General features: G+C 62.4%; 59 protein-coding genes and 2 tRNA genes (1 of these 61 cut by a window edge). 42 read left to right on the top strand and 19 right to left on the bottom strand.

The window, feature by feature from the left end; all coding sequences use genetic code 11:
* Both QWI75_RS17095 and QWI75_RS17090 read right to left on the bottom strand, forming a co-directional pair.
* Positions 1 to 663, bottom strand: the 5' portion of a protein-coding gene (locus QWI75_RS17095; RefSeq protein WP_289270023.1) for an IS5 family transposase. It extends 438 nt beyond the left edge of the window; the window shows 663 of its 1101 coding nt (coding positions 1-663); it begins with the start codon at positions 661 to 663; its stop codon lies beyond the left edge, outside the window.
* Between the two features lie 394 nt (positions 664 to 1057).
* Positions 1058 to 1960, bottom strand: coding sequence for a transglycosylase SLT domain-containing protein (locus tag QWI75_RS17090; protein WP_289270022.1), 903 nt, complete (start codon positions 1958 to 1960; stop codon positions 1058 to 1060).
* A 340-nt stretch (positions 1961 to 2300) separates the two neighbouring features.
* Here QWI75_RS17090 and QWI75_RS17085 point away from each other — a divergent pair, with 340 nt between their 5' ends.
* Positions 2301 to 2594, top strand: coding sequence for a BrnA antitoxin family protein (locus QWI75_RS17085; RefSeq protein WP_289270020.1), 294 nt, complete (start codon positions 2301 to 2303; stop codon positions 2592 to 2594).
* Positions 2595 to 2837: 243 nt separating this feature from the next.
* Here the strand turns inward: QWI75_RS17085 and QWI75_RS17080 are convergent, their stop codons facing one another.
* The 3 genes from QWI75_RS17080 to QWI75_RS17070 form a co-directional block, all read right to left on the bottom strand.
* Positions 2838 to 3197, bottom strand: coding sequence for a hypothetical protein (locus tag QWI75_RS17080; protein ID WP_289270018.1), 360 nt, complete (start codon positions 3195 to 3197; stop codon positions 2838 to 2840).
* Positions 3198 to 3476: 279 nt separating this feature from the next.
* Positions 3477 to 3755: a type II toxin-antitoxin system RelE family toxin gene (locus QWI75_RS17075; RefSeq protein WP_289270017.1), complete on the bottom strand. Its 279-nt coding sequence runs from the start codon at positions 3753 to 3755 to the stop codon at positions 3477 to 3479.
* A gap of 6 nt (positions 3756 to 3761) precedes the next feature.
* A complete protein-coding gene (locus tag QWI75_RS17070; protein ID WP_289270015.1) occupies positions 3762 to 3959 on the bottom strand; it encodes a hypothetical protein in 198 nt (65 codons plus the stop codon).
* A 267-nt stretch (positions 3960 to 4226) separates the two neighbouring features.
* On the opposite strand from QWI75_RS17070, the gene QWI75_RS17065 reads away from it, so the two are divergent.
* Positions 4227 to 4412, top strand: coding sequence for a type II toxin-antitoxin system VapB family antitoxin (locus QWI75_RS17065; protein WP_289270013.1), 186 nt, complete (start codon positions 4227 to 4229; stop codon positions 4410 to 4412).
* Between the two features lie 44 nt (positions 4413 to 4456).
* On the opposite strand, the gene QWI75_RS17060 is transcribed toward QWI75_RS17065, so the two are convergent.
* Positions 4457 to 4708: a hypothetical protein gene (locus QWI75_RS17060; protein ID WP_289270011.1), complete on the bottom strand. Its 252-nt coding sequence runs from the start codon at positions 4706 to 4708 to the stop codon at positions 4457 to 4459.
* Between the two features lie 217 nt (positions 4709 to 4925).
* On the opposite strand from QWI75_RS17060, the gene QWI75_RS17055 reads away from it, so the two are divergent.
* The 8 genes from QWI75_RS17055 (at position 4926) to QWI75_RS17020 (ending at position 12579) form a co-directional block, all read left to right on the top strand.
* Entirely contained in the window at positions 4926 to 5813 is an 888-nt protein-coding gene (locus tag QWI75_RS17055; RefSeq protein ID WP_289270009.1) for a HEAT repeat domain-containing protein, read from the top strand.
* A 41-nt stretch (positions 5814 to 5854) separates the two neighbouring features.
* On the top strand, positions 5855 to 6316 hold the full coding sequence (locus tag QWI75_RS17050; protein ID WP_289270007.1) for an NUDIX hydrolase: 462 nt from the start codon (positions 5855 to 5857) through the stop codon (positions 6314 to 6316).
* A gap of 102 nt (positions 6317 to 6418) precedes the next feature.
* Positions 6419 to 7015: a hypothetical protein gene (locus tag QWI75_RS17045; protein ID WP_289270004.1), complete on the top strand. Its 597-nt coding sequence runs from the start codon at positions 6419 to 6421 to the stop codon at positions 7013 to 7015.
* A gap of 96 nt (positions 7016 to 7111) precedes the next feature.
* On the top strand, positions 7112 to 8752 hold the full coding sequence (locus QWI75_RS17040) for an acetolactate synthase large subunit (protein WP_289270002.1): 1641 nt from the start codon (positions 7112 to 7114) through the stop codon (positions 8750 to 8752).
* Between the two features lie 46 nt (positions 8753 to 8798).
* Positions 8799 to 9899, top strand: a complete 1101-nt coding sequence (locus tag QWI75_RS17035) for a DUF8744 domain-containing protein (RefSeq protein WP_289269999.1) — start codon at positions 8799 to 8801, stop codon at positions 9897 to 9899.
* Between the two features lie 50 nt (positions 9900 to 9949).
* Positions 9950 to 10273, top strand: coding sequence for a metal-sulfur cluster assembly factor (locus QWI75_RS17030; protein ID WP_289269996.1), 324 nt, complete (start codon positions 9950 to 9952; stop codon positions 10271 to 10273).
* Between the two features lie 29 nt (positions 10274 to 10302).
* On the top strand, positions 10303 to 10668 hold the full coding sequence (locus tag QWI75_RS17025) for a DUF488 domain-containing protein (RefSeq protein ID WP_289269993.1): 366 nt from the start codon (positions 10303 to 10305) through the stop codon (positions 10666 to 10668).
* A gap of 288 nt (positions 10669 to 10956) precedes the next feature.
* Positions 10957 to 12579, top strand: a complete 1623-nt coding sequence (locus QWI75_RS17020; RefSeq protein WP_289269992.1) for a peptide chain release factor 3 — start codon at positions 10957 to 10959, stop codon at positions 12577 to 12579.
* A 24-nt stretch (positions 12580 to 12603) separates the two neighbouring features.
* Here the strand turns inward: QWI75_RS17020 and QWI75_RS17015 are convergent, their stop codons facing one another.
* Positions 12604 to 13179: a prepilin-type N-terminal cleavage/methylation domain-containing protein gene (locus tag QWI75_RS17015; protein ID WP_289269991.1), complete on the bottom strand. Its 576-nt coding sequence runs from the start codon at positions 13177 to 13179 to the stop codon at positions 12604 to 12606.
* 307 nt (positions 13180 to 13486) lie between these two features.
* A complete protein-coding gene (locus QWI75_RS17010) occupies positions 13487 to 13711 on the bottom strand; it encodes a hypothetical protein (RefSeq protein ID WP_289269989.1) in 225 nt (74 codons plus the stop codon).
* Between the two features lie 328 nt (positions 13712 to 14039).
* Between QWI75_RS17010 and QWI75_RS17005 the strand changes: the two genes are divergently transcribed.
* Positions 14040 to 14300, top strand: a complete 261-nt coding sequence (locus QWI75_RS17005) for a DUF202 domain-containing protein (protein WP_289269987.1) — start codon at positions 14040 to 14042, stop codon at positions 14298 to 14300.
* 353 nt (positions 14301 to 14653) lie between these two features.
* On the opposite strand, the gene QWI75_RS17000 is transcribed toward QWI75_RS17005, so the two are convergent.
* The gene (locus QWI75_RS17000; protein WP_289269985.1) at positions 14654 to 14959 is read right to left on the bottom strand and encodes a hypothetical protein; all 306 of its coding nucleotides are present in this window, start codon (positions 14957 to 14959) and stop codon (positions 14654 to 14656) included.
* Between the two features lie 123 nt (positions 14960 to 15082).
* Between QWI75_RS17000 and QWI75_RS16995 the strand changes: the two genes are divergently transcribed.
* Positions 15083 to 15922, top strand: a complete 840-nt coding sequence (locus tag QWI75_RS16995; protein WP_289269983.1) for an aldo/keto reductase family protein — start codon at positions 15083 to 15085, stop codon at positions 15920 to 15922.
* A 61-nt stretch (positions 15923 to 15983) separates the two neighbouring features.
* Here QWI75_RS16995 and QWI75_RS16990 read toward each other — a convergent pair whose 3' ends face one another.
* Complete coding sequence (locus QWI75_RS16990; RefSeq protein ID WP_289269981.1) at positions 15984 to 17423, bottom strand: TolB family protein; 1440 nt, start codon at positions 17421 to 17423, stop codon at positions 15984 to 15986.
* A 261-nt stretch (positions 17424 to 17684) separates the two neighbouring features.
* On the opposite strand from QWI75_RS16990, the gene QWI75_RS16985 reads away from it, so the two are divergent.
* The 3 genes from QWI75_RS16985 to QWI75_RS16975 are packed head-to-tail and all read left to right on the top strand — an operon-like array spanning position 17685 to position 19328.
* Positions 17685 to 17990, top strand: coding sequence for a PG0541 family transporter-associated protein (locus QWI75_RS16985; RefSeq protein WP_289269980.1), 306 nt, complete (start codon positions 17685 to 17687; stop codon positions 17988 to 17990).
* A 52-nt stretch (positions 17991 to 18042) separates the two neighbouring features.
* Positions 18043 to 18549 carry a gluconokinase gene (locus QWI75_RS16980; protein WP_289269978.1) on the top strand — a complete coding sequence of 169 codons (507 nt, stop codon included), beginning with the start codon at positions 18043 to 18045 and terminating at the stop codon, positions 18547 to 18549.
* The gene (locus QWI75_RS16975; protein ID WP_289269976.1) at positions 18549 to 19328 is read left to right on the top strand and encodes a DUF72 domain-containing protein; all 780 of its coding nucleotides are present in this window, start codon (positions 18549 to 18551) and stop codon (positions 19326 to 19328) included. The genes QWI75_RS16980 and QWI75_RS16975 overlap by 1 nt, the downstream gene beginning before the upstream one ends.
* Before the next feature lie 39 nt (positions 19329 to 19367).
* Here QWI75_RS16975 and QWI75_RS16970 read toward each other — a convergent pair whose 3' ends face one another.
* Positions 19368 to 21086: a putative Ig domain-containing protein gene (locus QWI75_RS16970; protein ID WP_289269974.1), complete on the bottom strand. Its 1719-nt coding sequence runs from the start codon at positions 21084 to 21086 to the stop codon at positions 19368 to 19370.
* A gap of 642 nt (positions 21087 to 21728) precedes the next feature.
* Complete coding sequence (locus QWI75_RS16965) at positions 21729 to 22073, bottom strand: PilZ domain-containing protein (protein ID WP_289269972.1); 345 nt, start codon at positions 22071 to 22073, stop codon at positions 21729 to 21731.
* 171 nt (positions 22074 to 22244) lie between these two features.
* On the opposite strand from QWI75_RS16965, the gene QWI75_RS16960 reads away from it, so the two are divergent.
* From QWI75_RS16960 to QWI75_RS16950, 3 genes are read left to right on the top strand one after another with little or no spacing between them, the layout of a single operon-like run.
* The gene (locus QWI75_RS16960) at positions 22245 to 22718 is read left to right on the top strand and encodes a DUF5069 domain-containing protein (protein ID WP_289269970.1); all 474 of its coding nucleotides are present in this window, start codon (positions 22245 to 22247) and stop codon (positions 22716 to 22718) included.
* A 14-nt stretch (positions 22719 to 22732) separates the two neighbouring features.
* Positions 22733 to 23530 (top strand): hypothetical protein, encoded by a 798-nt coding sequence (locus tag QWI75_RS16955; RefSeq protein WP_289269968.1) that lies wholly within the window; start codon positions 22733 to 22735, stop codon positions 23528 to 23530.
* A 9-nt stretch (positions 23531 to 23539) separates the two neighbouring features.
* Positions 23540 to 24679 carry a hypothetical protein gene (locus QWI75_RS16950; RefSeq protein WP_289269967.1) on the top strand — a complete coding sequence of 380 codons (1140 nt, stop codon included), beginning with the start codon at positions 23540 to 23542 and terminating at the stop codon, positions 24677 to 24679.
* Here the strand turns inward: QWI75_RS16950 and QWI75_RS16945 are convergent.
* Positions 24631 to 25524, bottom strand: a complete 894-nt coding sequence (locus QWI75_RS16945; protein WP_289269965.1) for a formylglycine-generating enzyme family protein — start codon at positions 25522 to 25524, stop codon at positions 24631 to 24633. The genes QWI75_RS16950 and QWI75_RS16945 overlap by 49 nt on opposite strands.
* The gene (locus QWI75_RS16940; RefSeq protein ID WP_289269963.1) at positions 25521 to 26327 is read right to left on the bottom strand and encodes a hypothetical protein; all 807 of its coding nucleotides are present in this window, start codon (positions 26325 to 26327) and stop codon (positions 25521 to 25523) included. The genes QWI75_RS16945 and QWI75_RS16940 overlap by 4 nt, the downstream gene beginning before the upstream one ends.
* A 19-nt stretch (positions 26328 to 26346) precedes the next feature.
* Between QWI75_RS16940 and QWI75_RS16935 the strand changes: the two genes are divergently transcribed.
* The 3 genes from QWI75_RS16935 to QWI75_RS16925 all read left to right on the top strand — a co-directional run bounded on the left by QWI75_RS16935 (position 26347) and on the right by QWI75_RS16925 (position 28440).
* Positions 26347 to 26997, top strand: a complete 651-nt coding sequence (locus QWI75_RS16935; protein ID WP_289269961.1) for a hypothetical protein — start codon at positions 26347 to 26349, stop codon at positions 26995 to 26997.
* A complete protein-coding gene (locus QWI75_RS16930; protein ID WP_289269959.1) occupies positions 26997 to 27638 on the top strand; it encodes an MBL fold metallo-hydrolase in 642 nt (213 codons plus the stop codon). The genes QWI75_RS16935 and QWI75_RS16930 overlap by 1 nt, the downstream gene beginning before the upstream one ends.
* A 274-nt stretch (positions 27639 to 27912) precedes the next feature.
* Positions 27913 to 28440: a bifunctional nuclease family protein gene (locus QWI75_RS16925; protein WP_289269957.1), complete on the top strand. Its 528-nt coding sequence runs from the start codon at positions 27913 to 27915 to the stop codon at positions 28438 to 28440.
* A gap of 3 nt (positions 28441 to 28443) precedes the next feature.
* Here QWI75_RS16925 and QWI75_RS16920 read toward each other — a convergent pair whose 3' ends face one another.
* Positions 28444 to 28752 (bottom strand): hypothetical protein, encoded by a 309-nt coding sequence (locus QWI75_RS16920; RefSeq protein ID WP_289269955.1) that lies wholly within the window; start codon positions 28750 to 28752, stop codon positions 28444 to 28446.
* Between the two features lie 161 nt (positions 28753 to 28913).
* Here QWI75_RS16920 and QWI75_RS16915 point away from each other — a divergent pair, with 161 nt between their 5' ends.
* The 4 genes from QWI75_RS16915 to QWI75_RS16900 all read left to right on the top strand — a co-directional run bounded on the left by QWI75_RS16915 (position 28914) and on the right by QWI75_RS16900 (position 33419).
* The gene (locus QWI75_RS16915) at positions 28914 to 31274 is read left to right on the top strand and encodes a PAS domain-containing sensor histidine kinase (RefSeq protein WP_289269953.1); all 2361 of its coding nucleotides are present in this window, start codon (positions 28914 to 28916) and stop codon (positions 31272 to 31274) included.
* A gap of 11 nt (positions 31275 to 31285) precedes the next feature.
* Positions 31286 to 31918 (top strand): response regulator, encoded by a 633-nt coding sequence (locus QWI75_RS16910; protein ID WP_289269951.1) that lies wholly within the window; start codon positions 31286 to 31288, stop codon positions 31916 to 31918.
* Positions 31919 to 32150: 232 nt separating this feature from the next.
* Positions 32151 to 32387: a hypothetical protein gene (locus tag QWI75_RS16905; protein WP_289269949.1), complete on the top strand. Its 237-nt coding sequence runs from the start codon at positions 32151 to 32153 to the stop codon at positions 32385 to 32387.
* Positions 32388 to 32561: 174 nt separating this feature from the next.
* Positions 32562 to 33419: a sugar phosphate nucleotidyltransferase gene (locus tag QWI75_RS16900; protein WP_289269947.1), complete on the top strand. Its 858-nt coding sequence runs from the start codon at positions 32562 to 32564 to the stop codon at positions 33417 to 33419.
* A 254-nt stretch (positions 33420 to 33673) separates the two neighbouring features.
* On the opposite strand, the gene QWI75_RS16895 is transcribed toward QWI75_RS16900, so the two are convergent.
* Genes QWI75_RS16895 through QWI75_RS16880 form a run of 4 tightly spaced genes read right to left on the bottom strand, consistent with a single transcriptional unit; the run spans position 33674 to position 37861 of the window.
* Complete coding sequence (locus tag QWI75_RS16895; protein ID WP_289269945.1) at positions 33674 to 34093, bottom strand: PEGA domain-containing protein; 420 nt, start codon at positions 34091 to 34093, stop codon at positions 33674 to 33676.
* Positions 34094 to 34148: 55 nt separating this feature from the next.
* The gene (trpS, locus tag QWI75_RS16890; protein WP_289269943.1) at positions 34149 to 35141 is read right to left on the bottom strand and encodes a tryptophan--tRNA ligase; all 993 of its coding nucleotides are present in this window, start codon (positions 35139 to 35141) and stop codon (positions 34149 to 34151) included.
* Complete coding sequence (locus tag QWI75_RS16885; protein ID WP_289269941.1) at positions 35138 to 35878, bottom strand: site-2 protease family protein; 741 nt, start codon at positions 35876 to 35878, stop codon at positions 35138 to 35140. Before QWI75_RS16885 ends, trpS begins: the two co-directional genes overlap by 4 nt.
* Before the next feature lie 3 nt (positions 35879 to 35881).
* Entirely contained in the window at positions 35882 to 37861 is a 1980-nt protein-coding gene (locus tag QWI75_RS16880; protein WP_289269939.1) for a penicillin-binding protein activator, read from the bottom strand.
* A 167-nt stretch (positions 37862 to 38028) separates the two neighbouring features.
* Here QWI75_RS16880 and xerD point away from each other — a divergent pair, with 167 nt between their 5' ends.
* The 17 genes from xerD to QWI75_RS16795 all read left to right on the top strand — a co-directional run bounded on the left by xerD (position 38029) and on the right by QWI75_RS16795 (position 54395).
* Positions 38029 to 39051 (top strand): site-specific tyrosine recombinase XerD, encoded by a 1023-nt coding sequence (gene xerD / locus QWI75_RS16875; RefSeq protein ID WP_289269937.1) that lies wholly within the window; start codon positions 38029 to 38031, stop codon positions 39049 to 39051.
* A gap of 138 nt (positions 39052 to 39189) precedes the next feature.
* A tRNA-Val gene (locus QWI75_RS16870) sits at positions 39190 to 39265 on the top strand.
* 122 nt (positions 39266 to 39387) lie between these two features.
* A tRNA-Asp gene (locus QWI75_RS16865) sits at positions 39388 to 39466 on the top strand.
* Between the two features lie 83 nt (positions 39467 to 39549).
* Complete coding sequence (locus QWI75_RS16860; protein ID WP_289269935.1) at positions 39550 to 40263, top strand: MotA/TolQ/ExbB proton channel family protein; 714 nt, start codon at positions 39550 to 39552, stop codon at positions 40261 to 40263.
* Positions 40263 to 40709, top strand: coding sequence for an ExbD/TolR family protein (locus tag QWI75_RS16855; RefSeq protein WP_289271659.1), 447 nt, complete (start codon positions 40263 to 40265; stop codon positions 40707 to 40709). Before QWI75_RS16860 ends, QWI75_RS16855 begins: the two co-directional genes overlap by 1 nt.
* Before the next feature lie 47 nt (positions 40710 to 40756).
* Positions 40757 to 42070, top strand: a complete 1314-nt coding sequence (locus QWI75_RS16850; RefSeq protein ID WP_289269933.1) for a TonB family protein — start codon at positions 40757 to 40759, stop codon at positions 42068 to 42070.
* A 5-nt stretch (positions 42071 to 42075) separates the two neighbouring features.
* Positions 42076 to 43392 (top strand): Tol-Pal system beta propeller repeat protein TolB, encoded by a 1317-nt coding sequence (gene tolB / locus QWI75_RS16845; protein WP_289269931.1) that lies wholly within the window; start codon positions 42076 to 42078, stop codon positions 43390 to 43392.
* 70 nt (positions 43393 to 43462) lie between these two features.
* The gene (gene pal / locus QWI75_RS16840) at positions 43463 to 44329 is read left to right on the top strand and encodes a peptidoglycan-associated lipoprotein Pal (protein WP_289269929.1); all 867 of its coding nucleotides are present in this window, start codon (positions 43463 to 43465) and stop codon (positions 44327 to 44329) included.
* An 84-nt stretch (positions 44330 to 44413) separates the two neighbouring features.
* Positions 44414 to 46228 (top strand): tol-pal system protein YbgF, encoded by a 1815-nt coding sequence (gene ybgF, locus QWI75_RS16835; RefSeq protein WP_289269927.1) that lies wholly within the window; start codon positions 44414 to 44416, stop codon positions 46226 to 46228.
* Positions 46229 to 46235: 7 nt separating this feature from the next.
* Positions 46236 to 47036, top strand: a complete 801-nt coding sequence (gene ybgF / locus QWI75_RS16830; RefSeq protein WP_289269925.1) for a tol-pal system protein YbgF — start codon at positions 46236 to 46238, stop codon at positions 47034 to 47036.
* Positions 47037 to 47111: 75 nt separating this feature from the next.
* Complete coding sequence (gene mutL, locus QWI75_RS16825) at positions 47112 to 48917, top strand: DNA mismatch repair endonuclease MutL (RefSeq protein WP_289269923.1); 1806 nt, start codon at positions 47112 to 47114, stop codon at positions 48915 to 48917.
* Between the two features lie 43 nt (positions 48918 to 48960).
* Positions 48961 to 49986 (top strand): tRNA (adenosine(37)-N6)-dimethylallyltransferase MiaA, encoded by a 1026-nt coding sequence (miaA, locus tag QWI75_RS16820; protein ID WP_370693649.1) that lies wholly within the window; start codon positions 48961 to 48963, stop codon positions 49984 to 49986.
* Positions 49983 to 50888 carry an S-methyl-5'-thioadenosine phosphorylase gene (gene mtnP / locus QWI75_RS16815; RefSeq protein WP_289269920.1) on the top strand — a complete coding sequence of 302 codons (906 nt, stop codon included), beginning with the start codon at positions 49983 to 49985 and terminating at the stop codon, positions 50886 to 50888. Before miaA ends, mtnP begins: the two co-directional genes overlap by 4 nt.
* A gap of 3 nt (positions 50889 to 50891) precedes the next feature.
* Positions 50892 to 51809: a PfkB family carbohydrate kinase gene (locus tag QWI75_RS16810; protein ID WP_289269918.1), complete on the top strand. Its 918-nt coding sequence runs from the start codon at positions 50892 to 50894 to the stop codon at positions 51807 to 51809.
* Positions 51806 to 52495, top strand: coding sequence for a tetratricopeptide repeat protein (locus tag QWI75_RS16805; RefSeq protein WP_289269916.1), 690 nt, complete (start codon positions 51806 to 51808; stop codon positions 52493 to 52495). Before QWI75_RS16810 ends, QWI75_RS16805 begins: the two co-directional genes overlap by 4 nt.
* A 14-nt stretch (positions 52496 to 52509) precedes the next feature.
* Positions 52510 to 53442, top strand: a complete 933-nt coding sequence (locus QWI75_RS16800) for a helix-turn-helix domain-containing protein (RefSeq protein ID WP_289269914.1) — start codon at positions 52510 to 52512, stop codon at positions 53440 to 53442.
* Between the two features lie 509 nt (positions 53443 to 53951).
* On the top strand, positions 53952 to 54395 hold the full coding sequence (locus QWI75_RS16795) for a c-type cytochrome (RefSeq protein WP_289269912.1): 444 nt from the start codon (positions 53952 to 53954) through the stop codon (positions 54393 to 54395).
* The last annotated feature ends 237 nt before the right edge of the window (positions 54396 to 54632 follow it).

The raw sequence follows: 54632 nt of genomic DNA, 5'->3' as shown, positions 1-54632 counted from the left end.
CTCCATCAAGCCATGGCCGGAGAAACAGAGCTTGGCTTCCTTGCCTTGGCCCTTGCGCGCCAGGCGGGCTTCCGGGTCGGTCGTACTCTGATGCGTCGCATTCGAGCGCCGTTCCCCATGGAAGTCTACCGTGGGATTGTCCGGATCGTCTGGGGGCAGCGTCGCGGCGGGGGCCGCTTTGGGGTTCACGCTCTTGAGCGAGGCCCAGGCCTCAATCAGCGTGCCATCCACCGTGAAATGCTCATCCGAGAGCAGCCCCTCGCGGCGTACGGTGGTGACCACCGCATCAAAGAACCGCTGGGCCACCTCGTGCCGGAGCAGTCGCTCACTGTTCTGGCTGAACGTGCTGTGATCGAACCCCGGGGCATCGAGACTCATATCCAGAAACCAACGGTACAGCATGTTGTAGTTGAACTCCTCGCAGAAGAGCCGGTGCCCGCGGATGGAGAACAGCGCGATCAACAACTCGCTCTTCAGCAACCGTTCCGGCGGAATCGATGGCCGCCCGGTCGAGCTATACATCTCGTCAAAGGTCCGCTCCAGGGTTGCCAAGACGTCGTCGGTTTTGGCCTTGATCGCTCGCAACGGATGGGTGGCTGGCACGCGGGCTTCTGGGGACACATAGCTGAATAGGGGCTGCTGGGGATCCACCTCACCGCGCATCGTTCTCCCTCCTGGTCGTGTGAACGGCTGCATGGTGATAATACCTAGTCATGCCAGAGTCAAGGGGTTTTTCAACAGCCTGCTAGTCTTTCCTTTCAGCCTGCATTTCATTAACAAGAGGGGGCGCGTCCATGCCGAAAAAAGCTCCCTTCTCGTCGGCACCCGTGACCAACGAGTCCCGATACACAGCCGGGCTGAGACCCTCTAGCCCAACGATCCCAAGAAACGTGATTCCAACATCGCCGGACTCCGAGCCGGTCCGGACACAAGGATGCGTCACCCTCCCAAACTGACCACGATGATCGACGACGTCCAGCCGAGGCTGCAAGCCACACTCCCTGGAGCGCGGGCATGCGATCCGGCTGGGCACCGGATTTGCTCTGCGCAATGCAAATCATGGCCTTCTCTGAGAGGTCAGCACCGGGGACGGGGAATCGATGACCGCGAGACGGGCAAACTGTCGCTTCATCGCATTCACGCGTGCCAAGTAGGCGCCGACATCGTGGTCGCCGCATTTCTGGCGGGGGAGCAGCCGGAAGCCACGTGCGGCGTAGGCCTGACCCGCCCCGGCTCCGCACAGATGTATCAGCGCAGCCAAGTCCTGTTTCTGTTGGAGAGTCGCTGCGAGGCGCCGCCGTTCGATTGTGTTCGCAACCTGCCGGTCGAGCAGGGCCGAGGTCAGTTCGATGGCATGGCTTGGCAGGACACGAACATACAGGCTGTTGAACCAGCACGAGTGCCAATCATGCCAGGGACCCTCCGTGACCACCACATGGTTGTGAATGCAATAGCGCTTCGCCTCCTCGAACGTTCCGTTCGTGATTTGGTACATGCCGACCGCGCTTGACGCGGGCTGATACAGTTCCAAGGGATTCGATGCCAGGCGCCAGCGCCAGTAGGTGCGTGCGACGGGATTGCCCGCACCTTCGACCTGGGCGAGCGCCGCCAGCAATTCGGGCATGATGACTGCGGTCGAATGTTCGCGAAAGAGGGAGCCGTACTGTCGCCAGGTTTCGCGCGGGCTCTTGGCCAGGGTGCCGTCCAAGGGAAAGAAGACCTCGCTCGGTTTGTGGATCGCGTGATAGACCCAGTTGCCGGTCAGCCACACGATCAGGATGAGTGCGATACCGAGGATTGCCCGGACCGCAGGCGGCGTGGCCATCACGGCCGACAGCATCGCGCGGAACACCAGCCAGCCGGACCGAACGAGCCGCCGGATTGTCGCGAGCGTCAGCCGAGGTCGGCCTCTTCTGTGGGGAGCGGACCTGGCAGCGCGGGTATGGGAACCGGAAGCCATGGGTTCACTATACTCGAAAAGCTGTCTGACAGTTTATCGCAGAACGATTGATTGGTGTTCTCCGCTGGCTGTGTCTCCGGTGTCCGTGAAGAATTCGGAGGTGAGCCCCTATGCAGGCGAAGCATGATCCGGTATGCATCAACGAAGGGGTCGAAGTTGACGGCAACAGCCACGGGGTTGCGGAGCGTCTCCATTCAGTCTATACATATATACATAATAGACATTCGAGTGGGATTCCAAGAATGCGGCGAGCAACGAGGCGAAACACGGCGATTCAGGTTGGCACGGTCAGCGGGCGGAAACACCCTTGTGATTGCCTATACGGTAAGGAGCCATGGTCATGAAAAGAACGTCAGAATCATCAGTGCGCGGATGGCAAATCGGAAGGAAAAGCGGCGCTATCAAACGGCGAAAGATTGATTATTCCGACATCCCCCCGCTGTCCGACAAGCAACTTGCCTCAATGCGCCGGGTCGGGCGGCCTCCTCTGGGAGGTGAGGCGAAACAACTGATTGCCATCCGTCTCGCGCCGCGTCTGTTGGCGCAACTGCGGAAGATGGCCGCGAAGCAGGGCAAACCCTATCAAACGCTGATTCATGAGTTGCTGGAGAAGGCCGCGTCCCGAGCCGCATGACTTAACCCACATTAATCAAGGCCGCTTAGACTGCACCCGCCGATACGCCGCTGCGCCAAGCTTGGCTGCCAGGTTCCCACAGCCAAGCGGGCAGGCTCGACTCTCGGTCGGTCGACATACTGTTTAAGTATGCCTTCCTCCCTCGCGGCTCCGCGTGCCCGTCTCGCGTGGCGTCTTGGTGGTTTCGTCACGAACCGTCATGAATAATGTGGGTTGAGCGGCTTGGTAGAAGACGAGTGGTGGTCACGCTCGGGCCTTCCGAGTCGCCAGTCTGCTCGCCACCGAACCGACGACAAACTGCGGAACTGACAGTACCGTCATGGCAACGATGGAGAGGGGCCAGAGCGACAGGGAATTACCCGCCGACAGCATCGCGATGGCCTGGCCGACGGCCATGCTGAGAGTCCAACGCCAGGCTCGTTCAGGAAAGCGGTAGCCGAGGGCAAAGATCAGCCCGCACATGACCGGGATGCCGACGGAAAAGTAGATTTCGGAATCCCAGGCTTCTTTGCGTCCCGTCACGAGCGAAATGACAAGACAGACCAGCAACCCGGCCGCGGCGGAACTGATGAAGGGAATGTACCGATGGCGGCGATTGTCCATGGCGCGATGCCGGTGATGGGGCAGGCAATTCCAATTGACCGTTGTAGGATCACACGTCTTTCGCGACCGGGCAAGCAGAGAAAAAATTCAGGCAGCTGGTGGAAGGACGCGGCCGTGGGGAAGGGCGAGCATCACCGGAGAGCCAATGGTCTATCGGAAGGAGGTTGGCGCAAACGGATCTCCACCGCTGCTCTGTGTACACATTGTGTGATTGCAAGACCTGACACCGTGCAGATGGTCACCACCTGTCCGTAGAGGTGTTCGGAAGTGACCGCCTGTTTATCGGAACAGATCGTAATCGTAGATCGAATGATGATGCCCGATGTAGCGGAGTTCGACGTGATTGGGTCCGAGGAATGTGAAGATGATGCGATAGGCGCGATCGACTCGAAAGCTCCAGACTTCGTGATGCTTCGGATGGAGTTTCTCGGTGCGGAGCGACGGATGAAACGGGTTCTCTCGGAAGAGATCGGTTTTTGCTGCGGCTTGTCGTTGAATCGGCTTCGGGAGTTTGGTGAACAACCTATCGAAGGTCGCGGTCGTCGAGAGCTCGAGCATGACCGCCTAGTCAATCAGCTCTCGTAGGGATTTCCGTTTGGTGACTCGACCTGCCCGGTGGTCTTTCTCTGAGGCATCCAGGGCGTCGAGGAACTCGCGACGGTAGAGACCGATCGAGTCGCAAAACGACTCAAAGTTGCGCTTCGAAATCGTGAATTGAAAACTGTCTCTCGTTCGCTTGACCACTTTTGCCGCGAGTGCCATAGTGCCCCTCGATGTGTCCCGATTTTACAACCTCTTGGCCCAGGAGACAATCTGAAACCGGCCTGGCGACGGAGGACTGAGATATGTGCTCCCAGAGACTTTTATCCTCGTTCCATTGACAGGGACAGGGGCCTCGTCGTCAGATCAGTCACTTTGCGCCAACCTTCGCGCACCTTGGTCGACGTTCAGTCTTCCCACACACCTGGGTGCTCTCAGAGGAGGCACGTAGGATCAGCGCAATCGCACATATTTCTTATTGGATGACCCATGCGGACCAATATCGAGATCGACAACAGCTTGATGCGGCAGGCCATGAAGGCGACGGGGCTTGCGACCAAGCGCGCTGTGGTCGAGGAGGGGTTGCGACTGCTCATCAAGGTCAAAGGTCAAGAAGGGATTCGCCGCTTACGAGGCAAGGTGGATTGGGAAGCGATGCCGAGGTCATCGGAGTGAATGGAGGCGATCCCCCTTTGTTTCGTTCGAAGAACTGTTGGGATTCACCCTGCCGCTTTCGGTCCTCCAGTTGACTCATGCGGTGTGATGGGTGACGGCGGTGTCCAGGGATAGAGGCGCGGAATCCAGATGGTCAGGGCCGTGGCGACGGCGACGGCGCAGAGGGTGCCGATCGCGAATTGGGTCCAGGTCATGGGCCGGATTGCCCCGAGCGAGATAATGACCATCAGCATCGGAATGTCCAGGAAGTGCGTGAACGTCGGAAGGTGTTCTTGTCTGGCGCGGCTGAGTTCCATGGTCGAGGCCCCTTGCGCCAACGCCTCGTTTGTCGAAGCAGCGCATAGGTCATGGGGGCATCAGAAGAGCGGTGGGTAGAGTATGTGCCCATTCAATGACCAAGGAAAGCCATGACGAAGTAAGGACGGAGCCGTGAGCGCCAGGCTCGCCGCCCGGCTTGACTCCATTCATCTCCCTTCGTAGCATCAACCTCTGGCCTTCACCGGAGGTAGCCTGATGCGACAGATGTGGTTGCTCGCGCTCGTGAGTGCCGGCTTCCTTGCGGTCCCTTTGTTGGGCGCCGCGGAGGACGGTCGGGCCGACCCTGTTTCGACGGAGACGCAGGCACGGTCTGCGCCGGTGGTCTATGTGGATGTTCGGAGTGCGACCTGGCGGTCGCGCGGAAGGGTCTCCTTTGCGATTGCGCCGACCGTCAGAATGAAATTGGCGTCCGCAGGGCTGGTCGTGACGCAGGATCCCGCGGCTGAGCGCGACATGACGCTCCATGTGGACTACCGCGAGTCGCGCGGGAAACAGATCTCCATGGATATCTTCGGCACGGAGATTGTCTGCCATATCAGACTCGAACACCCTCAGCAGGGGGCGTTGCTGTCGATGTCGATTCGTGAGGAGCCGAGTTATGAACGATTGATCGAGGCTCCCTACGTGGAGGTCGTGACGAAACTGGAAACCAACCCCTATTTCTACTTCCTTGGCGAGTTGGTCAGGAGTCGGATAGAGGCCTCGCTCGATCAGACAGAGGCCTTGATCGAGGCTTTGAGGCGGACGGTCGAGCGGGGCCGTCAACCACGTCCTGCGACCGCCCAGGATACGCTCGAATCTCCGGCCGAGACCTTTACCGACCTCGGTCTCCATTTCGCCGGCCAGGCGCAAGAGAACGCCATTGACGAGTTGGGACGACTCAGGGATGAGCGGGCGATTGACCTGCTCGAAAGCCTGACCCTTCATCCCGATCCACGCATACGGCTCCGTGCCGTCTATGCGCTGGGCGAGTTTCATGGCCCGTCCATCACGCAGGCCATGACGCGCGTCGTTCAGATGGACTCCGATACCGGCGTGCGTGCCGCGGCGGAGGCCATGCTCACCAGGGCCTCGACGCCTTAACCGACTATCCGGCCCGTGTGCAGGATCGAGTCGGACCGAGGATGGCCAAGAAATTAAGCGCCGGCATCCTGCTCTATCGACGGCGGCAGGAGGGCCTCCAGGTCTTTCTCGTCCATCCGGGCGGCCCATTTTGGGCGAAGAAGGATGAGGGGGCCTGGTCGATTCCGAAAGGGATGTACCAAGAGACCGAAGATACCTTGGCCGCGGCGAAACGCGAATTCCATGAGGAAACCGGCTCCGAGGTGAATGGGCCGTTTCGCGCGCTCTCGCCACTGAAACAACCCAGCGGCAAGGTGCTGTCGGTGTGGGCTGCGGAGGGGGACCTGGACGAGACCAGGCTGAACAGCAACAGCTTCTTCTTGGAATGGCCCCCTCGGTCCGGGAGGATGCAGGAATTTCCCGAGGTCGACCGTGGGGCCTGGTTTGACCTTCTCGCCGCCCGCACGAAGTTGCAACAAGGACAGCGGGGCTTCCTGGATCAACTGGAACAGCTCTTGTCCTGAAGCAGACCGGCGTGAACGTTGCTGTATGACTGATGGCAGTGGAAACGCTCAGACGGCACGTCGCTTGAGACGCTGAGGAACTTCAAAACAGAGGAGGGTGCAATGGCGCTCATTCAGAAGGATCTCGTGCCCGGGAGCGGCGACCAATTGCTCACGCTCGACACGGAAACCAACTTGGAATGGCTCAACCTGACCGTGACCGCCAATCGATCGGCGAATGAAGTCTTGGGCGGATTCGGCGAGTTGACGACCACGCACGGCTTCCGGTACGCCACCGGCGCAGACCTCGGAACGCTCTATGCCCACGCCGGCATCACCAAGGGACTGAGCGAACCAGCCTTCATGCCGTCGCCCAACGACGAGCGCAACCACACGGGGATCGAAGTCCTGTTGGACCTGATGAACGGCAAGCAGTACGCGGCGGCGCCGAGCAGCGATACGCAGTCCAAGATCACGTCTCACGGCATTAATGGCGGAAGCCCTTCGTGGTTCGTCAGATTTCTCTCGCTCAACATCACCAAGCCCATGAATTCCCACACCGATGTCAATCCCTTGCTGTCCCTGGACCATCGGGCTCCCTATCTCGGCTCGTACCTCGTGCGCGACCTGTCCGCTTCATCGGCCGCCACCTCAGCTCCCGGTAAGCCCAAGAAGAAACCGGGTGCGAAAAAAAGGGCCAAGGCGGCGAAGCGACGATAACCAATAGGCTGTAAGATGAAGTGAAGATGGCGGTCCGTGGGGCGCCAAGCGACGCGCGCCCTCCGGGCCGCGACTTCACATGCCAGCGAGGCCTGTATGACGGCGGCGGAACTTCTTGTGCGTTGTCTGGAGAATGAAAACGTCCAACTGGTTTTCGGTCTGCCGGGCGAGGAAACCTTGGAGCTGATGGATGCCCTGCTGGATTCGCCCATCCGCTTTATCGAGACGCGGCATGAACAGGGAGCCTCGTTCATGGCCGATGTCTATGGACGGCTCAGCGGACAGGCCGGGGTTTGTCTGTCCACTTTGGGGCCGGGTGCGACGAATCTCCTGACCGGCGTCGTGGACGCCTATCTGGACCGAGCCCCGTTGGTCGCCATCAGCGGGCAGGCGTCGCTGAATCGCCGCCACAAGGAATCGCACCAGTACATCGACGTGATCTCGATGTTCAGGCCCGTCACCAAATGGAACACGTCGCTCCCGAAAGCGGAGGTCATTCCCGAGGCGGTGCGAAAGGCGTTCAAGATCGCGCAGACGGAGAAGCCGGGCGCGACGCATCTGGAGCTGCCGGAGGATGTGGCGGAAGACACCCTCGCCGATGAGCGCGCCATAGAGCCGCTCTTTGTCCAGGCGCCGGTCCTGCCTGAGCCCTCGCCGGCGCAAGTCGCGCGGGCGATCCAAACGATCAAAGGAGCACGGCGTCCGGTGATTCTGGCGGGGAACGGCGTGATTCGCGGTCGCGCGGCCGAAGCGGTCAGAGAGTTTGCGAAGCGATTGCAGATTCCCGTCCTGCACACCTTCATGGCCAAGGGCGTGATCCCGGACAGCGATCCCCTGTCGCTCTATACGATCGGCCTGCAGGCTCGTGATTATGCCTCGGTCGTGATGGAGCAGGCCGACGTGGTCATCGCCCTGGGCTACGATTTCGTGGAGTACGCCCCCTGCTTCTGGAATCCCCGCCGCGACAAGCGCATCGTTCACGTCGATGTCTCGCCGGCCGAGGTGGACGAACATTACATCGTCGAGGTCGGCCTGCTGGGGGACCTTCGGCTGTCGCTGGACCTCATCCGTGCGGGACTCGCGCCGTTCGATTCGTCTTGGGCCAACGATGCGCGCAAGACCGTGATCGATGGGTTCGAGGCTGAATCAGCCGGCACGTCCTCCTGGCCCATGCGTCCGCAACAGGTGATGCGGGACTTGCGGGCCGTGCTCAACCAAGACGATCTCGTGATCTGCGATGTCGGCGCCCACAAGCTCTGGATGGCCCGCATGTTTCCCTGTGAGGCGCCCAACTCCTGCATCATCTCGAACGGCTTTGCCGCGATGGGTATCGCCCTGCCCGGGGCGGTCGCCGCTAAATTGTTGTATCCCGAGCGTCGGGTGGTCGCAGTGACCGGCGACGGCGGCTTCCTGATGAACTCGCAGGAACTGGAGACGGCGGTGCGTCTGGGTCTGCCGCTGGTGATTCTGATCTGGCGGGATGACGGGTACGGAGTGATCCGCTGGAAGCAACAGGTGCGGTATGGCCGGACCTCCTCCGTGGAATTCGGCAATCCCGACCTCGTGCGATACGCGGAGAGTTTCGGCGCGGCCGGCTATCGGGTGACCGAGCGGTCGGAACTTCGGCCGATCCTCGTCAAGGCGCTCGCGAGCAAGGTGCCGGCGGTCATCGATTGTCCGGTGGACTATGCGGAGAACCTCCGGCTGACTGAACGATTGCAAGCTCTTCCTCACTGACCCTGCGCCCGTAGAGAGGACGAAACGAGTCACGGCCAAACCGACGATGGTCCTGCGACATCCCCAACGGCTGCCGCTTCTCGCGATGGGAATGGCGGCGCTCCTGACAGGGCTCTGGGCGGGGTTGCTGCGCCTGGGGTGGGAGGTCCCTCCGTTACAGCCGACTTTGCCTGCCGTTCATGGCCCTCTGATGATTTCCGGCTTTCTGGGCACCCTCATCAGCCTGGAGCGAGCGGTGGCGTTAGGCCGTCGCTGGGCCTATGCCGCGCCGTTGCTGAGTGGATTGGGCGGGCTCGGTCTGATCGCCGGGTTTCACGGTCCGGGAGCGCGGGTCCTGATCCTGGCCGGGAGCCTCGGCCTCGTCGCGATCTTTGCGGTGATCATCCGGCTCCGGCCGGCTCTCTACACAGTGGCGATGGGACTCGGCGCGGTCTGTTGGGTTGTGGGCAACCTCCTCTGGCTTTGGGGTTGGCCGATTGCCTATCTCGTCTTTTGGTGGGCGGGCTTTCTCCTGTTGACCATCGCCGGCGAACGGCAGGAGTTGGCCCGATTGCAGCGCCTGTCACCGGCCGGCCAAGCAAGCTTTCCGGCCACGCTCATGAGCGTCCTGGCGGGATTGATCGTGATCGGTTCCTCCTTCGACATCGGCGTGCGTCTGGTTGGAGCCGGCATGGTCGGACTGGCCCTCTGGCTGGGGCAACACGACATCGCGAGGCGCACCGTGAGGCAAACAGGGGTGACCCGCTTTATCGCGGTCTGTCTCCTCTCGGGATATGTCTGGCTGGGGCTCAGCGGGCTGTTGGCCGTCATCTTTGGCGGAGTCTCCGCCGGGCCGCAGTACGACGCGATGCTGCACGCCTTTTTCCTCGGTTTCGTCTTCGCGATGATTTTCGGCCATGCGCCGATCATCTTCCCGGCCGTGCTCGGCGCCAAGATGGCCTTTCGGCCGATGTTCTATGCGCACGCGATCCTGCTCCAAGTCACCTTGATCCTGCGGCTCGCCGGCGACCTGATCGGGTGGGAGGCTGGACGCCAGGTGGGCGGCTTGCTGAACGTCGTGGCCCTGCTGTTCTTTCTCGCCAACACGGTCTATGCTCTCCGGAGTCCGGCCGAGCGCGCGGCCACGGTCAAAGCGGGAGCGTCGTGATGGCCGGGGTCGGCGGATGTCGGGATACAACGAGATAGAGGGGAGACCAAATGGCGGACCATCCTCAGGCGACCGGCTTACAGGCTCAGGTGCTTGACGCGCTGCGGCAGGTCGTGGATCCCGAGCTGGGCGTCAATATCGTCGATCTCGGGTTGGTCTATGGAACCGAGGTGCGGGACGGCCAGGTCTATGTGAAAATGACCATGACGACGCCGGCCTGCCCGATGGAGGAACCCTTGATGGAGATGGTGCATTCGGCCATTCTTCGGGAGTTGCCCGAAGCCCGTTCGGTGGAGGTCGATCTTGTGTGGGATCCGCCGTGGAAGCCGGACATGATGAGCGATGCAGCCAAGTCCCAATTGGGTCGAGCATGAGACGCGGGGCTGCCGGTAAAGGAAAGTCGATGATTCGAGTCAAGCGTGTCTATGAACCGGCAGGCCGCGGTGATGGCGCCCGCTTTCTGGTCGATCGCCTCTGGCCTCGGGCCGTCAAGAAGGAGGGGCTTCGGCTGACCGCGTGGCTGAAGCAGGTCGCTCCCAGCGGGAGTCTCCGCAAATGGTTCGGACATGATCCGAAGCGCTGGGCCGAGTTCCAGCATCGCTATCGCGCCGAGCTGGACGGCAACCCCGAGGCCTGGCGCCCACTGGTTGACGCGGCTCGAAAGGGAACCGTAACGTTGCTCTTCTCCGCGCGAGACGAGGAACAGAACAACGCCGTTGCATTGAAAGGCTACCTGGAAGCCAAGTTGAACCAGATTTCGAAAAGTTGAAAAAGTGGTAGTGGGGCAAACCCTTGCCCCCTTCCTTCCGCGCCGGCTGCGGCTATCCTTTGCGACGTTGCAGGCGGCCCGATCATCCAGTATTCTTATATACCGGTGGATCTGTAGGATGGCGCATGCTGACCGGCTTCTTCGCGTTGTCGCCCGCCTGATCACCCCCGATTGAACCAGCCCAAGCTGTCGGCAACCCTGTCGCAGGTGGCACGTCGGGATGGTTGCGCCCTGCGCATCGAGTTGTCTTGACCCACGGACTATCTGGAGCAAAGGACTGTTATCGTCATGAGTGAGAGCGCGGCGAATGAGGCATTGTCACGGGAGGTGCTCCGGCGGCGGACCTTCGCCATTATTTCGCACCCGGATGCGGGGAAGACCACGTTGACTGAGAAGCTGCTCCTGTACGCCGGAGCTCTGCATCTGGCCGGCGCCGTCCATGCGAGGTCCCATCAGCGCCGGGCGACCTCGGACTGGATGGAACTGGAACAGGCGCGCGGCATTTCCATCACCTCCACCATGCTCCAGTTCGAATATCAAGGCGTGCTCGTGAACCTGCTCGACACGCCGGGCCACCAGGACTTCAGCGAGGACACCTACCGGACCCTCATGGCAGTGGACAGCGCGGTCATGGTGCTGGACAGCGCCAAGGGCATCGAGCCTCAGACCAAGAAATTGTTCGCCGTCTGCCGGCGGCGCGGCATTCCGATCTTGACCTTCATCAACAAAATGGATCAGCCGGGCCGCCATCCGTTCGATCTGCTGCATGAGATCGAGCAGACGTTGGGAATGACGTCGGTGCCCTTCAATTGGCCCATCGGGGAAGGATCGGCTTTTCAAGGGCTCTTCGACCTGCGGGAGCCGCGCCTGCTGTTCTTTCAACGCACGGCACACAACCAGCGCAAGGCGCCGATGCGGGTGGAGTCGTTTCCCCACCCGAGCCTGGCTGCGACCTTGGGGGAGGCCTACGGTCCGCTTCAGGAGGACATTGCGCTGCTGTCCGGCGCCGGCACTTCGTTCGACCGAGACCGCTTTCTGTCCGGCGAACTCACGCCGGTCTTCTTCGGGAGCGCGCTCACAAATTTCGGCGTCGAGCCCTTTTTGGACGCATTTCTTCACCTCGCCCCACCGCCGGGGCCGCGCGCGAGCGCGCAGCGGATCGTGCAACCGACGGATGAGGCGTTCTCCGGATTCGTGTTCAAGATTCAGGCCAACATGGACCCGCAGCATCGGGACCGGATGGCATTCCTGCGCATCTGCTCGGGCCGCTTCGAAAAGGACATGATGGTCTACCATAACAGGTTGGGCCGGAAGATCAGGATGACCAGGCCGCACCGGTTGTTCGGTCGGGACCGGGAAACGATCGACGAGGCGTTTCCCGGCGATGTGGTGGGGCTCGTCAATCCCGGCCTCTTCGCGATCGGCGATACGCTCTGTTCGGCAGGCCCGCTGCACTTCGATCCGATCCCGAAATTTGCGCCCGAGTGCTTCGGCCGGCTGCACAGTCCGGATATCTCCAAGCACAAACAGTTCCAGAAGGGACTCCGCCAATTGGAGGAGGAAGGCGTCATGCAGGTGCTGTTGGCGCCCGATCAGGTCCGCCGGGAGCCGATCCTGGCCGCCGTGGGCGACCTCCAATTCGACGTGGTCGTCTCGCGTCTCCAGAGCGAATATGGGGTTAAGGCCACCGTCGAGCGGTTGCCCTACGTTTGCGCTCGTTGGGTGAGCGGCGATCCCGCGGCTGTGGCCCGCGTCTATTGGCCGATGGATACGCTCCGGCTCACAGACCGGGAGGGACGGCTGGTGGTCTTGTTCGGCTCGGAACATATGCTCGCCTATTGCGTGAAGGACCATCCCACGCTTCAATTTCAGTCGCTGGAGGAGGCGGATCGCGCAGCCGCGGCCGGGTGAAGAACGGATGCCATTCTTCTCCCGCTAATCTCCCGGTTCGGTACCGGCCCCCGGTGTCCCCCCTCCACCAGTTCCTGACGTCCCTCCTCCCGTTCCTGCTCGACAGTCCACGATCACCTCGTCGCTCCTGACGTTCGGAGCCAAGATGCGCTCATACTCGGCCAGTATCAGGTGGGTGCGTTCAAGCCGTGAGAGGTCCCGTCTTCCGCTGAGGTACGTGGTGCCGAGCAAGCTCGGTCCGCATTCCAGAGTGAACAGGGTGCCGGCGCTCGTTGATTGGCCTGCCGCGGTCGAGACCGTGACGACGTCCAGCAGGTCATTCTGGAACGGACCGAAATCGACTTCCTCGATATCGACGTCTTCCGATACAGCGGTTGTTCGTGCGCTGTCGTAGTTCAGGTTCACGCGATAGGTGATGGTCACCGGTCCACCGGCTGCGCCGACCCGACCCACCTCGACCAAGTCAATGCTGGAAGGGGAGCGGATGACCGCGATGATGGTATTGATGATGAGCCCCAGCGCGATGGCGAGCAGGACGAGGGCAATGAGAAGCTCAAGCAGCGTGAGCCCCTGTTCTGTATGGCGATTCTGCCTGCACATGATGGTGTCTCCCCGTGTTTCACGCGGCCGATGGCTCGTCCGCGCGTCGAAGGTTCCCGGTTGTCGGGAGCCCGCTAGAAATCTGTCACTCTTTACTACGGACTCCAGCGGCCGGCGGATTTTGCACGTATTTTGAGGAGACAACGGCGCGTCACACCGCTGCAAGCCGCGCTATCTTCTCGATGAGTAGGGCGGCGAAGCATGAGCACGGAATGCGAGAAGCTGAGTAGGTGATGAGAAGCGGAGGAGGTGCCGGAGGACCCTGAGAGAAGAACGCTCTCCCCTCAGGGCCTTCGGGTTGTCGGTCTTAATGGGCTGGAAGCATCATGTACAGCCCGATCGCCAACAGCGGCGCCGCCACGTACATGACTTTCTTCCCGAACGTGTCATAGGCGCCGTAACACAAGATCGCCCACATGAGGAAGTAATACATTTGCGCGATGCCGCGATATCCTCCTCCGGCCCCTTCTGCGAAGGAATCGATCGGCCACCAAGCGGCGAGTGCAATCAGCAGACTGAGGAGCAGCCTCATGACGTTCCTCCTTCTGGATGGTGGGGTGAGAATCCGAATCTCTACGGAGGGTCTGCCCACACAGACAAACGCCCTCATGGCCACAATCGGCTATGAGGGCGTCGCGTTGTCCCGGAACGGCTCAGCCTGGTGGGATTTTCTAGCGCTACCCCGGATCCATGTTCAACCTCGCTCGGGATTGATCCGACATTTTGCACCTTCTCTATCAGTCTGTCAAAGGACTGGTTTCTCCACCGGCAACCGACCTTCGTCCGAGCGGGCCCACCGCGAATCTGTTGAGCTTCACAGGCTGATGGGCTATCGTGCCCGCGAGGAGTCCGGATTGTCCATGCCGGATGGATCAGAGACGCAGGTTCGCGACCGGCTGGCTCGGCAACGGACCGAACTGGCGAACGAGCGCACGCTCCTGGCCTATATCAGGACGGCCTTGGGATTCGTCATTGTCGGGGTCCCCGCCGTCTGGCTGATGGAGCAGCCTCTGGTTCGCGTGTTGGGTTGGCTGTCCCTGGCGGCCGGCGCCGGGTTTCTGGCGGTCGGCATCCGTCGATTCCTGTCCACCAAGGCCGGACTTGCGCAGGAACCGAAATAACGGCGCGGACCTGCTTCCCGGCGGCGGTTGCGTCTTCTGATCTGATCGTCCCGGTGTTGAATCCCCGATGGCCAAACCGATGCGGGTCGATGTGTTCGGGCGGATGGCGCACCTCGTGCGCACGGAGGGAGGGTGGCGACTGTTTCTCCTCGGGAACGAGGGCAAAAAAACGGCTGGTGCAAGAGTTTGCCGCCCCTCCGTCGATGTCCGAAGCCGAGGTGCTCGACTAGCTCGACGATCTGTACCACGAATGGGCTTCCGAGTCCCACCCGCGCGCCATGAAGATCGACTCAACGTGACCTGTCGACGCCATCCGCTCGAGCCGGTCGTGCGCGCGGATAAGGGAATCGGCCTCAAATGGGCGTTTCCCAGGCGGACGAAAGGGGATGTTCGTTGATCAATCGCTCGTGTTCGGCCAGATCGTAGGGTTCGATCGTCAGGTCGGCCTGGTCCATCGGTTCCGCGCAGGCGGGGGAACAGAGAAAGTCGATCAGTGCCTGGGCCTTCTCCTTTGTCGAGAACCGGCACAGGCCGTACTCCGGCATGCCGGATGACGGTTGCCAGAATGCCAGCTCGATCGCGCTGCCCTGATAGATCCCCAGAGTCCGATGCCGGACTTGAAAGCCGCCGGGCAAATGGGAGGAAGGTTCGAGCGACATGATGCCGCATGATAACACGCTCGCTTCTTAGCGCACGAGGAGGTGTGAAGTCAGTCGATGAGTTCTTGACGACTGGACAGGGCGCCGGTGAACCGGGTAAGCAGGAGGCAAGGAGGCTCGCCTATGATCTTGACCGCGTACAACGGGGTGTCGATTCCATCCTTTATGTACGGCACGGCCTGGAAGAAGCAGGCCACGACGCGGCTGGTGTTGGAGGCCGTGACAGCCGGCTTCACGGCGATCGACACGGCGAATCAACTGATCCATTACGAGGAGGCGCTGGTCGGAGAGGCCTTGCAAGCCCTCGCGCGGCAGGGGATCTCGCGAGACCGGTTGTTTCTCCAAACGAAGTTCACACCGGCGAACGGTCAAGACCATCGCACCCCGTACGATCCCACCGCCGACCTCACCACCCAGGTGCAGCAGTCCTTCGACAGCTCGTTGGCCCATCTCCAGACCGACTATCTGGATTCCTACGTCCTCCACGGACCCTACCAGCGGCGCGGCCTCGGAGCGGCGGATTGGGAAGTGTGGCAGGCGATCGAAGGGCTCTATGAAACCGGGAAGGTCAAGATGATCGGGGTCAGCAATGTCTCGGCCGAACAGCTCGCGCTGCTCTGTGAACGGGCGACCTACAAACCGATGGTGGTGCAGAACCGCTGTTACGCGGCGCTCGGATGGGACAAAGATGTACGGGAACTCTGCCGGGCCCACCACATGATCTATCAAGGCTTCTCACTGTTGACGGCCAACCGGGAAATATTTATCGACCCGGACATCCGAGCGATGGCGGCGCGCTACGGAGTCGGAATAGCCCAGATCGTCTTTCGATTCGCCATGCAGATCGGGATGCTCCCGCTGACAGGCACCACGAATCCGCAACACATGAAGGAAGACCTCCAGGCCGATCGTTTCACGCTCACCCCCGACGAACTCCACCGGATTGAGACGATCGGCCTGTAGGCAGCCGGTCCATCCAAGCCTTCTCGCGCCTCGATATGAACGGAGCGGGGTAGGTCGTCAGTTATTGCCTAAGCAGGCGCACGAACGCATCGCGGAAGTTGTTCGTGTCGTTAGGCACGAGATTGGTCGCGTCCGAGTAGAATGCGATGATGCGCGGATCGGCGGCGATCACCGGGGCTCGACCGTCCCCGTCCACGTCGCGGTTGGAGATGGCGATGGAGATCCGGATGACCTCGCAATTTTGGGGCGGCGCGAGCACGCAGTTCCGATCGGCCCGATAGACATCGAGGAAGTTATTGCCGTCCACCCCGGCGGGCACCAGGTTGTCGGCCCGGGAGAGAAAGGCGACGAAGCGTCCATCCCGGCTGATCGACGGGTAGTGGCTATCGCCGTTGGCCGACTGGTTGAACAGGCCCAGGGCGGTGCGGCTGAGGGAGGGGACGGTTCCCAGCATGTCGGCCACGTAGATGTCGGCGAATCCCGTATCCCGCGGCGGACCGGGCAACAGGTTTCTGGCCCGGGACCAGAAGGCGACGAACCGGCCGTCGCCGCTCAGCGAAGGACCGTGGCTGTCTCCGTCCGCAGCGAGGCCGTTGGCCGGCACCGACACCTTTTGAAGCTGATTGGCCAGGCGATCGTGCCGGAAGATATCGAACACGGCATTCGGCGGCTCGCCGGTGATCAGGTTCGAGGCATTGGAGGCAAAGGCCACGAACCGCCCATCCGCGCTGACCGCCGGACTGCCGTGGCTCGCGTTCGCTTGAATCGCCCCAAGCGGCGCGGTGATGCGCCGCAAGGTCGGCCCGCTGCTCCGGTCCAGCACATAGATGTCGGGGCTGTTGTCCAGATCCTCCGGCGTCAGACGTGCGTTTGAACCGAACGCGATGATGGTCCCGTCGGCATTGATCGCCGGATCGTAGCTGCGGCACCCTTCCCCGGCGGCCGGACAGAGACCCTGGAGCCCTTGCGCGGTCTGGGAGACCCGGTCGGTGATCTGCGCCTGTCGCCGGCGCAGAAACACGTCACGGGCGTTGTTGGTGTCGTTGAAAACGAGATTGCTGGCAAAGGATTCGAACACGACCGTGTCGCCGTCGTCCGCGACCACCGGCGAGGCGCTGTCGTCGTTGCCGGCCAGGCCGTTCGAGCCGACCGAGATCAGTTCGGTGAGGCCGGTGACTCGATCATGCAGGTAGATCTGCCGCCTTCCATTGGTGTTCACCCCCGGGACAAGATTGGTGGCCGTGGAATCGAAGACAACAAAACGACCGTCTCCACTGATCCCCGGGGTCGGGCTGGTCAGCTCGGGCACCCCAATTTCTACGCGCGTGCTGTCCCCGTTGCCGCCGTTCGACTGAAACACGTTCCCGTCCGACACCGACACCCGTTCCGTCGTCCCTTCGGCCGCGGAGTCCTCCTTCGGCACCCCGTCGCAACCGTGGAGCAGGCTGGCGATCGCGGCAATCAGCATCAGCGGGACCGGTCGCTGTCGCAAACTGTCCATCTTGTCACCTGATCCGAGCGGCCATACGACGGGCCCAGAACGCGCCCGCCTCGGCCCGTCACAGGACGCCATGCGGATGGGCGCTGGGCTGGACTTGACGATAAACGACGCCGGTCCCGTTCTGCAAGCCGTCCGCTTGTCTTTCAGAGGCCGCTTTTTTAGCGGAGGTCCTTCCGGTACACTGCCTTCGGTCGGAGCCAAGGGGCCGCGGCCGAAGGTGTGCGATACCGCAATCGGATTCCAAGCGCCGGGAGGGGGCTCATGCAGATGTTGATGATCGTGTTTCGCTCGTCGCTCAAGGAGCGGGTCGATGAGTTGCTGAGAGACTGCGACGTGCGTCAGTTTACGGAAATCAATGAAGCGGTCGGGCAGGGGCAGAGCGGCCCGGCGGAGGGAGCGCAGTTTTATCCTGGCACGAACACGATCGTGCTCGTGGCGCTGGACGATGCCCATGTTGAGAAGGTCGCTCAAGCTGTCCAGGCCTGGTGCCGGCAGGTTGAGGACCATCCGGGGTGGCAGAGGCCTTCCATCCGTGTTTTTGCGTTTCCCTGCACCCAAATCGCCTGATCGTCAGTTCCGCATCAGTCATCGCCGTCCCAAGGGAGCGCGAAGGAACGACATGGTCGTCATCGTCATGGGCGTGTCGGGGTCGGGCAAGACAACGATCGGTCGCCTCCTGGCCGAATCGTTGGAATGGAGCTTTGTCGATGGCGACGATCGCCATCCGCAATCCAACCTCGACAAGATGCGTCGGGGGCTCGCGCTGACCGATGAGGATCGGGAGCCTTGGCTTCTGCATCTGCAAGCGGAAATCCGACGCTGGCTGGCCTCGAGCCGCGATGTCGTTTTGGCCTGCTCTGCGCTGAAGGCGAGCTATCGAACCCGGTTGGTCATTGATCCCTCCCTGGTCCGGCTGGTCTATCTGGCAGGTCCCTATTCGTTGATGGCGCAACGGCTCAAGGGGCGATCCGGGCATTTCTTCCCGGACGAATTGTTGGCCAGTCAGTATGCGGCGCTGGAAGAGCCGGTCGGCGCGCTCGTGGTGGATGCGTCCCAGCGCCCGGACGACATCGTCCGGCAGGTGCGGATCGGCCTGGGCCTCTCAAGTCCACGGGCAGGGCGCTGATGCCGTCGCTGCTGATCGGCACGTCAGGCTGGGCCTACGCGAATTGGAAGGGCCCTTTCTATCCGGAGGATTGCCCCCGCCGGCGCTACCTGGAGTATTACGCGCAGGAGTTTCCCACCACCGAAGTCAACTCATCCTTTTATCATCTGCCCCGCGCGGCGACCTATGAACAATGGACGGCGCAGGTGCCGCCGGAGTTTGTGTTCGCGCTCAAAGTCAGCCGGTTGATCACGCATCACAAGCGGCTCGTGGATGTGGAGGAGCCCTGGCGGGCGTTCGTCGACCGGGCGCGGGTATTGGGCCGACATCTGGGGCCGCTGCTGTTGCAGTTTCCGCCGTCGTTCCGATGCGATCGGCCCAGGCTCGCTCGATTCCTGGCCTCCGCCTGCAGGCCGGCCGCTTCCGATCCCCCTCTGCGGCTGGTCTGTGAATTTCGGCACGAGTCCTGGTTCACAGAGGACGTCTACGATCTCTTGCAGCGGCATGGTGCAGCCCTCTGTATCGCCGATTCGCCTCGGTATCCGCGTCGCGACGTGCGGACTGCGGAGTTCGTCTATGTCCGATTTCACGGGCGGACGCAGATGTTCGCCTCTTCCTATACCGACGAGGAACTGACCAAGGAAGCCCGGTGGCTCAAGCGGGCGGCGCAGGACGGCCATGACCTGTATGTCTATTTCAACAACGACGCCCGCGGTCATGCCGTCGAGAATGCGTGGACGTTGCGGAGGTTGATGGAAGGACGAAGGCGAAAAAAGACGCAACGGGCGGGCGGTGTTTGAGGCGCCCGCCCGAGTGAGCGGCAGAGCAGCACCGTACTGCTACGGTCGCCGGCTGACGAATGCATCCCGCGCGCCGTTCGCATCCCCATCGACGAGGCTCGACCCATCGGAATAGTACAGGACGAACCGGCCATCTCCGCTGATGGCCGGATAACGGCTTTCCCCGTTGGAGTCGCCCCCGTTGCCGTGGATGGAAACCCTCTTCACCGAACAGGGTTGGGTTGCGTCGAATGCACAACTGCGATCCGTGACGATGATATCGCGCACGCCGTTGGCATCGGCCGCCGTGACATCGAGATTGGTCGCGAGTGAATCATAGGCCACGAGGCGGCCGTCGCGACTGATCGAAGCGGACCGGCTGTCCCCGTTGCCGGAGGCCAGATTCAGGTTGACGGACACTTTGACGATCGAGGGTTGCGAGGCTTGCATATCGGCCACAAACACGTCGGCGATGTTGTCTCCCTCCGCCGGTCCCGCCATGAGATTGCCGGCCTGCGACCAGAAGGCCACAAACCGCCCCTCTCCGCTCAGCGACGGGCTGAAACTATCGCCGTCGGCCGCGCCGCCGCCGGCTGGGACGGAAACCTTCCGCAAGACGCCGGTTTGCAGGCTGTACAGGAAGACATCGGTCACGATGTCGGCCGAATCGCCTGCGAGCAGATTGCTCGCATTGGAGGCAAAGGCAACGAATTGGCCGTCGGCGCTGACCGCCGGGCTCCCGTTGAGAATATTGGCCTGGGCTCCTCCGATACCGGCAGTAATCCGCCGCAGGACCGGCGCGCCCCTCCGGTCCAGCACGTAGATATCGGTGCCGTCGTCCGTGTCGTCCGGAACCAGTCGCGAAAAACTGCCGAAGGCGAGGACCTTCCCGTCCGCGCTGATCGCGGGGCTGAAGCTGTTGCAGCCTTCGCCGGGGTTCGGACAGATGCCCTGCGCGCCTTGAACTCCTTGCGAGAGCCGCTCCGTGACGCCAGTGGTGCGGTTCCGCAGGAAGATGTCTCGTGCGCCGTTGGTGTCCCCTGGAATCAGATTGGCGGCAAACGAGTCGAACGCGACCAGTTGCCCGTCGTCGCTCACCGCGGCCGTGAAACTATCGTCGTCACCGGGGACATTCCCCGGACCGACCGAGATCAACTCCGTGAAGCCGGTCTCGCGGTCGTGCAAATAGACCTGCCGCTTGCCGTTCGAGAGCACTCCGGGAACCAGGTTGGTGGCGCCGGAATCGAAGACCGTGAACCGGCCGGTTCCACTGATTCCAGGACCGAAACTGCGCTCCTGGAGCACGCCGTTGGTCAGTCTGGTCCCGTCGCCGCTGCCGCCGTTGCTCTCGGCCAACGATTCGCTCGCGACGGAGACCCGGTGTGTCCTGGAACGGATGGTCAGCGTGTAATCTTTGGTATCGTTCCAGGTCGGCGCGGTGACTTTGACGGAGAGGGGCGCTGAGGCAGGCGCCACGGGGGTGCCTGTGATCGTGCCGGTGGAAGGATTGAATGTGAGCCCTTGGGGCAGCGAACCAGTGACCGTCCAGGTCAACGGCCCCGGACCCGATGCCGTCAATGTGGCTGAATAGGGCAGCGATTCGTCACCTATCGGCAACAATGTTGTGGTGATCGACGGCGTCACATGGCCCGTCACCCCGCCTGCCCCTCCCGCACCTGATCCCCCGTCGCCGCCCCCGGAACAGGCTACCAACAGTGCACAGGCGACGGCGCCCAACAGTCTGACAACAATAATGGAGTGAAGTGATCGTTCTTCCATGCTTTCACCATACCAAGCTTCGCTAGAACCGCGGGCTATTCACGGTTTCTCAGTAATCTGACGCCCGCGGAGAGACCCCTTTGGTGATTCTTTTCTCTCTTTCCCATACCAAACCTGGTTGGACTGGCGGCTTATCGGGTGAAGCCCCTCTATACCAAGCTTCGCTGGAACCGCCGGCTAATCCGGGTCCTTTCGTAACTGAGCCGGCGGAGAAACACCTTCTACGTATTCTCATTCCTCTGTATAGGGATGAGCCGATCGGTGCGCAGGGAGTCTCGCGCCTGGGAAAGCAAAGTTAATACCGAACGCGCTTCATCCTATGACGGCCTGGACAAAGTCGAAGATGGGCGTGCGATCGTCCGCTCATGACGCCAAAATGAAGGGAGATTCCAGCGATCGCTGCAAAGAAGGATATTCAGGGATGATGAATGAATCGATGTATGAATGACTGCTATCCACTTCAGGCTGCCTCTGTACCATAAAGAACACGTGTGAGCAATTAGAGCCGTTTGTCGATTGATAGGGCCATTGGGTAGGGTGGATTCTGAGAAATCCGCCTGTGAGGGCGACCTCTTCCGGCGTCAACAGACCGTTCTCGATCGGTCGATCGCCGTCAGTGGGCAGAGCGGCGGAGCTTGGCGCCTAATCCAACGGGGCTAATTTTCGACAGAGGTCTGTGATGCGGCGCTGTACGGGCGGGCGGACCTGCGTGAAGGACAGACCGAACTCGTCGGAGCGCACCCACCGTACGGAGGCGACATCGATCACGAGCGGGTTCTCGTCTCCGTCGACGAAGACGCACAGTTCCAACTCCGAACCGGCGGGGGCGGTCACCTGGCTCTTGATCCGGCAACCGGCCTGCGAGAGGTCTTGCAAGTCTCCGTCTCCGGCGACCATCCGGTTTTTCGAGGAGAAATGGCTGCGATATTGGACGCGCACGCGGGGATGGCGTCGCTTTTCATGTGATCTGGGAGCGGGCAAGGCCATAAGGAACTTCCTGAAGACCGAGCGTAACCGGGTCCGGCGATCTCGAATGGAGCCTACCATGCAAGCTCGGTTCTGACGAGCCAAATATACCTACTGATCGGAGCGACGCAGGCTCCTAGCCAAGGGTGGCCCGGCTATGGCAAAGTTGATCGGCCTCGGCGGAAAGAGGGGATGCGCACGACCTCTCGACTCTTTCAGACATTATCGATGGACGCCCCACTGTACCCCAGAAGTCCCAAGGTCTTGCTCGGCGGCCTGGCGCATCTGGCCCGGTTGATCGATAAGATCCGTCTGCGTCATGCCGGATTGATCCAGGACTATCACTACCTCACCACCGGGTTCGACAAGTCCTTGATCGAGTTGCTGAGCATCGATGCGCAGGCGTTCAAGCAACGGGTGCTGGCGGGAGGAACGGACGAGGACCTACTGGAGTGGGTGCGAACCTGTGGAAGGACGCTGTCCGAGGCCGAGACCAGGCTTTGGACCGGAAAGGTCCTTACGGCGGGGCCGGCCGACGAGGCGGCGCGCGACCGTTTTCAAGGGCGGCTCCGGGATGTGGCGGTCAAGCGCGGGGTGCCGCTTGAATCCTTGCCGCCCGTGTCGACCTGGGTCGAGGCGATCGAGCTGGACGAAGGCCGGTTGTAGCGAGGATGTTCGAGGTGGATCAGATCTATTGCGCTCATGCCGGCTTGATGGGGTGGGGAGCCGCGTTCCTGATCCTGGCGCTTCCGGGATTCACTGTCTCCGGCTGCGGGGTCTCCGCGCCTGCGCCTCGCCTCGATGCCTATCTTGGGACAGCCACGCAGCCGGAGGCCGCGACGATGACCGGACTCCCGGCCGGTCTTCGCGTCGGGCTGGCGGTGATCAACGATGTGGCCGTCCCGGAATCCGCGCCACCCCTCTCTGAGGGCGCGCTGGCGTTCGTGACCGATCAGGCGCGACAACATATCAGCCGCGCGCTGCCGCTTGCTGTCGTCAAGGTCGCCCCGTCGTCCGTGCGCAAGGCCGGTGAAGCGTCCGTCGCCTGGGAGCAGCTTGCCCGGGAGCAGGGGATCGAGCACCTCCTGATCGCGGTGATTTCGAGCGTGGAGGTGACCAGTGCCACGACCTTGCCCCTTGACGGCACGCAAGAAGGAGGCGGGGCCATGGGACGTTTGCCCGGTTCCAGCACGGTCCAGCATGCCCTGGCTGAACTGGCATTAGTGGATGCCAAGACCGGCACCGTCCACGCCAGGTCGGAAGGCCGAACGCTCTCCACCCTGGAACAACTGGCGGGACGACTGACCTCCAATGCCTATCCGGTCATTCGCCGGTCCGGACGGATGCAGCGCATCGCCGCCCCGCGGGATGACGCCGAGGCTCACGACCTCTTGCGGAGCCTGGCTGCGGACGAGGCGATCGAGCTGGCGGCCTACAACCTGAAAGGGCGTTGGGCTCGAACGCGACTGGCGCCGTGAGTGTCCGCGGTGCGGGGTAACCTCAGCCGAATCGCCGCCATGGCGGCGCTGCTTCTGGGGCTCCCGCTGGCAGGCGTTCATCTGGCGGGCAGGCCGCTCGCACCCTACCTTGAATTTCCCCCCAGGACTCAAGACGTCGCACAGGCTCCCTTTTCTTGGATCGCGTTCTCGCTGCTGGCGGTGGCGATTCTCCTCTGTGTCGGCCCCTTCCTATGGCGCCTGTTGGCCGCTCCGGCTCGGTCTCATTCGGAACAAGCCCCGCGCTCGTTTCCCTGGTGGGGCTGGGTCGGACTCCTGTGGACCGGGCTGGCCTGGATCGTCGCCTGGAATCGGTTCGAATGGATGGGGTCCTGGCAGGCCCATACCTTCACGCCGCTCTGGCTGGGCTACATTCTGGTCGTCAATGCCTGGACCGAGGCCCGGACTCGACAGTGCCTGATGCGAAGCCGTCCTCGGTTTTTTCTGTGGCTGTTTCCACTCAGCGCCGTCTTTTGGTGGTTCTTCGAATATCTCAACCGCTTCGTCGAGAACTGGCACTATCCGCCGGTGTGGGAGCTGACCGCCTGGGAGTATATCTGGTACGCGACTCTACCCTTCTCCACCGTGTTGCCCGCGGTCTTGAGCACGACAGAGTGGCTCTCGACCTGGCCAAGATTCGACGCGGCGTTCCGCCGGCTGTGGCAGTGGGACTGGGTGAATCGTCCGATCACGGGATGGGTGGGCCTGATCGCGGCTGCGCTCGGTCTGTTCGGCATCGGCCTCTGGCCGGATTATCTGTTTCCGCTGGTTTGGGTGGCGCCGCTTCTCCTCTTGATGTCGATGGCGCTGATCAGGGGAGAAGACACGATCTTATCCGGCTTGCGAACCGGCGATTGGCGTCCGGTCTGTCATCCGGCCTTTGCCGCCCTCGTCTGTGGCTTCTTCTGGGAGCTGTGGAACGTGAAGAGTCTCGCCCATTGGGAGTATGCCATTCCCTACGTCCAATGCTGTCACCTGTTCGAAATGCCGATTCTGGGCTACGCGGGCTACCTGCCGTTCGGCCTGGAGTGCGCGGTCGTGGCGGGGCTGATTGAAGGAAAAGGGAGCAGGAACGTGGCCTCTCATGGGACGGACGCAGCGCAACGGAAGCCGATGGTGGCGGAGCGCTGATCGGGCGAAGACCCGCCGCGTGTCGCCGTGCGGAGCATCATCGGCTTGCTTTTCCACGAACCGCCCCGCACGACCTTGTAGCGGCCCGAAGTCGGACCAGGCGGATTGCGGTCCGGCGTGACCGCGTAATAGTCGAATCCCAGCCAGTCCTGCACCCATTCGGCGATATTGCCGGCCATGTGACGGGCCCCATACGGACTTTGCCCCTCTTCCCCGCTGTCCACCGCGGCCACGAGCGGGATCTCGTGCACATGATACTGCCCGAACACCGCCAGACCCGGTGACGGCGGACGATCTCCCCACGGAAATAGATTACCGTCAGCGCCGCGCGCGGCCTTTTCCCATTCAGCCTCCGTCGGAAGCCGTTTGCCCTGTGTGCGGCAAAAGTCGGCCGCCTCCTGCCAGGTCACGTACAGGGCCGGCCAACGGGCCAGCACGACATCCGGCATGGAGTGGACCGAGATGACGTGCCAGAGGAGCCGTTGCAGTTCGTCCGACACCGGTTGCCGGGTCTGGCGGAGAAAGGCCAGGTATTCTCCCACGCTCACTTCATCCCGGTCGATCTGATAGCGATCGAGCCAGACGCGATGTTGCGGCAGTTCCGTGTCGTCGAACTGTGTCTCCAGCGCGTAGGGCTCGTCGTCCTTTCTGACAGTCCCCATGAGGAACCAGCCTTCTTCGACGGTCACGGAGGGAGAGGGGCGCACGACGGCGGCGATCGATGCCAGATGGCGCGCGAGTTCCTGTTTGGGCGGGGCTGGTCGGGCATCTGAACGGGCGCCGGCCGTGCCGACCGCCAAGCCGGCCAGGATCACGGCTGGCAGCAAGGCGCGGAGGCCGTTCACAACTTGTCTTTGGCGGCGACGGCCTTGCTGATTTCGGCGATGAGGCGCCGCTCGATCTCGGCCGTTTCGTCCGGGCCGGCCGTGAGAATGCGCCCGCCCTGGGCGAGTTTTTCAAATTCCGCCTTCACGCTCAGGCGGGTGACGCTGGCCGAAGGAATCTGGAGGGCGATCAGGAATTGATTCCGAAATCCGGAGGCTTCGAGGGAGGTGGGCGGCGACACCTTGCGCTCGGTCACGTACACGGCCTTCTGATCCGTTTTGACGCTGACTCGGATGGCGTACCCGTTGCGCGCCAGCGCCTCCTCGGCGGCTCGCGCGACCAGGGCGAAGGGACGAGGAAGGTCTTCAACCTGCGCGCCCTTCTCCTCGGCGCGCACGGTAAAGGCGGCCTGGGCGGCTGCGGTCCGCTGCACCTCGGCGGAGAGCTTCTTGGTCTGGGCCACCTGGGCCTCGAATTTCAGGGTCGCTTCCTTGGCCTCGGCCCGGACGCGCTCGGTCTCGTCGTGCGCCCGCTGGGTTTCTTTCTTGGCGTCCCGCAGTTCCTGGTTGAGCAGGTCGATCTGTTGTTGCATGACCTTGGTGCCGTCTTGCAGCGAATTCAAGACGGACTCCTGCCTGGCCAGTTGTTTCCGCAAGGCTTCGTTCTCGGCCTTCAAGGGCGCGTCGTCCGGTTTGCAGGCCGTGGCGATGAGCCACAGAGCTATCGGCACAAGGCCAATGGCCCGGAACGTCGGTCTGTCGATTCGGGGCGGCTGCGGCGCGGTGCTGGGTTCTGTGAGCGGGGGTTTGACGGTCTGCGGCATCGCAGCTTATGCTCTCACTATGCGATTGACAGCGGTCGTCATGCTCTGTCTCTGCCTGATGGTGCGTGGGTTGGGCGATCAGCTCCTCGCGGCGCCGACCGGGATCTCGCGAGCGGATGGGGAGTCCGTGCCCGCTGAAGAGTATCCTGTCTACGATAGGGTTGTCGAGTCTAAGTTTCTGACGAGCCTGACCCGCGTCGTGGTGATCGAGCGCCTCACCCTCGCCTGGCTCCATCCGGGCGAACCGATTCCGCCGAGCGAGCGGTGGTTCGATGAGCAGCAGCCGTTCGACGGGCGGTTGCCGCGCGATTTGATCGCGGATTTCATCGCGAAGAACCAGCGTCCGTCCCGATTGGAGCCGCAATTCCGGTTCGGGGCGCGCGTGCAATTCGTTTCTCCCGGCGGGGCGGAGGAATCGGACGTGTTCCTCGGGCCGTCATTCGCCGCATGGAGACGCCCGGCGCAGGAGGATGAAACCCGTCTCGATCGCCTGGCCTTTTCCCGGGTTGCCTGGACGCTCAAAGAGGACCAAGCCTTGGTCTACGTGGCCAATGAACGGCCGGACGGGACCGGAGCCGGGTTTCTCCATTGGTTGCGGCGGCAGGGGCGGGGCTGGACGCTGTTCGACACGGACGTGATCTGGGTCGCCCATCCCGAAGGGAGGAGCTAATGTCCGCATCCATGATCCGCAGGACGTTCGCGGTGCCGCCCTTGGGCTGCAATTGCTCGATCATCGGCGATCCGCACACCAAACAGGCGGTCGTGGTGGATCCGGGCGGAGCGCCGGAACGGATCCTTCATGAAGTGCGAGCCTTGGGCCTGACCGTGACCCGCATCCTGCACACGCACGCGCACTTTGATCATTTTCTTGCGTCCGGAGACATGCAGCAGGCGACCGGGGCGTCGCTCTGCCTCCATCCGGACGATCGCCGGTTATGGGAATTGTTGGAAGAGCAGTGCGAGGTGTTCGGCGTACCTTATGCGCCGGTTCCGCTGCCCGATTATTGGCTGAAGGATGAGGAGCAATTCGCGGTCGGCACGCTGGCCTGCGTCGCGATCCATACGCCGGGCCATACGCCCGGCTCCATGAGTTTCCATTTGCCTACCGAGCAGTTGTTGTTGGCCGGAGATACGCTCTTCCGCGGTTCCATTGGGCGGACGGACTTATGGGGCGGCGACTTTCAGGCCATTGAGCGGTCCATCCGCGAACGCCTCTACCGGCTGGATGGAGACACGGTCGTCGTGACAGGTCACGGGCCTGAAACGGATATCGGAACGGAGCAACGGAGCAATGCCTTTGTGAGGGCATAGCCGCTGTTGATCCGATGGACGAAGAAGGCCACCGCCCAAGCGAAGCTCGGTATGGAGGGGCTTCGCCCGATGAGTTGCCGGTTCAACCAAGGTTGGTATGGGGGAAAAAGCGAGGAGGATCACTGGGTGGCGTTTCTCCGGGGGCCGAGTGAAGCCAGGTGAGAGCAGGAATAACCGAACCAAGAGAGGCGCTAAGGGGTTTTCTCCGCCCGCAGCATATTCGATACAGCGATAAAGAGCGGGCGGTTCAACCAAGGTTGGTATGGAGGGGTGTATGAACTGGCCAACCGTCGCAATCGCAGGTCTGTTGTGGTCGGCCGTTGCCGTGCCGGTGTTCATGGGGATGCCGGACTGGCAGGCCGTGCAGGCGGAAGAGTCCACCGACCCCGCTCGACTCGTGGAAATTGCGGACGTGCGGGTGCGGGTCTCCGAGCAGGGCCCGGTGGTGTTGCTGCTGGCTGAAGGCCGCGCCATTCCGATTTTCGTGGATGCCACCGTCGCCGGCTCCATTCACGGCGCGCTCACGGGCGAGAAACTGCCCCGGCCGATGTCGCACGACCTCATGCACAATATTCTGCAAGCGTTCGGCGGCCGCGTGCTGCGCACCGTCATCACGCTCAAGGGCGGCACCTATTATGGCGCGCTCACGGTGGCGGTGAACGGCGAGGAGAAGGTGTTCGACAGCCGGTCGTCCGATTCAATCGCGCTGGCGGTGCATTTCAAGGCGCCGATTCTTGTCGGGCGGGATCTGTTGGAGTCGGCCGGGAAGGTGCTGCCCGAGTTCAAGAAGCAGGAACTCTGACCGTCATTCTTTCGCCATCCGCTCTTCGAGCCGTTTCAGCCGGTTCTGCGTGGATTGCTTGATGAACGCCATGTTCTCGGCCAAATGCTGCTCGGCGGTAATCTGCCCGGCATCCCGTCGGCGTTGTTGTTCGAGCCCGAACCGGGCCATCTCCCCGACGGCTTGGTCATTGAGCTGTTTCCAGATCGCCCGACACACCGCTTGCCTGCCTTCGGGATAGCGGTCGCAGGGAGGATCGCCCGCAGCCGCGGAGAGCGGCATCGGCATCGCCGACGCGACCAATGCGGCGGCCCATGTTGTGAGGCTCAGCACGCTCGATGGGCGTCCACGGTGAATCACGCGCACAGCATACCACAGCGGCCCGTTTCGCGCCGTGATTTCTTGACAGGCTCAGGGGGTTTCCTTAGACTGCCTTCCGTTCGGCAATGTCGGATCTCGCTGCGCGGCGGCCTCCTACCGCGGGGTATCCTGCCATGACAGCCGGTCGCACGTACGATCTCACGACCTTTTCCCTCCGCGACATGACGGAGTGCGGAGTGGCGTTGCGGGCGCTCGGTCCGTCCTCGCCCGGCCTGCACGAAGTTGCCCAGAACCTCTCCCAATTCCTGTACAGCCATCTCTGCGATCGGCACACCGGACTGCCGCAATGCGTCCTGGTCCGGTGTTTTTTGACCCGGGAATACGGGTCGTTGGGCGAGGCGGATCGCCAGCTCGCCAGCCAGGCGCTGGGCCGCCGGCCCAGGTCGAACGCGATGAAATGCCTCACGCTCATGGGAACCGCCGGTCTGGAAGCGGAGTGGAATGATCGGGACCGGTCGCGCCGGTATCGCGCGATTCCGCTGGTGAGCGAACAGTTCGTGTCCCAGTTTCCCATGTTCTCTCAACTGCTCCGGCAGTTCGGCGTGAACCTGGAGTCGATCGTGCCCCCCGGCTCCGACCTGGTCATCGACTGGGAAGAACGGACCCATAACGTGTTTTTCGTGCCGGATGCCGTAAAGAGCCCGTTCGTGCCGGTGCAGGACGAGTTCGTCTTGCGGTACGGCGTTCGGTCGGTCTTGGGGTTCGGCGGGATCTTGCCGTCCGGCCACCTCTTTGCCGTCATCCTGTTTGCGAACGTGCCGATTCCGAGCGACACGGCCGATCACTTCCGCACGCTGGCCTTGAGCGTGAAGCTTGCAATATTGCCCCACGATCAAAGCGCCGGTTCGCGGCACAATCGTCATCAGAAGTGCACGGTCGAGCCTGCCGGGACCGGCCGATTCAATCAGCAGGCGGCCGCATTGCTGCAATCCCGGGTGGGCACGTTGCAACAGTTGTTGGCCGTGCACGAGCGGACGGTGATCGCGGATGTCATCCAGCGAGATCTGGATGAGGCCAACCTGGAGCGGTTGCGACGTGATTACGAGCTTCTCCTGAACTCAGCGTGGGATGGGATCTGCCGGGTGGACCTCCATGGCAACGTCACCTTCGCGAATCCGGCGGCGGCGAGCCTGTTGGGGTGGCGCGCGGTTGAGTTGATCGGCCGGTCCATGCAGAAGCTGGTGCGCCAGACGCGGGCTGACGGCACGGACGATACCGCCGATGAGTTCCCCGTCATGCGCTCGTTGCGCCAGGGGATGATCCAGCATTCCGTCGATGAGATGTTTTGGAGAAAGGACGGAACCGGCTTTCCGGTCGAATATTCCTCCACCCCCATTCTCGAAGACGACCGGATCGTCGGGGCGGTGGTGACGTTTCGCGACATCAGCCGGCGGAAGGAAGCGGAACTGGCGCTGCGCAAAAGCGAAGAGCAACTGCGGGCCTTCGTCGATTCCAGCGAGGACGGCATTATCACCATGGATGCCGGGGGCGCCATCGTCTTTTGCAACCGGGGCGCCGAGCAACTGTTCGGCTATGCCCGTGCGGACCTGCTTGGGCAGCCGATGACGCGACTCCTGGCCGAGCGTCACCATCCGCTCTATTGGCGGATCGTGTTGGGCGCAGGGGCGACCCCGGCGGAGGCCGAGCGCGGCACGCTGTTCGAGTTCATCGGCGTCAAGCGAGACGGAACGGAATTTCCGTTGGAACTATCGCTCTCAACCTGGACGATCCCGAGCGGGCGATTCTTCACCGGCATTATCCACGACATCACGGGACGCAAGCGGGCCGAACAAGAATTGCACCAGGCCCTTGAGGGGGTGCGGACCCTGTCCCACAAGCTGGAGGCGGTGCGGGAAGATGAGCGTACCCGGATCGCGCGGGAGCTGCATGACGAGTTGGGGGTCGGGCTCACCTGCCTGAAGCTCGATCTCTCGCGCATCCGCACGCTGGTCACGGGCGACCTGGCCCCGCGCGAGCGCGCCAAGTTGACCGACAAGGTGCAATCCATGACCCAGCAGATCGATGCCACCATCACCGCGGTCCAACGCATCGTGGCGGAACTCCGGCCGGGCGTCTTGGACGATCTGGGGCTGGTGGCGGCGGTCGAATGGCAATGCCGGGATTTCACGCGGCGCACCGGCATCAAGTGCGCGTTTGCCACCGGGATCGAAGATCTCCACGTGGAGCGCGGCCAGGCCACCGCGGTCTTCCGCATCTGCCAGGAGGCGCTGACCAATGTGGCCCGGCATGCGGCGGCGACCGAGGCCAAGGTGCGGCTGGAGGCCGCCGGGGACGATCTGTTGTTGGAAGTGTGGGACAACGGCGCAGGAGTGCCGGAAGTCCGCCTGTCCGATCCCAAGTCGTTCGGCCTGCAGGGCATGCGGGAACGGGCTCGGGGATATCGGGGGACATTGACGATTGCGAGCGAGCCGGGGCGGGGGACCGCGGTCCGACTCAGGCTGCCTCTTCACTGAGCGAGGGACCCATGTACAGAATTCTGATTGCGGACGATTTTCCGCTGTTTCGGCGGGGCGTGAAGGAGATGTTGGCGGAAGGGCTGGGACCCGTCAAGTTCGGGGAGGCGGGAAACGCCCGCGAGTTGCTCGATTTGGTGCAGAAGAAACCATGGGACGTGGTGATCATGGACATCTCCATGCCCGGCACTACGGGGACCGAGGCGCTGAAGCAAGTGAAACACGACCGCCCCGCGCTGCCGGTGATCGTGCTCAGCATGCATCCGGAAGATCAATATGCGGTCCGCATGTTCAAGGCCGGCGCAGACGGCTATCTGAACAAGGCCAGCGCGCCCCAGGAACTAGTGCAGGCCATCAAGAAGGTCGCGAACGGCGGCCAATACGTCAGCCCGCAGGTGGCCGAGCGGCTGGCGCTCACGATGAAAGCGAGCGACGGCCGGCCTCCCCATGAGCTGCTGTCGGATCGGGAGTATGAGGTGCTCCGCCTGATCGGCTCCGGCAAGACCGTCTCGGAAATCGCCGAGTCGCTCAATCTCAGTGTGACGACGGTCAGCACCTACCGGGCGCGCATCCTGAACAAGATGCAATTGAAGAACAATGCGGAGTTGACCCGCTACGCCCTGATGCATCAAGTCGCCGAGTAGCCGGCCGGTCAGCCCGACTCCGCCGTCGAGAGCGTCCTTACAACACGATAATGTTCTCCGACCGCCCCATCCTTGTCGTTTAAACCACGACAGCCACTCTCAGGCTGATTCGACAAGAATTTCGACGGTTCGAGGATGGACCGCCTGGGGTTCCTGCGGTATACCACAACCCTCTTTTTATTCGTGCCGTCCCGGTTCATCGCAACGTCCATTCATTTCATTGAGGGTAGGCATGACACGTCACGAGGAGTTGGAACAGGACATTGTCGGCCTGTTGGACGGGAACGCCCCCCGCTCACTCGAGGACCTGATCGCCCGGTTGCCGGCCTACAGTTGGAACGAAATTTTCGGCGCCGTCGATCGCCTGACCCGTGAATCAAGGTTGGTCCTCCTGCGGCCGAAACCGTCCCAGTATTTGGTGGCCCTCCACCCTGTCGATCATCTGTCCCGGTACACGCCGGCAGCCTGATCCGAGCCGCCGGGTCTGTACCCTCCGATGTCGGATTTCCTCGATATCGATCAGGGGGACGTCCAGCCGGGATCGAGTCCGATCCCGGCGGTGACGGCGCCATCATCATTTGACCGTCCTCGCGTGCGATTGCGCGGAGAGGCGCGTCTGCCCGGCTCACCTGGAGGTGATCGTATGCTCGACCATCACTTGGACGATGAGAGACCCGGCGGCCCCTGGTCTATTGTCCTGGGGGGCGGCGACAGCCAACCCGTGCGCCCGCTGATCGCGAAATGGCTGGGGCGTCAAAAGCCGAAACCCTTCTGCACGTTTCTCGGCACCAGGTCGTTATGGCAACACAGCATCGACCGGGCCGTGCAGCTCAGCCGGCGGGAACGCGTGATCGCGGTCGTGAACCAGGACCATCGGCAGGAAGCGATGGATCAGCTTGGCGATCGGACGATCGATCGCCTGCTGGTGCAGCCGACGAAAAAGGGCATCGCAGCCGGGATCTTCTTGGCGCTGTCCTGCATACGGATGCGCGATCCGAACGGTACCGTGGTCATTGTCCCTTCGGATCATTTTGTGTATCCGGAAAGCCGGTTCCTGCGGGCGGTCGAGGAAACCGTCTGGATTGCGCGGGAACTCCCGCATCGGTTGGTGCTGCTGGGCGTGCCCCCGGAATCGCTCGAACTGGACTATGGATGGATCAAAACCGGGGCGCCGGTGATCCTTCGCACCGAATCGTCGGTCAAGCTCGTGCGATCGTTCGTGGAGAAGCCGTCCGCGCTGGAGGCCGACCGGGTCTTGGCGGAGGGGGCCTTGTGGAACACGCTGGTGGTGGCCGCCCAGGCCGAGACCCTGTGGAATCTGGGGCGGCAGGTCCTGCCTGAACTCGTCCAGACGCTCGAAGGACTGAGCGTGTATGCCGGCGGCGCGCTGGAGCGGGCCGTGCCGTCGATTTTGCTGGATGCCCTCCCGGCGTACGATTTCTCCAAAGATTTTCTCGAACAGATTCCCGACTACCTGGCGGCGGTCGAGTGCAGGGCGTGATCTGGAGTGATTGGGGCCGGCCTCGTCGGATCGCCAGCACCCTCAGGCGGATCGGCCGCGAGCCGGCCTTCCCGCTGCATTGCCTTCCCAAGCCCTTAGTGCCGTTCCAACAGATGCCGGCCGGCTCCCTGCCGACAACGGCTGCCTGAGCAACATGCGCGGCGACGTCTGGCCCGATGAGATGATTGGCGGACGAAGCTACCGCCGGCAGGGCGTGCGAGGGGGTGAGCGGGCCGATCAGGAGGGGACGGGATTCATTGTTCGGCAGGGGGAGACGAGGACTGTGAAACCGAGCGCTGTTGGGCGAGTCGCACATGGACCTCGTCGTCGAAGGTCCAGAACCCGCCGTCCTGCCGGTCGCTTTTCACGCACCAGTAGATGAAGATCAGGCAGATGCCGTCCGCGTAGACCCAGTTGGACATGCCCCGCTCGATGCGAACCGTCACCGGCTCGTAGCCCGCCTTTTCGATCCTTGCCGTATGGTCCTCTTTCCGGTTGAGTGACACCTTTCCGGGGGCGGTCACGTGGACGCGCTCATCGAGGAGGATGTCCGCTTCCGGCGGGTCCGTATACAACGTCACGGATTGATGGTCCCCATGCATCAACGAGGCGCAGCCGGAGAGCAGCGTCCAGAGGCTGAGGATTGGAAGGCCGAAGCGGAACATGGATCGCATGTGAAGTAGGAGGATCGGCCTCTCGGCCGGTCCCGTCGCGCGATGACAGCGGCCGCTAGATGTTCATGGCTTCCTGGACCTCTGTGAGCGTCCGATGGGCCACGGTTGCGGCGCGTTGACTTCCTTCTGCCACAATCTCCTCCACCTGTCCAGGCTTATTCATCAACTCCGCACGGGCGTCCCACATCGGCTGCATGCGGCCGACGATGGCGTCGGCCACCAGTTTTTTGCAGTCGATGCAGCCGATGGCGGCGGTGCGGCATTCCCGATCGATCTGTTCGATGACGGGCAGAGGCGAGAAGATCTTGTGGAAGTCATAGACCGGGCAGACATCCGGGTTGCCGGGATCGGTGCGACGCACGCGCGCGGGGTCGGTGACCATGGTCTTGAGCTTTTGCCGCACCACCGGCTCCGGGTCGGACAGGTTGATGGTGTTGCCGTAGCTCTTGCTCATCTTCCGCCCGTCCGTCCCGGCGACCTTGGGAAACTTGGTCAGGTGTTCCATCGGCTCCGGGAACACGGGACGATAGAGGCTGTTGAAGCGGCGGGCCAGTTCGCGGGTCAATTCGAGATGAGGCAGTTGATCCTTGCCGACCGGCACGAAGTCCGGCTTGTAGATGAGGATATCGGCGGCCTGGAGCACCGGATACCCCAGGAAGCCGTAGGTGGCCAAGTCGCGTTCTTTGATCTCTTCCTGCTTTTCCTTGTAGGTCGGGTTCCGCTCCAGCCAGGAGATCGGAATGATCATCGAAAACAGCAGGTGGAGAATGGCGTGGTCCGGCACCCGCGACTGCACGAAGACGGTGGCGCGGGCGGGATCGATGCCGGCAGCCAGCCAATCGATGATCAATTCCCGAGAGAACTCGCGCAGCCGGCTCGTGTTTTCGTAGTTGGTCGAGAGCGCATGCCAGTCGGCGACGAAAAAGAAACAGTCGTAGTCGGCCTGCAACACCTTCCAGTTCTCCAACGCGCCGAGCCAGTTGCCCAGGTGGAGCAGGCCGCTGGGTTGCATGCCGCTGAGGACGCGCTTGCGTGGAGTCTCCGTCATGGTGTGACACCTCGGGTCAGGGTCTGGACCTGTTGGACGATCGTGTTGGCCGTCAGATCCGTCAGCGGACCGGTGACGGTGCCGATGACGTGGATCTGCGGATCCAGCAACACCAGCGCAAAAATCAGGATCATGCCGTAGGGTTCGAGTTGGGCCAGCGCGAGCGCCGGCCGGGGCGGCAACAGGCTGGTCAAGATCCGGCCGCCGTCGAGCGGCGGGATCGGGATCAGATTGAACAGCATCAGCAGCACGTTGATCAGCACGGAATAGAGCGACATGACGGCGAGCGGGAGCAACGCCATGCCCGCGAGATCCTGCCGCCTGGCGCTTGATGGGCGGGAGAGGAATTCACCCACCGTCGGATCCAGCCTCAGGAAGGCGCTGAACGCGGCGGCGCTGAGAACGGCCAGCACGAGATTCATGGCGGGCCCGGCCGCGGCCACCCAGGCCATGTCGCGGCGCGGATGCCGCAGGTTCCGGGGATCGATGGGGACGGGCTTCGCCCAGCCGATGAAAAACCCGCCCGGCATCAACAGGCAGAGAAGCGGCACCAGCACCGTCCCGAGCGGATCGATGTGCGCGAGCGGATTCAACGTGAGGCGGCCTTGCAGGCGGGCGGTGGGGTCGCCCAGCCGGTTGGCCACCCATCCGTGCGCGAATTCATGCAGGACCATGGCAAACAGCAGCGGCAGGCCCATATAAGAAATCTTGTGGAGGACTTGAGACAACGCGGCCATGGGTTACTCGATTTGCACCAAGCGTCCGCCCTTGATGCCGATGACGAAGATCCGGCGGACGAGCGTGCCGGACCCATCGAAATGCGCGGGCCCGCCGAGCGTCGGCAGATCGGGGTGCGTTTGGAGATATTCTCTCACGGCCTGACCCGAGGTTGCACCCTTCCGGAGGGCATCGAGCACGACCCCCGCGGCGTCGAATGCCTGCGCGGCAAAGGCTGTGGGAGAAGCTTGAAATCGTTGCCGGTACCGGTCGACGAATTCTTGCACGGCCGGATCGGGGCTCTCGCTGAAGAATCCGTCCACAAACACCGATCCCTCCAAGGCCGGCTCATTGACGGTCGGCGCGGGCGTCGCGTTCCAACTGCTCGTGCCCAACAGCGGAACCTTGACGTCGTGAAAGACCAGTTGAGGGGAAAGGAGCGTGATATCCATCGCCCGGCCCGGGACAAAGACTGCGTCGAATCCCGGCGAATACAGATCGCGCTTCTGGCCCTTGGAGGTGACGACCGGGGTCGTCATCCCGTATTTCTTGAGATCCTGGGCCTTGAGCCGCTTGATCGCCTGGCCGAAGTCGGTATCGCCTTCCTTATAGCTTTCGGTCGCAATGACTTCGCCGCCGTGTTGGATCAGCTCTTGGCTGAAGAGCTGGGCCAACTCCCGGCCGTAGGGTGTGTCGGGATAGAGCACGCTCACCCGCCGGTATCCCAACTGTTCCGTCGCGTAGGAGGCGAGGCGTTTGGCTTGATGAGAATAGGTCAGGGCCGTGCTGAAGAGCCACGATCCGTAGCGGCGGACATCGGCCGCGGTGGCCGACGGCGTGATCGCCGGCGTGTCCGTGCGCGCGGCCACCTCGGCGACCACGGGCAGATGCTTCGACAGGAGGGGGCCGATCACGGCAACAGGATGATACTCCTCCAGGGTGTCGGCGAGATCCTGGGCCAGCCCGCCGCGGGGCGCGGCGGAGTCCTTGACGATCAATCCCACGGACGTTTGCCCGTGCACCTCCTTGGCCTTCTCCAGAGCGAGCTGAATGCCGTTCAGCACCTCCGTCCCGAACGGCGCCAGCTTGCCGCTGAGCGGCAGCAGCGCGACGAGGACGGCCTGGCTCGATTTGAGTTTTGCGGCCAGGCCGTTCAGCAAATCAGCCGCCTTCGCCGCGTAATCATGCGAAGGGAATCGCTGAAGAAACAACCGCAGTTGCCGTTCGGCCAAATGGTCCTCGCCGCGCGCCGTATGCCATTCGATCAACCGGATCAGGGCGACATCGCCGGGAAAAGACGTGGGATAGGTGTCGCGGACCTGCATGAGCGCCCGTCGGTCCAGCTTGTCGCGGATGAGCGCCTGGATGCGGGCCGCCGTGCCGCTGCGTTGCTCGGGTTGGGCCAGTTCCATTTCCTCCAGCCAGGCTTGGATGGCGCGGTGACTATCGCGCTTTTGAGCCAGAATGTCGCCGGTCAAGAGCAACGCGTCCCGCTTGGTGGCGACATCGGCGGTCTGGCTGCGAATTTCCGCAAGGAGCGGCAAGGCCTGGTCCGAATGTCCCAGCGCGGCGTGTTCCGTGGCCAGGAGCATTTTCGCGCGGTCCAGCAGCGGCGAAGTCGGAAACTCACTCAGGAAAAAATTGAGCGCGGCGACGGCCTCGGCATGTTGGTTCATTCCGCGGTAGGCGGCGGCCATCAACAGATAAGCTTGGTCGGCCTGCGCCGGGCGGGGCGAGAGGTTGACGAACGGTTTGAGCAGCGCCAGTGCTTCGTCGGGCCGCTGGGATTCGATAAGCCGCTTGGCCTTGTCCATCGTCGCGGCGGCGCGGCTTAGTTGGGTCCGTGCGCCATCGGTCGGCCCGGGCGGTGATGGGGCGGCCGCCAGCGGAATCGGGACAAGCAGGCAGAAGACGGCGATGAGAATCAGGCCGGCCGTCCGGGCAAGCCGGTCGGGAACCGTGGTTCGGAGCAGTCGGGACGGTCGGAGCAAGATGGAAGGCATGGGAACGTAAACATGGCGACACTCGCCGCGACGAAGGTGACTATAGGTAAGCACGAGAAATCTTGTCAAGGAATCGTACGATACGACGCGCGAGGAGAACGAAATGGAGTTCGTGTTTGTGTTGAGCGTCGCGCTTCGCTATAGTCGCAAACAGGATTCGACCGTCGATGAGGAATCCGACACGATCGATACGGGCGGCCCGGAACCGGCGTCCCGTCGATGCTTCTGTCGCACGCGAGGACGACGCGGGGCAGGAGGATCGAACCGATCACTGGACTGATCGGTTCGTGCGGTATCTGCGGGTGGAGAGCGGACTGGCCGCCAATACGGCGGAGTCCTACCGGTTGGATCTGGAGAAATTCTTCTCGTATCTTCGCAAACGAGAGTGGTCGGATCCTGCCGATGTCACGCCTTCCGTCTTGGCGGAATTTTTTGCCGAGGTCGCGAAGGGCGGCGCCGCCGCCTCTTCCCGCGCTCGGTATTTGGCCACGCTCCGCGGATTGTATCGGTTCCTGCGCCAAGAAGGTTTCTGTCGGGACGATCCCACCCAACATTTGAGCGCGCCGAAGACGGGCGTCAAACTCCCCCGTACCTTGACCAAACAGGAGGTGGCAGCCCTGCTCGACGGTCCTGTTCCCGGCGGTCCGGAAGCGGCGCGGGACGATGCGATGATCGAGCTGCTCTATGCATCCGGACTTCGGGTGTCGGAACTGGTGGCGCTGCCTCTTGCCGGGCTGAACCTCCAAGTCGGATATGTGCTTGTGTCGGGGAAAGGGAGCAAGCAGCGCATCGTGCCCATCGGCGAAACGGCTCACCGGAAGCTCGCTCAGTATCTTTCCCAGGCGCGGGGGCTGCTGCTAAAACGGCGTACTTCGCCGATGTTGTTCGTGACCCGCCGCGGCGGCCCCTTGACCAGGCAGGGATTCTGGAAATTGCTCCGACGCCGCGCCAGGCAAGCCGGCATCACGGCGCGCCTGTCTCCCCATGTGCTGCGACATTCCTTTGCCACGCATCTGTTGGATCGCGGCGCAGATCTGCGGTCGGTTCAGGCGATGCTGGGACATGCGAGTCTGGCGACGACTCAGATTTATACGCATGTGGAACGGGAACGGCTGAAACAGGTGCACGACCGGTTCTTCCCGCGACGCCGGGGATCGGCGCGGCGCCCGCATCCCGTTGGAGGATCGTGAACGAAGGGCGTCGGCCGCCGAAGCCAAGGAATTGCGGCATTGGCGCGATGGCCGCGACGCCCAGACGATGTCGCGGATCGGTTGACATCGCAGGGGCGACTTGATAGCATGCGCAACTATCGGTGATTACAAAACTTTAGGCGGATAGCTCAGCCGGGAGAGCGCTGCCCTTACAAGGCAGAGGTCGCAGGTTCGATCCCTGTTCCGCCTACCAGGAATAGAAGACTACCAAACAACGTATTCAACCTATTGACGAGCTGATTTCGGGCTGCGTTGACCATCGATCTGCATCCACAGTTCGCACCGCGCAGTCGCCAAGCTTTCTCCATCCATTGCGGGGCCGTCGTTCAGCCTGGTTTAGGACGCCAGATTGTCAATCTGGAGGTCGCGGGTTCAAATCCCGTCGGCCCCGCCATTTTTGTTTTCAGATCGATGACATTATGTACGCGACCGGTGCACAGTATCCCGCGAGCTGTACAGGAGGGACGTTAAAAGGGAATGAACTTGCAAGCCGGTCCCCTCGGACTCGTTAGTTCACTCGGTCTTGTATCCAAAATCATTCTGCTCTTCTTGTTCGGGTTTTCCGTTTTGTCCTGGGCCATCATCCTCTATAAACTTCGGGTCTACCGTCGGAGCGATGCCGAGGATCAACGGTTCCTGTCGAGTGTTGCAAAACTGAACGATGTGGAGGAAATGCGACGGCAGGCGCGCCGGGCCGGGGACAGCCCGTCGGCGGCCGTGCTCCTGAACGTCCTGGATCGGCTGCCGGAACTGCCCGAAGCCGGCGGGAATCCGCACAAAGACAATCCTGGCCCACCGGACATCAATCAAGTTGACCGGCATTATCTTGAGCGTTCGATGGCATATATCGTGCAGGGACAATTGGCCAAGATGGAATCCTATCTGCCCTTTCTCGCGACCACGGGCAACATCACCCCCTTCATCGGGTTGCTGGGGACGGTGCTGGGGATCATCGATTCCTTTCGGGAAATCGGGCAACAGGGGACGGCCAGCATCGGGGCCGTGGCGCCAGGCGTGGCCGAGGCATTGGTGGCGACGGCCATGGGGTTGTTTACGGCTATTCCGGCGGTGGTCGCCTACAATTATTTCCTCTCGCGCATTCGACGGATGGCGTTCCGTCTGGAGACCTTCAGCGTGGAGGTGTTGAACTCGTTGCTGCAACGCACGGGAGCCAGGGGGGCGGCCTCGTGATGATGGAATCCCGCCATCGGCGTTTCATGGCCGAGATCAACGTCATCCCGCTCGTAGACGTCGTCCTGGTGCTGTTGGTCATTTTCATGATCACCGCGCCCATGCTCTACCGGGGGATCGACATCAAGCTGCCGTCCTCGGCCAGCAACACCATCAAACCGGAAGTGCGGATGGTGCTGACCATTGAAAAGGATCAGAAGCTGTACCTGGACAAGGACCCGATCAGCGTCGCGCAGCTTGAGCGGCGTCTCCGTTCGGCCAAGGAGCAGAATGCCGACGTATCGGTGTTTCTGCGGGCGGATCGGGACGTGCCGTACGGCACGGTCGTGCAGGTGATGGACGGGGTCAAGAAGGCCGGCATCGAAAAGATGGGCATGGTGACGGAACCAACGGGGAGCGAGCGGGTCACCGAGGAGCCAGCCAAGGTCGGAGAACGAAAGCGCTGACGCGCCTTTCGGCCCGAGGTCGGGGGCGGTTGGAAACAATGGGGCAGATGGCCGCGCGGTCTCAATCGTCGTCACAGTCCTTGCCGTTCGTCCTGCCCCTGGGCGGGCCTAAGGGGAAAGCCGAACCGGTCACCGGTCCGCTCGCCCTCTCGCTGCTGCTCCATTTCGCACTCCTGCTCGTCTTTGCCCTCATGTCGTTTAAGACCGGAGAACGGCCCCTGTCCTCTGCCGTCCAGGTATCGTTGATTACCTTGCCGCCGGCTCCGCCTGCACCCAAGCCAACCGTGCAGAAGAGTCAGCCGCCTGTGGGTCAAACCCCGCCCAAACCGGTGACGCAACCACAAAACAAGCCAGAGCTGCAGCCTGCGCCGACCTTGCCTCCGCCCCCGCCTGCAGTTCAAAAGACCCCGGGGCCGATCCAGAAGGCTCCCGCTCCGATCCAGAAGGCTCCGCCCCCGGTTGCCGTGGCGCCGAAATTGCCGGCTGTGTCGCCAGTTCCTCCGCAGCCCAGGTTGGAGCCCGTCGCGCCTCCGCCCGCTCCTCCGGTCTCCGGGCCGAAGCGCGGAGCGGAGAATCCGTTTCGCGGCGCATTGAAGGACTTCGATCTCCCTCGCGAAGTCCCGAAGTTCGGGGAGCTCAGCCCTGACCGGCCGGTGGCGCCCGCGCCGCAGCCGATCCCGGATGCCAGGCCCCAGCGGGTGCCTGACCGAACGCGGACGGACGTGACATCCCTGCTCAGCAAGCTGAAGGTGCCGGAGACCAGGGAATTGCCTGCCGTCCCGCCACCGACTGTCGAGGATCGCCCGCAGCCGCGTGAGCGGCGGGCATCCCTGTCCGACGAGTTTCAGCAGGAATTGGAGCGGGAACTCAAGAAAGCCAAGGAACAGCCACTGCCCAAGCCGCAGGAGAGTCCGGCCTTCAGCACCGCGACGGTCAAGACGGTTGACACGCGACCGCGCGAGAGCGTGAAGCATGAAGAGATGGAATCGAAGCCGGTTCCTCCCGCGGCAATGTCCAAGCTTGCGAGCACCCGTCCGGAAATGACGATCAACGTCCCCGGCGCTGGGCCCGGGTCGAACGCCTATCTCGCGAGAGTGCAACAATTGATCAGCCAGCATTGGACTGCTCATGAGGTCGAGATGGCGGGCAAGTCCCTGACCGTAGTTATTCGGTTTCGCTTGAGCCGCACCGGCGCCGTCAGCGGGGTGGTTGTCGAGCAGTCATCCGGAAACGTGTACTATGACCTGGCCGGGAAGCGGGCCGTGTTGAACGCGGACCCGCTGCCGCCTTTTCCCAAGGACCTGTCCAGCGCCTATTTCGACGCGCACTTCAGTTTCGTGGTCGGAGACTCTACGGGGTAATGCTCATGCGTGCTCTCTTGATCGGTGGAGCGATGATCGCGATGATCGGGGTGGCCTCGATCTTTGAATCGCGGGCGACCGATGTCTTTCTGGAAGCGACGCGCCCGGACTTTCAGAAGATTCCGCTCGGGGTCGTGGGGTTCCGGGCCAGCAACGGGTCCGAATGGCTGGGCAGTCGCATCGAAGAGGTGTTGAAGGCTGATCTGCGCCGCTCATTGATCTTCGACGTCGTGGATTTGCCGAGCCGTGGCATCAAGGTGCGGGAACTCAAGGGCGACGAGAAGGCGGTGTTCAAGCAGGCTACGGACAACGGCATTTCCGTGCTGGTATGGGGGAAGGCGGCCGCCAAGGACGGAGGCAACAACACCGACGCGCATGTCGATGCTTACGTCTACGATGGGGGCACGGATGAGGTGATCAGCGGCAAGCGGTATGTCGGGGCGACCGGCGTGGCCCGCCTGATCGCCCATCGTTTTGCCGACGAGCTGGTGTTTCGGTACACGGGCGAACAGGGGATCGCCCGGACGAAGATCGCCTATGTTTCTGAACAGAAAGGGGCGCGGGAACTCTTCGTCATGGATTATGACGGCCATGATCCGAGGCAAGTCACAGCCGACGGGTACCTCAACCTCATGCCCCGATGGTCGGCCGACCGCCGGTTTCTGATTTTCACCGCCTATCGAAGCCGCAACACTCAGGACATCGACATGATCGAGCTGGCGACCGGCAAGCGATGGACGTTGATCTCCAAAAAGGGCCTCAACATCACCCCCGCGCTGTCACCGGACGGGAATTATTTGGCCTTTGCCTCCAGCGAGGACGGCAACTCCGAAATCTACAAGCAGGATACCAGGACCAAGGCGTTTGAGCGGTTGACGACGAATCAGGCCGGGGATCTCTCGCCCACTTGGTCTCCGACCGGCCGCGAGCTGGCCTTCGTCTCGGATCGAAGCGGGGGGCCGCAGGTCTACATCATGAGCGCCGACGGCTCCAATGTCCGGCGCTTGACATTCGAGGGCGACTACAACGCGGCGCCGGCCTGGTCGCCGAAGGGGAACTGGATCGCCTATGTCTGCCGGACGCCGCGTCGCGAATACAAAATCTGCCTGATCAGCCCGGACGGCCAGCGGCGGGAACAGGTCACGACCGGCTCCGGACTCGACGATTCGCCGTCATGGTCGCCCGACGGGCGGCACATTGTATTCAGTTCCATCGTTGATGGGAAAAGCCACATCTATATGATAAATGCTGACGGAAAAGACATCGAACGCATCACCTTCGACGGGCATCACAACAGCTCTCCGACGTGGTCTCCTGCCTGAGGCCGGCCGGGCGTTGAGGATGACCCGACCGATAACGCCATCTCTTTACTTTCACCTGAGGAGTGCAGCCATGAAGATATCGTGTGTCACCATCAGCCTTGTCGCAGCAGTCGGATTGCTGCTGTTGACGACCCCGGGATGTTCCAAAAAATCCGTGCAAGCCAGTTCCGGCTCCAAGTCGTCGGAGATGGCCAAACGCGGCGGAGGCGGGAGCGCCGGGACAGGCGGGTTCGGGACCGGCAGCGTCTCGGAGCAACCGATCGGACCTGGAGGGACGCCGGATTCATCGAGCGGGACGCCGGAATCAACGAGCGGGATGGGCAGGATGCCCGATTCGTCGGGCGGAACCGGACGCACGATCGAACCGGACTATAATTCCAACATTCCAAGCCTATCCATGTCAGGCGGAGACATGGGAAGCGCGCCGGGCAATCCGGCCGGAGACACGGGCCATCTGAGCGGATTGGATTCCATGAAATCGGGGGGCGCTCCGGCTGAAGAGCGGCTCGGAGGCGGCCCGTTGTTGGCGAAAGTGCAGCCGTCCGAAAGCGCGGCACGCCAGACTGAGGAACTGCGGCAAGAGCAATTGGCCTCGGCAGCCTCCGGTTTGCATGACGTGTTTTTTGCCTACGATAGCTGGCAGATCAATGAAGAGGGCCGGCGCGTGTTGGCGGTCGATGCGGACTGGATCAGAACAAACCCCGGCAGCTTGGTCAAGATCGAGGGCCATTGCGATGAGCGCGGTACCTCGGCCTATAACCTGGTGCTGGGCGAAAAACGGGCCAAGGCCGTCAGAAATTACCTGGTAGAGCTGGGGGTGGCGGCCAACCAATTGTCGGTCGTCTCGTATGGCAAGGAGCGGCCTTTCTGCCACGAACATGCCGAGAGCTGCTACCAGCAGAATCGCCGCGGCCATCTGGTCGTGAGGAAGAAGTAGCGCCTGCCGGCAGGATCGGGGTGCATCAGGATGATCCGGAATGAGCCCATCGCGAGCAACGCGGTCGGTGGAGGGGGGTGACGCATGAGTCTCATCGCGCAGGCAGTCTGGAAGTGGAGCCTGACGGCGGCCGGCGGGCTGAGTGGTCTCGTCCTCGCCGGGTGTCTCGCCCAGCAGGCGGATGTCAAGAATCAGAAACTCGAGCTGCAAAAAAGCATACGTGAGTCCAAGACCGAACTCCAGAAAAGCATCAGTGAATCCAAGGCCGAGATGAAAACCGAGATGGACCGCATCGTGCGGGAAACCCGCGCGCGACTGAACGAAGATATCAGCCAGATTCGCGAGCGGGAACTGGCGGCGCTCCGGGGCGACGTCGAGAAGCGGGCGCATGAAGAGGATAAGCTGCGGCGGTCGCAGGACGACATCCGCAGCGAGTTGTCCCAGGCCGCGAACAAGCTGCGAAAGGAGTTGACCGAACAGTCCAATCTGGTGACGGCCTCGCGGCAGGAACTCAAGCTGGAGCAGGACCGGTTCCGAAACGAGATCAAGGCGGAGCAGGATCGGCTGCGGAGCGACCAGGAGCGGTTTCGGAACGACTTCAAGGAGGCGGTCACCAAGGATCTGAGCAAACTGTCCGGCGATTCCACCGCGCAGGTGGCCAAGCTGTCGATCCGCTTGGACGAAATCGCCGCCCGGCTGGCGACGACGGAGAATATTTTCAAGAAGGTCAGCGAGCGATTGGAAAAAGTCAGCGAGCGCCTCGACGAACAACAGCGGGACATCAAAAACGCCGAGGCCAAGTCGGCGGGTTTGACCCAGAAGCTGGATGCGCAAGACAAGAATGTGGCGGATCTTAGGCAGGCCTTGGGTGACTTTAAGCAGGCCCTCTCGGGATTGGGCGACAAGATCGTCAACCAGGATAAGGTCGCGACCGATCTGTCCGGATCGGTGAACCAGCAAGCGTCGGTGTTGGCCAAGCGGCTCGACGGCTTGTCGGCGAAACTCGACGCCGATATGAAGTCGATGACCACTCACGTCAATGAGGTCAATAAGACGACGGCCGCGCATCTCGAGGACGTGAACAAGAGCGTGAACACTGTCGCGAAGGCGCTGGAGTCGGCCGGCGATAGGTTCGTCAGCCGGCTGGAGGAACAGGACCGGCGCCTGGACGAGCTCGGCAAGTATGTGACAGGTGTCCAGGAATTCACCAAACGGGTGGAGCAGCAGGGGCCGGAATACGCCAAGGTCGTCAGCCGGCTGGAGGAGCAGGACCGGCGCCTGGACGAGCTCACCAAGTACCTCACGGCTGTCCAGGAATTCACCAAGCGGGTGGAGCAGCAGTTCGCAGATCGGACGGCCCATGCGGTTCCTGCACCGGCGCCGGTGAACCATCCCGCGGCCTCGTCGAACAGCAACGACCAGGTCTCGATTCAGGCGAAAGCCGCAGCCCCGCGGGTAGCGGCACCGAGCGAACGGCCGCCGCAGCCGGCCAGTTTTTCAGGGCCGACCGGACGCGATCCTGCGAGGGAACGCTATGAACAATTATTGGGGCGCCTGCGCGAGGGGGATCTGCCCGGCGCGCAGGAAGGATTCGCGGCGTTTCTGTCGGACTATCCGAATTCCGATCTGTCCCCGAACGCCCGTTTTTGGCTCGGCGAATCCTATTACGGCCAGAAGGATTACCGCCGGGCCATCGATGCCTATGAACGAGTCGAACGCGACTACCCCCACAGTGAGAAGGTCCCCTCCGCGATCTTGAAAAAGGGCTATGCCTACCTGGCCTTGCGGGACCGCGCCAAGGCGACGGCCACATTGCAGCAACTGCTGTCGCGCTATCCGAACAGCCAGGAAGCGGGCAAGGCCACCGAGAAGCTCGCGCAACTCAAGAAGGAGCATTGACCTCGCGATGCACGGTTCCAGATTGTTAGTCAGTGCGACGAGTCTGCTGATGGTGTTTTCCGTGGGCCTGCTCTTCTCCGGTTGCGCCAAGCATTCGGATTTTGTGGATATCCGGGAGGAGCTCCGGGCGGTGGTGAAGACGCAGGATCAGGAGCAAAAGCGGTTGGAGGGACTCACGCGGCGGGTTCAAACGTTGGAGGCCGTCAAGGAAAAGGACGCGGATCCACTCCGGCAGCGGCTTGACGATCTCGCGGCCCGTCTGACAAAACTGGAAAGCCGGATGGCGAGGCTGGAAGAATCACCCGGGTCTGGGACGCCGTCCCTGTCCTCGAAGGTCGAACCGCCTCCCGCGACGGATCTGGGCAAGAGCATCAAGCCGACGAAGCCGTCGCCAACTCCCGAGACAAGTCCGCTGTTGCCCGGGGTGCCGGGTCTCTCGCCGACTTCCGCGTTCAATCTCGCCTACAACGACTATCTCAACGGCCGTTACGACATGGCGGTGATCGGCTTTCAGAGATTCGTGAAGGATTTTCCGACCGCGTCCTTGGTTCCGAACGCGTATTATTGGCTCGGCGAATCCTATTACAACTTGAAGGATTATGTCCGGGCGATCCAAGCCTATGAGCAGGTTGTCACCGAACATCCCGGCAGCGAGAAGGTGCCGGCGGCGCTCTATAAGATCGGCCTGTCCGCATCGGAAACCGGCGATACGGGAAAGGCCAAGAAGTATTTGAAGCGCGTGCTTGAAGAATTTGCGATGTCCGAAGAAGCCAAGCTTGCCAAGAACCGTCTCGCCGAGCTTCGATAATCCGCCGGCCGGCGGAACGCTCGCCGCCGCCTCGCACGCAATTCGGACGGTCCGAGCGACCATGCACCACAGGCCATGATGACGGGCAGCCCTCAGGCGAAAATCAGGATTCTGCCTGCCGAGGTCGTCGGCCGCATCGCTGCGGGCGAGGTCATCGAACGTCCGGCCGCCGTGGTCAAAGAGCTTATCGATAATAGTCTCGATGCCGGCGGCACGATGATCACGGTCGAGGTCGTCGACGGCGGTCTGAGCCGAATCCGCGTGACCGACAACGGGGAAGGCATGACGCGGGACGATGCGCTGTTGGCCTTTCGGCGGCACGCGACCAGCAAGCTGCGCTCCGATCGGGATCTCGCGTCCATCCAAACCATGGGCTTTCGGGGCGAGGCTGTGCCCAGCATCGCCGCCGTGTCCAAGGTTCGGCTGGTCACCTGCCGCCGAGACGAAGCCGTCGGCAGCAAGGTGGAGGTGGTCGGGGGCTCGATCACGTCGGTCGAGGATGCCGCCGCCGCCCCGGGCACCCAGATGGACGTGACCGACCTGTTCTTCAACACCCCCGCGCGGAAGAAGTTCCTCAAATCGCCGGCCACCGAGTTCTCGCACATCGCACAGGTCGTCCAACAGGCCAGCCTGGCCTGGCCGCAGGTGCACTTTCGGCTGACGCACAACGGGCAGGAAGTCCTGCATTGCGCGGCCGTGGCGACGAGGCGGGATCGCATAGTGCAGATCTATCGCGGCCAGTTTCTGAATCAGACGCTGGTCGTTCGCGGGGAACGGCCGGGAGTCCGGATCGAAGGGGTCACGGTCAACGCGCTGCACCTTCGCGGGACCCGGAGCCCCCAAGAACTCTTCGTCAACCGGCGTCCGGTGAAGAATTCCACGATCCTGCACGCGATCGCCGATGCGTACGGGGTCCAATTGGCGAAGGGGCGCCATGCCCAGTTCATCCTGTTCGTGGATGTCGACCCGGCCCGCATCGACGTGAACGTGCACCCGACCAAGCGCGAAGTGCGTTTCGCCGAGCAGGACGTGATTCACCAGACGGTCCGGCAGGCCGTCAAGACCGCGTTGGGAGATCAGGGCGATGGCGTTTCCGTTGCCGACGCGGCAGCAGGCCCGGCTCTTTCGATTCCTGATCAGAGCTATTCCGCTCAGGGTTCGGCCGGGTTTGTCTCTCAGACTCTTGGATTATTTGCCGGTTCGGTCGCCGCGGATATATCCGGAACAGCCAGGCCGGCCGTCGGCGGGGATGCCAGGCGGTCCGGGTTATCTGCAACAGAGACCGAGCCGGCGTGTCAATCGATCCCGGATGTCATGGCCTTCGGACAGGTCGGTCGGACGTTTCTGCTGGCTCAAATCGGGGATGAGTTGCAGGTGATCGACCAACATACGGCCCATGAACGGGTGTTATTTCAGCGGCTGTGGCGGGCCTGGCAGGACCGCGCCGTGCAGGCGCAAACCTTGGTGACACCGTTGCCGGTGGAGACCACGGCTCAACAGGCCGAACAGTTGCAGCAGTATCTGGGAGATTTGGAAGCCTGCGGGTTCCATGTCGAGCCGTTCGGAGATCGGACGTTCGCCGTCCGGGCGGTGCCGGCGATCCTGCGCATGGGCGATGTCGCCGGGGTGGTGCAGGGCATGTTGGAAGACTTGGAGGAGTGGGGAACGACATCTTCCTTCGACGCGCGGATGCAAGCAGTGGCGGCCACCCTGGCCTGCCATTCAGCGGTGCGCGCCGGCCGGTCGATGACGTTGCCAGAAATCGCTCAACTGGTCCGAGACTGGGCGCAAGAGGGCATGATCATGACCTGTCCGCACGGCCGGCGCGTGGCGCTCCGTCTGCCGTTCGATGATCTCAACCGCCTCTTCGACCGCACGTGAGAGACAGGACCATCTTCAATCTTTCGGAGATAGGGGAATCGTGCTGACGGCGGACCAATATCCTTTGCTCAAGCCGGTCGTGGCGCTGGTGGGCCCCACGGCCGTGGGGAAGTCCGCGGTGGGTCTGCGGCTGGCCCAAGCCTTGGAGACGGAGGTGCTGGCGGCGGATTCCCGTCAAGTCTACCGGGGCATGGACATCGGCACCGACAAGCCTTGTTCGGAAGAGCTGCTCACGGTTCCGCATCGGCTCATCGACCTTGTCGATCCCGACCAACCGTTCAATGTCAGCCTCTACCGTCGGCATGCGGAGAGCGAGATCGCCCGGTTACACCGGCAGGGCAAGCTGCCACTGGTCGTCGGTGGGACGGGACTCTATATCAGGGCGCTTCTGCGGGGGCTCTGTGAAGGGCCTCCGGCGGACTGGACGATGCGCGTGAGGCTGGAGAAGGAGGCACGGGCGCAGGGAGCCGAGTCGTTGCACCGCAAGCTGGCGGACGTGGACCCGGCGGCGGCCGCGCGCCTGCATCCGCATGATCACGTCAAGATCATCAGGGCGCTGGAGGTGTATGCACGGACAGGTCGGGCCCTGTCAGGCATCCACGGCGCCCACCGGTTTGCCGAATCGCCATATGCATCGGTGACGATCGGTCTGCTCCGCGAGCGAGCCGAGTTGTATCGGCGGATAGAGGAACGGATCGATGGCATGTTGGCCCGCGGGCTCCGAGAAGAAACTCAGCGCCTGCTCGACCGAGGATACGGTCCGCACCTGAGCGCGATGAGGGGAGTCGGGTATAAGCAGATGGCGGGTTATCTCCTGGGCCAGTACGACTATGACGAGGCGGTGCGCCGGCTGAAACGGGACACGCGCCGGTTTGCCAAGCGCCAGCTTACCTGGTTTCGGGCGGAATCGGATGTTCATTGGGTGACGATCGCACCGGAGGAAACGGCGGAACAGGTGACCGCTCGTGTAGCGGCCCTCGTCCACGATTTTCTTAGCCGGCTTGTCGGCGGTCGGGCGCCGGCCCGGTCTCAAACGGATCTCTCCTCCATCGGGGCGGGAGCGCGATGAGCCGGCGCAGCGGAGCAGGCCAGGCACGGGCCGACATCGGAATCATCGGCGGCAGCGGGCTCTATGAGATGGAGGGGCTCACGCAGGTTCGGGAGGCGCGGATCAAGACGCCGTTCGGCGATCCGTCCGGGCCGGTGATCCTTGGACAGCTTGAAGGACGCCGGGTCGCGTTTCTCGCCCGACATGGACAGGGCCATCGATTCAGCCCGAGCACCATCAATTATCGCGCGAACATCTACGCGCTGAAGGCGATCGGGGTCTCACAGGTCCTCTCCGTCAGCGCCGTCGGCAGCATGCGGGAAACGATCCAACCGGGCCATGTCGTGTTGCCCGATCAGTTTCTGGATTGGACCAAACGGCGGGCCTCCACATTTTTCGATGCGGATGTCGTGGCCCATGTGGGGTTGGCGGAGCCGGTCTGCGGCCGCCTGGGTCAGATCGTGGAACAGGCCACGCGGTCGGTCGGGGCCGTCGCGCACCGCGGCGGATCGTACCTCTGCATCGAAGGCCCGCAATTCTCGACCAAAGCGGAATCGCATCTGTATCGCAGTTGGCACGTCAGCGTGATCGGCATGACCAACATGCCGGAGGCCAAGCTGGCCAGGGAGGCGGAACTGTGTTATGCCACGATCGCCCTGGTCACCGACTATGATTGTTGGCACGAGACGGAAGAAGCCGTGCAGGTCGAGGCGATTTTGACCGTGCTCCGGCAGAATGTCCTGCTCGCGAAGCGGTTGCTGCGGGAGGTGGTCGGTCAACTGGAAGAGAAGGCGGTCTGCGGGTGCCAACAGGCGCTGAAGGGCGCCATTATCACCGCGCCGGAGGCGATCCCGGCCGCGGCTCGGACGCGGCTGCATCTGCTGATCGGCCGCTATATCGAAGCGAAGAAAGGACGGGGCTGACGTATGGGGAAACTGCTGGTGGTGGGGTCGGTCGCATTGGATACCGTGGCGACGCCGTTCGGGGAAGCGAACGAGGTGCTAGGCGGGTCGGCCACGTATTTTTCCACGTCGGCCAGTTATTTCACGAGCGTGGATTTGATCGCCGTCGTCGGAGAGGATTTCCCCGAGAAACATCTGGCGTTTCTGAAGAGCCGGCGGATCGATCTGGCCGGGTTGGAGCGGCGGCCCGGGCAAACCTTTCGGTGGCGGGGCCAATACAGCCATCAGCTCAATGAGGCCCAGACGCTCGATACCAAGCTGAACGTATTTGAAAGCTTCCGGCCCAAGCTTCCGGCCCAGTATCGAACGCCGGACGTGCTGTTTCTCGGGAACATCGACCCGGAACTGCAACTTGAAGTGCTCTCTCAGGTGACGCGGCCGGCGCTGGTGGCGTGCGACACCATGAATTTCTGGATCAACGGGAAGCGCGACGCCTTATGGAAGGTCCTGGAACAGATCGATGTCTTGATCATCAACGACGGGGAGGCGCGGGCCCTGGGCGAGCACCCCAATCTGGTCCAGGTCGCGAAGAAGATCCTGAGCCGGGGCCCCAAGCATCTGGTCATCAAGCGGGGCGAGTACGGCGTGCTCATGTTCGATGGACGCGGATACTTCGGGGCGCCGGCCTACCCACTGGAACAGGTGCTCGATCCGACGGGAGCAGGCGACACCTTTGCCGGAGGATTCCTCGGGTACTTGGCGGCCACCGGCAACCGCTCGCCCGACGCGTTCCGTCAGGCCACGATCTTCGGCAGCGTCATGGCCTCCTTTACAGTAGAGGCCTTTAGCCTTGACCGTTTGCGAGTCCTGGATTACAAAGAGATTGAAGCCCGATTCAAAGAATTCAAGCGGCTCACTCATTTCGAGGACCTCCCCACATGAGCAGCGGCCTTTCCTGTATGATGAAGTCGCGGGCGGTGCGGTCTATTATTCCCTGCGCGGCCGTTGCCGGCCTCCTGGTCGGTTGTGCCGCATCCGAAGAGCAGATCAAGAAGTCGGCCGGGTATTACCAAGAAGGGTTGGCCAACCTGACGACCGACCGCCAACGGGCGTTCGTGTCGTTTCAGAAGGCGATCCAACTCGATCCCAAGAACAAGGATGCCCATTACGGGCTGGGCCATATCTATGCGCAACAGGGGCGGTTTGCCGAGGCGGAAGAGGAGTTCCGCCAGGTGCTGCTGATCGATCCCGAACATTCCGAGACCCTCACGTACCTGGGCCAGGTACAGGCAAGCCAGGGGCGTTGGGACGAAGCCATCAAGAGTTACAAGCAGGCCCTGGCCAACCCCCTGTACGTGACGCCGGATCTGGCCCGCTTCCACCTAGGGCGGGCGTTGGTGCATCAGGGGGACATGAGGGCGGCGGCCGCCGCGTTCGAGGATGCGTTGCAGGTCAATCCGCCCAGCATTTCTCCGGCCAGGGTGAACCTCGAGCTGGCGCAGGCCTATTACAAGATGGGACATGAGCAGAAGGCCAAGGACGCGCTGACGCGCGTGTCGAGTCTGGATAAGGGAGGAGAGTACGGTCAGGCGGCGGAACAACTCCTCCAACGAATGAAGCAGTATTAGTGATAGGGAGCGGCATGGACTCCATCGGAGATTTCTTTCGACAGGTGCGGGAGACCAAAGGCTTGACGGTCGATGAAGTGGCCTCCAAAACGAGGATCCGCGCCGACTTCGTGCGCGCGATCGAAGAGGGCAACTACGCCCGGCTTCCGGATCAGGTGTTCGCACGGGGATTTGTGCGCTCCTATGCCCGTTCGTTGGGATTGGATGAAGAGGACGCGCTGCAACGGTTCGTCCAGTCGGCGGGGTCCTATTATGATCGGCAAAACGAACGCGAGCGGCTCAAGCAAAAACAGGAGGAGGAAGACCGTCGGCGTCGCGCGAGCCGCAAGGCGGTCGGCATCGCCATAGCCGTGGCCGTGGCCTCGCTGGTGGTGTTGCTGACCCGCCAACAGTCCGGGCAATTGATCAAACGGACCGCCTCCGAGTTCGCCGGCAGCCCAAGCGGCAGCACAAGGCCCTTGTCGGCAAACAGGGAAACGAAGGCGGCTTCCACTGGCCCTGTCGAGGAGGCACGGCCTGCCGGCAAGGGAGCGGCCGCTCCAACGCGGGAGGCGAGCGAGCCGCCGCAGGCGGCCGCGCCGGCTCCGGCCGCTTCATCGGTCCCGCCTCCCGCCATGGCGTCGGACTCGGTTCCCGGGGAATTGACGGTGCGATCCGAAGGACCCCTGGCGGGTCTCTCGGTGGAAGGCCCGGGCGCGACAGAACCGCTGGTGCTTGATTTGGAGGCCGTCGAGCTTAGTTGGGTGGTGGTACAAATCGACGGCGGGAGCCCGGTCGAGGCCTTGCTCCGTCCCGGAGAACGGGCCCGCTGGAAAGCGCAGGATCAATTTGCCCTCACGCTCGGCAATGCGGGCGGTGTCAAAGCCCTGTTGAACGGCAAGCCGCAGAAGCCGTTTGGACAGACGGGCCGAGTCGTTCGGGATGTCGTGTTGAAACGGGAAAGTTAGCACCAGCCTTCAACGTTTCCCCCCCCTCATATCTCCTTCCATTCTCCTCAGTGCTCTTCGCAAGGCCGATTTTGCGAGGCTCTTGGTTGTCCCACGGCCCCGATTGAGGCGTCCGGCCTCGCCGTGAGGCACAAAATCACCACAACGTTTGTTCTGGAATCCAAATCCGGAGCCGATCTTACTGCAAGTGATTGGAACCCGGCGGCCTTGAATATATGGAATCCGGCACGACTCTTGATGTTCCTCTGTCTCGGACCAGGTCGATCGAGTCTGATCTCAATGCGAGGCGGTGCGGGCTGTCGCGAGGGTCTCCGCCGCGTCAGATGCGGCGATCTTCGTGTCGCCGGGTTGACAAGGTTGAGAAGGCGTTGCTATAGTTCGACGCCTTTCATGCCCGACGTCCTTTTTTGTCGTGATCCTTGTTGCGGCCTGTCGGGAGAAGGAAAGCTGCTCAACGGCACGGGCGGACGGAGTGTGTCGTCAAGTGTTTACCACAAAGGAGGAGTGTGATGGGGTACGTTGCTAGGGTTCTGGCGTTAGTCGCGGTTGGTATGTTCGTGTCCGCCACGGCGTCTGTGGCGGAAGAAAAGGATCCCTTGAAGCCTCGCGTTCCGGCGGACCAACTGGCCGAGGCCAAGCAGATGAAGAATCCCGTCGAGGCCACGCCGGAGAACATCGCCAAGGGCAAGGCGCTGTTCGAGGGCAAGGGCACCTGCGTGAATTGCCACGGGAAAGAGGGGAAGGGCGACGGACCGGCCGGTGCGATTCTGAATCCCAGCCCGCGCAACTTCACGAACTGCAAGTTCCACAAGAAGCGGAAAGACGGCGAGCTGTTCTGGGTGATCAAGAACGGCAGCGCGGGAACCGGCATGGTGTCCCTGGTCCCGGCTGCGATTACCGAGGAAGAGGCCTGGACGATCATCAACTACGAGCGCAGCTTCTGCAAAGAGTAATTTTAGGCCGATTACATTTCTCATAGACGGGCGGCATGGGGTTCCCCATGCCGCCCGTCTCGTTTCAACGCCCTTCCCTCTCTCCGCAATTCCCGCGGTCTGTTCCCCCACGGACTGGTTCGCCAATTTCGTCATCAGCGCCTGTTTTTCGCTCCACAGAGGCTGGCTCGGCATGGGGGCACCCCGCTGCCGCTAAAGAACAAGGGATTGGATGCCGATGTAGCCCTAGGGGGTATC

This window comes from Nitrospira tepida (assembly GCF_947241125.1).
GTDB classification, from domain to species: domain Bacteria; phylum Nitrospirota; class Nitrospiria; order Nitrospirales; family Nitrospiraceae; genus Nitrospira_G; species Nitrospira_G tepida.
The sequence above is the reverse complement of the archived record's forward strand: the minus strand, read 5'-3'. Positions and strand labels throughout refer to the sequence as shown.

Coding starts and splice junctions, on each gene's coding strand:
- QWI75_RS17090 (WP_289270022.1), bottom strand. CDS start 1,960: ATGGCTTCCGGTTCCCATACCCGCGCTGCCAGGTCCGCTCCCCACAGA.
- QWI75_RS17085 (WP_289270020.1), top strand. CDS start 2,301: ATGAAAAGAACGTCAGAATCATCAGTGCGCGGATGGCAAATCGGAAGG.
- QWI75_RS17080 (WP_289270018.1), bottom strand. CDS start 3,197: ATGGACAATCGCCGCCATCGGTACATTCCCTTCATCAGTTCCGCCGCG.
- QWI75_RS17075 (WP_289270017.1), bottom strand. CDS start 3,755: ATGCTCGAGCTCTCGACGACCGCGACCTTCGATAGGTTGTTCACCAAA.
- QWI75_RS17070 (WP_289270015.1), bottom strand. CDS start 3,959: ATGGCACTCGCGGCAAAAGTGGTCAAGCGAACGAGAGACAGTTTTCAA.
- QWI75_RS17065 (WP_289270013.1), top strand. CDS start 4,227: ATGCGGACCAATATCGAGATCGACAACAGCTTGATGCGGCAGGCCATG.
- QWI75_RS17060 (WP_289270011.1), bottom strand. CDS start 4,708: ATGGAACTCAGCCGCGCCAGACAAGAACACCTTCCGACGTTCACGCAC.
- QWI75_RS17055 (WP_289270009.1), top strand. CDS start 4,926: ATGCGACAGATGTGGTTGCTCGCGCTCGTGAGTGCCGGCTTCCTTGCG.
- QWI75_RS17050 (WP_289270007.1), top strand. CDS start 5,855: ATGGCCAAGAAATTAAGCGCCGGCATCCTGCTCTATCGACGGCGGCAG.
- QWI75_RS17045 (WP_289270004.1), top strand. CDS start 6,419: ATGGCGCTCATTCAGAAGGATCTCGTGCCCGGGAGCGGCGACCAATTG.
- QWI75_RS17040 (WP_289270002.1), top strand. CDS start 7,112: ATGACGGCGGCGGAACTTCTTGTGCGTTGTCTGGAGAATGAAAACGTC.
- QWI75_RS17035 (WP_289269999.1), top strand. CDS start 8,799: ATGGTCCTGCGACATCCCCAACGGCTGCCGCTTCTCGCGATGGGAATG.
- QWI75_RS17030 (WP_289269996.1), top strand. CDS start 9,950: ATGGCGGACCATCCTCAGGCGACCGGCTTACAGGCTCAGGTGCTTGAC.
- QWI75_RS17025 (WP_289269993.1), top strand. CDS start 10,303: ATGATTCGAGTCAAGCGTGTCTATGAACCGGCAGGCCGCGGTGATGGC.
- QWI75_RS17020 (WP_289269992.1), top strand. CDS start 10,957: ATGAGTGAGAGCGCGGCGAATGAGGCATTGTCACGGGAGGTGCTCCGG.
- QWI75_RS17015 (WP_289269991.1), bottom strand. CDS start 13,179: ATGTGCAGGCAGAATCGCCATACAGAACAGGGGCTCACGCTGCTTGAG.
- QWI75_RS17010 (WP_289269989.1), bottom strand. CDS start 13,711: ATGAGGCTGCTCCTCAGTCTGCTGATTGCACTCGCCGCTTGGTGGCCG.
- QWI75_RS17005 (WP_289269987.1), top strand. CDS start 14,040: ATGCCGGATGGATCAGAGACGCAGGTTCGCGACCGGCTGGCTCGGCAA.
- QWI75_RS17000 (WP_289269985.1), bottom strand. CDS start 14,959: ATGTCGCTCGAACCTTCCTCCCATTTGCCCGGCGGCTTTCAAGTCCGG.
- QWI75_RS16995 (WP_289269983.1), top strand. CDS start 15,083: ATGATCTTGACCGCGTACAACGGGGTGTCGATTCCATCCTTTATGTAC.
- QWI75_RS16990 (WP_289269981.1), bottom strand. CDS start 17,423: ATGGACAGTTTGCGACAGCGACCGGTCCCGCTGATGCTGATTGCCGCG.
- QWI75_RS16985 (WP_289269980.1), top strand. CDS start 17,685: ATGCAGATGTTGATGATCGTGTTTCGCTCGTCGCTCAAGGAGCGGGTC.
- QWI75_RS16980 (WP_289269978.1), top strand. CDS start 18,043: ATGGTCGTCATCGTCATGGGCGTGTCGGGGTCGGGCAAGACAACGATC.
- QWI75_RS16975 (WP_289269976.1), top strand. CDS start 18,549: ATGCCGTCGCTGCTGATCGGCACGTCAGGCTGGGCCTACGCGAATTGG.
- QWI75_RS16970 (WP_289269974.1), bottom strand. CDS start 21,086: ATGGAAGAACGATCACTTCACTCCATTATTGTTGTCAGACTGTTGGGC.
- QWI75_RS16965 (WP_289269972.1), bottom strand. CDS start 22,073: ATGGCCTTGCCCGCTCCCAGATCACATGAAAAGCGACGCCATCCCCGC.
- QWI75_RS16960 (WP_289269970.1), top strand. CDS start 22,245: ATGCGCACGACCTCTCGACTCTTTCAGACATTATCGATGGACGCCCCA.
- QWI75_RS16940 (WP_289269963.1), bottom strand. CDS start 26,327: ATGCCGCAGACCGTCAAACCCCCGCTCACAGAACCCAGCACCGCGCCG.
- QWI75_RS16935 (WP_289269961.1), top strand. CDS start 26,347: ATGCGATTGACAGCGGTCGTCATGCTCTGTCTCTGCCTGATGGTGCGT.
- QWI75_RS16930 (WP_289269959.1), top strand. CDS start 26,997: ATGTCCGCATCCATGATCCGCAGGACGTTCGCGGTGCCGCCCTTGGGC.
- QWI75_RS16925 (WP_289269957.1), top strand. CDS start 27,913: ATGAACTGGCCAACCGTCGCAATCGCAGGTCTGTTGTGGTCGGCCGTT.
- QWI75_RS16915 (WP_289269953.1), top strand. CDS start 28,914: ATGACAGCCGGTCGCACGTACGATCTCACGACCTTTTCCCTCCGCGAC.
- QWI75_RS16910 (WP_289269951.1), top strand. CDS start 31,286: ATGTACAGAATTCTGATTGCGGACGATTTTCCGCTGTTTCGGCGGGGC.
- QWI75_RS16905 (WP_289269949.1), top strand. CDS start 32,151: ATGACACGTCACGAGGAGTTGGAACAGGACATTGTCGGCCTGTTGGAC.
- QWI75_RS16900 (WP_289269947.1), top strand. CDS start 32,562: ATGCTCGACCATCACTTGGACGATGAGAGACCCGGCGGCCCCTGGTCT.
- QWI75_RS16895 (WP_289269945.1), bottom strand. CDS start 34,093: ATGCGATCCATGTTCCGCTTCGGCCTTCCAATCCTCAGCCTCTGGACG.
- trpS (WP_289269943.1), bottom strand. CDS start 35,141: ATGACGGAGACTCCACGCAAGCGCGTCCTCAGCGGCATGCAACCCAGC.
- QWI75_RS16885 (WP_289269941.1), bottom strand. CDS start 35,878: ATGGCCGCGTTGTCTCAAGTCCTCCACAAGATTTCTTATATGGGCCTG.
- QWI75_RS16880 (WP_289269939.1), bottom strand. CDS start 37,861: ATGCCTTCCATCTTGCTCCGACCGTCCCGACTGCTCCGAACCACGGTT.
- xerD (WP_289269937.1), top strand. CDS start 38,029: ATGAGGAATCCGACACGATCGATACGGGCGGCCCGGAACCGGCGTCCC.
- QWI75_RS16860 (WP_289269935.1), top strand. CDS start 39,550: ATGAACTTGCAAGCCGGTCCCCTCGGACTCGTTAGTTCACTCGGTCTT.
- QWI75_RS16855 (WP_289271659.1), top strand. CDS start 40,263: ATGATGGAATCCCGCCATCGGCGTTTCATGGCCGAGATCAACGTCATC.
- QWI75_RS16850 (WP_289269933.1), top strand. CDS start 40,757: ATGGCCGCGCGGTCTCAATCGTCGTCACAGTCCTTGCCGTTCGTCCTG.
- tolB (WP_289269931.1), top strand. CDS start 42,076: ATGCGTGCTCTCTTGATCGGTGGAGCGATGATCGCGATGATCGGGGTG.
- pal (WP_289269929.1), top strand. CDS start 43,463: ATGAAGATATCGTGTGTCACCATCAGCCTTGTCGCAGCAGTCGGATTG.
- ybgF (WP_289269927.1), top strand. CDS start 44,414: ATGAGTCTCATCGCGCAGGCAGTCTGGAAGTGGAGCCTGACGGCGGCC.
- ybgF (WP_289269925.1), top strand. CDS start 46,236: ATGCACGGTTCCAGATTGTTAGTCAGTGCGACGAGTCTGCTGATGGTG.
- mutL (WP_289269923.1), top strand. CDS start 47,112: ATGATGACGGGCAGCCCTCAGGCGAAAATCAGGATTCTGCCTGCCGAG.
- mtnP (WP_289269920.1), top strand. CDS start 49,983: ATGAGCCGGCGCAGCGGAGCAGGCCAGGCACGGGCCGACATCGGAATC.
- QWI75_RS16810 (WP_289269918.1), top strand. CDS start 50,892: ATGGGGAAACTGCTGGTGGTGGGGTCGGTCGCATTGGATACCGTGGCG.
- QWI75_RS16805 (WP_289269916.1), top strand. CDS start 51,806: ATGAGCAGCGGCCTTTCCTGTATGATGAAGTCGCGGGCGGTGCGGTCT.
- QWI75_RS16800 (WP_289269914.1), top strand. CDS start 52,510: ATGGACTCCATCGGAGATTTCTTTCGACAGGTGCGGGAGACCAAAGGC.
- QWI75_RS16795 (WP_289269912.1), top strand. CDS start 53,952: ATGGGGTACGTTGCTAGGGTTCTGGCGTTAGTCGCGGTTGGTATGTTC.